A 46,475-nucleotide genomic window follows, 5' to 3' on the forward strand; every position below is an offset into this window, starting at 1 on the left:
CGGAAACGGCAACAAGCTCTACCTGTCGTTCTTCGGCAAGGGCTCCCACGTGGCCGAGTCGCGGCTCAAGCCGGGGCAGCGGGGCATGTTCGCGGGCAAGGTGGGGCTGTTCGGGGCGCGTTCGAAGCCGCGCTGGCAGCTCGCGCACCCGGAGTTCGAGCTGTTCGAGGAGGGGGAGGCGAGCGCGGAGGACTTCGCGGCTGCGCCGGTGCCGATCTATCCCGCGGGCAAGGACGTCACGCCGTGGGCGATCAGGCGCGCGATCGGCGTCGTGCTCGACACGCTGGGCCCCCTCGACGATCCGCTGCCCGCCGACCTGCGGGCCCGTCACGGGCTGCAGCCTCTGGGCGAGGCGCTGGAGGCCATCCACCGGCCGAAGGACTTCGCCGAGGTCGGGCGGGCGCGCAAGCGGCTGAAGTTCGACGAGGCGTTCGTGCTGCAGGCCGTGCTGCTGCGGCGGCGCCGGGCCGCCACGGCGCTGCCCGCCAAGGCCAGGCCCGGGCGCGACGACGGCCTGCTGACCGACTTCGACGCGCGGCTGCCGTTCTCGCTGACCGAGGGGCAGGCCGAGGTCGGTGAGGAGATCGCCGCCGACCTCGCGCTCGAGCACCCGATGCACCGGCTGCTGCAGGGCGAGGTCGGCGCGGGCAAGACGGTGGTGGCGCTGCGGGCGATGCTCCAGGTGGTCGACGCGGGCGGCCAGGCGGCGCTGCTGGCCCCCACCGAGGTGCTGGCCCAGCAGCACCACCGCTCGATCACCGGCATGCTCGGGGATCTGGCGCAGGGGGGCATGTTCGGGGGCACGGCGGTGACGCTGCTGACCGGCTCCATGGGCGCCGCCGCCCGCCGCGCGGCCCTGCTGGACGCCGCCTCCGGCACGGCGGGGATCGTCGTGGGCACGCACGCGCTGCTGCAGGAGCACGTGCAGTTCGCCGACCTGGGGCTGGTCGTGGTGGACGAGCAGCACCGGTTCGGGGTGGAGCAGCGCGACGCCCTGCGCGAGAAGGCGGGCGGCGGCCGGCCGCACGTCCTGGTCATGACGGCCACCCCGATCCCGCGCACGGTCGCCATGACCGTCTTCGGCGACCTGGAGGTCTCGACGCTGTCCCAGCTCCCGTCCGGCCGCGCCCCGATCACCACGCACGTCGTCCCGGCCGCCGAGAAACCCCACTACCTCGAACGCACCTGGGAGCGGGTGCGGGAGGAGGTGGGGCTGGGGCGGCAGGCATACATCGTGTGCCCGCGCATCGGCGACCTGGAGGGCGACGAGGGCGACCTGGCGGCGGCCGGTGACGACGACCGCCGCCCGCCGCTGGCGGTCCTCGACGTGGCCGAGCTCCTGAAGAGCGGCCCCTTCCACGATCTTCGGGTCGGCACCCTCCACGGCAAGCTCCCGCCGGAGGAGAAGGACGCGATCATGCGCTCCTTCACGCGGGGCGAGCTCGACGTCCTGGTGGCCACCACGGTCATCGAGGTCGGGGTCGACGTCCCCAACTCCTCCGTCATGATCATCATGGACGCCGACCGCTTCGGCGTCTCCCAGCTCCACCAGCTCCGCGGCCGCGTCGGCCGCGGCGGCCTCCCGGGGCTGTGCCTCCTGGTCTCCGACTTCGCCGAGGGCACCCCGGCCCGTGGGCGCCTCGACGCGGTGGCCGCCACCCTGGACGGCTTCGAGTTGTCGCGCGTGGACCTGGAGCAGCGGCGGGAGGGCGACGTGCTGGGGGCGGCGCAGTCGGGCAAGCGGTCGTCGCTGAAGCTGCTGCAGCTCCTGCGGGACGAGGACGTGATCGCCACGGCCCGCGACGAGGCCGCCGCCCTCCTGGCGTCCGACCCGGACCTGAGGTCGCACGACGGCCTGCGGGCGGAGATCGCCCGGCTCTTGGAGGACGAGCGCGCGGAGTACCTGGAAAAAACCTGAACACCCCACCCGGGGCCGACTGGGGGTCGGGGAACTGGACGGCCGCGGCGGTCAGGTGGAGAAGCAGGGGGTGGAGAAGAAAAAGACCCAGCCGCGGGGACGGCCTCCCCCCGAATGCCGTCCCCGGCTGGGCCCACCCTCGGGTCAGGTGCCGAGGGAACCGGCGTGCGGAAGGGCTCACGATCACGCCGGTCGGCCTTCATGTGGGTCACCTTGAAGGCCGCAGAACTCATCATGCGGGCCCGCCGCACCGATGTGAATCACCCTTGCGTACTCGAGGCAGACACTTGTCCACTCTTGACCTGCGCGAACATGCGGAACAATGGGTCACATGACGCGGATCATCGCAGGCAGCGCAGGTGGCAGGCGGTTGGCGGTGCCGCCGGGGCGGGGGACGAGACCGACCAGCGACAGGGCCAGAGAAGGCATCTTCTTGACGCTCGACTCGCTGTACGGCCTCACCGGCGCCCGCGTGCTCGACCTGTACGCCGGGTCCGGGGCGATCGGCCTGGAGGCGCTGTCCAGGGGCGCCAAGGAGGCCGTCCTGGTGGAGTCCGACCCCAGGGCCGTCAGGACGATCAAGGCCAACGTCCAGGCGCTGGGCCTCGAAGGCGCCCAGGTGATCGCGGACAAGGTCGAGCGCGTGCTCGGCAAGGCGCCCGGCGAGCCGTACGACATCGTCTTCGCCGACCCGCCCTACGCCGTGTCCGACGAAGAGGTCCAGCGGACGCTGGAGTCGTTGCGCGACAACGGCTGGCTGCTGGATGAGGCGTTGGTGGCATTCGAGAGGGAAAGCAGGGGAAAGCCCCTTATGTGGCCGGAAGGCTACGTGGAGGAGAGGGTCCGTCGTTATGGCGAAGCGTCCGTTTGGTACGGTCGCGCCGCCGGGAACCCGTAAACCTGGGAGGCGTCTTGCGCCGCGTAGTCTGCCCGGGGTCGTTCGACCCCATCACCAACGGCCACCTCGACATCATCGGCCGGGCTGCCCGGCTCTATGACGAGGTGACCGTGGCAGTCCTCATCAACGTCGAGAAAAGCAGCCTGTTCACGGTCGACGAGCGAATTGAGATCCTGCAGACCGTGACGAAGGATTATCCGAACGTCAAGGTGCGGAAATTCCACGGGCTGCTGGTGGATTTCTGCAGGCAGAACGACATCCCCGCCATCGTCAAAGGCATCAGAGTGGTCAGCGACTTCGACTACGAGTTGCAGATGGCGCAGCTCAACTACCGCCTGTCGGGGGTCGAGACGCTGTTCATGCCGACGAACCCCGAATACTCGTTCCTGTCCTCCAGTCGGGTGAAGGAGATCGCCAGGTACGGTGGGGACGTCTCGGGCCTCGTGCCCGATCTCGTGCACAAGCTGCTCATCGAGCGGCTCAGGGGCTGAGCGCGACCTGCTATCCTTTCATTTCGGCCTTGTACGACGGCGATCGTGTCGCCATGCCTAGCGAGAGCAGGATGACTCAGCACCTCGACCCCCGCTCCCCGTGGGTGATCTCGACCCATGACCTGGGAAAGCGGCCGGGCACGATGCGGCAGATGACTCTGACCCTCCCGGCACCGGCGGATCTCGGCGTCGACATGATCGGTGTCCCCAAAGACGCCGAAGTCGAGCTGGACCTCCGGCTCGAAGCAGTGATGGAAGGCGTGCTCGTGTCGGGCACGGCGCAGGCCCCGCTCGCCGGGGAGTGCGCGCGCTGTCTCGACCCGGTCACCTCGGACATCGAGGTCGACCTGCAGGAGCTGTTCTTCTACTCCGACGAGGACGCCTCGGAGGAGGACTCGCTGCTCGACGGTGAGCTGTTCGACCTCGAGCCGACGTTCCGCGACGCGGTGGTGCTCGCACTGCCGTTGAGCCCCGTCTGCCGCGAGGACTGCGAAGGGCTCTGCACGGAGTGCGGGATCAAGCTGGCCGAGGCCGGCGAGGATCACCGGCACGAGAAGGTCGATGCCCGCTGGGCGTCGTTGCAAGGTCTGATTACCGACAAAGATAACGATCAGGAGAAGTGACGTGGCCGTCCCGAAGCGAAAGATGTCGCGGAGTAACACCCGCCACCGTCGCTCCCAGTGGAAGACGACTGCTGTCGCCCTGGTGAGCTGCCCGCAGTGCCGTTCGCCCAAGCAGCCGCACATCGCGTGCCCCACCTGCGGCACCTACAACCGTCGTCAGGTCATCGAGCCGTCCGCCTGATTCTTGACGTGATGCCGACCGGGTGCCATTGTGCCTCGGTCGGCGTTACCGTCTCAGATGATGCGTGCGGCGGCGGTCCGCCCGCGGCCGTGGTGGACGCCGGGGCTACGTGTTACCCCGACGCCCACCACGTTTTCGGGCATCTTCCGCAGTCCGCGCACCACGCGAAGATGTCCGAGGAGGAAAGCACGTGGGCACAGGTCCTAAGCCGGTGGCAGTAGAGGTCGCCCGAGACGAGCTGGAGCGGGTCCTGGCGGTCGGTCTCGACCCCGACATCCTGGAGCGGGCGCTGACCCACCGCTCCTACGCGTACGAGAACGGTGGCCTGCCCACCAACGAGCGCCTGGAGTTCCTGGGCGACTCGGTGCTGGGCCTGGTGGTCACCGACACCCTCTACCGCAACCACCCCGACCTGCCCGAGGGCCAGTTGGCGAAGCTGCGCGCCGCGGTGGTCAACATGCGCGCGCTGGCCGACGTGGCCCGCAACCTGGGCCTGGGCCGGTTCCTGCGGCTCGGCAGGGGCGAGGAGGGCACCGGCGGGCGCGACAAGTCGTCCATCCTGGCCGACACCCTTGAGGCGCTGATCGGCGCGATCTACGTCGACAAGGGGCTCGACGAGGCGTTCCGGGTGGTGCACCTGCTGTTCGACCCGCTGATCGTCCGCTCGGCCTCGCTCGGCGCCGGGCTCGACTGGAAGACCTCCCTGCAGGAGCTGACGGCCTCCGAGGCGCTCGGCGTGCCCGAGTACCACGTCGAGGAGAGCGGTCCTGACCACGCCAAGTCGTTCACCGCCATGGTGCGGGTCGGCGGCGAGTCGTACGGATCGGGCACCGGGCGCAGCAAGAAGGAGGCCGAGCAGCAGGCGGCCGAGGCTGCCTGGACCCGGATCCGGGCCCGGCGCGAGCAGCGCGAGAGCCAGCCAGCGGGCTGAAGGGCCCTCCGGATGTGTCCGGAGGGCGAGATTTAGGTTGCTGCCGGAAAGGTTCTGAGGTGCCTGAGCTACCGGAGGTCGAGGTCGTCAGGCGCGGCCTCGCGCAGTGGGTCACCGGGCGCGAGATCGCCTCGGCGGAGGTGCTGCACCCCCGCGCCATCAGGCGGCACGAGCCCGGCGCCGACGAGTTCACCGCGCGTCTCAAGGGCCGCTCGGTGCTGTCCGCCGAGCGGCGCGGCAAGTATCTGTGGCTCCCGCTGTCGGGCGCCGAGGAGGCCCTCCTGGCCCACCTGGGGATGAGCGGCCAGCTGCTGGTCGTCGCCCCCGACTCGCCGCCGGAGAAGCACCTGCGGGTACGCGTCCGCTTCGAGGACGGCGGCCCCGATCTGCGCTTCGTCGACCAGCGCACGTTCGGCCACGTCATGCTGACCGGCCTGGCCGAAGGCGTGCCCGAGCCGATCGCCCACATCGCCCCCGACCCGTTCGAGCCGGCCTTCGACGACGAGGAGTTCGCCCTCAGGCTCAGGGCCAAGCACACGGAGATCAAGCGCGCCCTGCTCGATCAATCGCTGATCAGCGGCGTCGGCAACATCTACGCCGACGAGGCCCTGTGGATCGCCCGGCTGCACTGGGCCCGGCAGACGCAGACGCTCACGCGTCCCAAGATCGCCGAGCTGCTGGCCGCGGTGCGCACCGTCATGGCCTCCGCGCTGGAGCAGGGCGGCACCTCGTTCGACAGCCTGTACGTGAACGTCAACGGCGAGAGCGGCTACTTCGAGCGCTCGCTGGAGGCGTACGGCCGGCGCGACCTGCCCTGCTCCCGCTGCGGCACCGCGATCAGGCGCGAGCCGTTCATGAACCGCTCGTCCTACTCCTGCCCCAGATGCCAGCGACGACCGCGGTGAGCACGGCGAGCCCGGAGCCCAGCCACATCACCGCGGAGGTCGAGACCCCGTCCACGACCCGGCCGCCGGCGAACGCGCCGAGCGCGATGGAGACGTTGAACGCGCCGACGAACAGCGCCGTGCCGAGCTCCCCGCCGCCCGCGCGCATGATCCACAGCTGCAGGGTGACCCCGACGCCCCCGTAGCCGAAGCCCCACACCAGCAGCACGACCAGCGGGAGGCCGATCGAGGCCAGGGCCGCCGTGGCGAGCGCGATGAGGGCGGCCAGAGCGATCAGGACCGGCCTGGGGTTCCTGGCCGCCCATGCTCCGGCGGCGAAGTTGCCCGCCACGCCCGCGGCGCCGTACACGAGCAGGACGGTGCTGACGAGGGCCGGGCCGGCGTGCGAGACCTGCTCCAGGAACGGCCGGACGTAGGTGTAGGCCGCGAAGTGGCCGGACACGACGAGCACGGTCATGACGAGGACGGTCTTGAGCGGCCCCGAGAGCCATCCGCGCCGGGCTCCCGGCGTGCGGCCGGGCTCCCGGCGTGCGGGCAGGGGCCTCGCCCGGCAGGGGCGGCAGGGTCGCGTACAGGACGGCGGCCAGGACCAGCGCCACCGCCCCCATCGCGACGAACGCGCTGCGCCACCCCGCGAACGACGACACGAACGTCGCCGCGGGCACCCCCAGCACCGACGCCACCGAGACCCCGGCCAGGATGATCGACGTGGCCCGCCCGACGGACCGTTCCGGCACCAGCCGCGTCCCGAGACCGGCCGCGAACGCCCAGAACCCGCCGATGCTCACCCCCGTCAGCACCCGGGCGGCCAGGATGACGGGGTAGCCCGGCGCGAGGGCCCCCACCAGGTTGGCCACCGCCAGCAGCGCCATCAGCCCGACCAGGACGGCCCGCCGGTCGAGCCGGCGGGCGGCGACCGCCAGCACCGGCGCGGACACCGCGGCGACCAGCCCCGGCGCCGTCATCATCAGCCCGGCCGTCCCGTCGGACACCTCAAGGGTGGCGGCGATCGAGGTCAGCAGTCCGACGGGCAGCATCTCGCTGGTCACGACGGTGAACGTGCCCACGGCCACCGACGACACGGCGAGCCAGCGCGCCCGGGTGGCGGGGGAGACATCAGTCATGGTCATGTCACCCAGCCTCGGGTTCGGCCGCGGGCGGGAACAATGACGAAGTCCGAAGGCTTGGTTTAGGCAGGCTAAGCGATCCGGGGTGATGAGGATGGAGTTCAGGGAGCTGGAGTGCTTCGTGGTGCTCAGCGAGGAGTTGCACTTCGCGCGTACGGCCGAGCGCCTCTATCTCTCGCCCGGCAGGGTGAGCCAGCTCGTGCGCTCGCTGGAGACCAGGATCGGCGGCAGGCTCTTCGAGCGCACCAGCCGCAGGGTGCGCCTCACGCCCCTGGGCGAGCGCTTCCTGGCCGACCTGCGCCCCGCGTACGACGGCCTGGCGAACGCGGTGCACCGGGCCAAGGCGGCCGCCCGCGAGCTGACCGGCGAGCTCAGGGTCGGCTTTTTGGCCACGCCCACGGAGGTCGTCACCGGCAGCGTGCGTGCCTTCGAACGCCGGTATCCGGGGTGCGAGGTGGAGCTGGTCGAGATCCCGATCTCCGACCCGTTCGGCAAGCTGCGGGCCGGCCAGGTGGATCTCGCGTTCACGCTACTCCCGGTGAGCGAGCCGGACCTGGCCACCGGTGAGGGGCTGAACGAGGTCTCCTACCAGCTGGGCGTCTCCACCCGCCATCCCCTGGCCGCCCGCGCGGGCATCGCCGCGGAGGAGCTGGCCGGCGTCCCCCTCATCGGCCTGGACGGCCCCGCCCCGCGCGCCTGGCGCGAGCGGATCGCACCGTCCGTAACCCCTTCCGGACGTCCGATTCCCCTGGCCGGTACGGTGGCCACCAGCCAGGAGGGCCTGACCCAGGTGGCGCTCGGCCGGGGTGGCATGCTGTTCTGCACGCCCACGGCGGCCCACCACCGGCGGCCCGACGTCAGCTTCGTCCCCGTCGCCGGCCTGAGCCCGTCGATCATGGGCCTGGCCTGGTTGAAGGCGGCAGAGACCGCGGCCGTTCTGGCGTTCAACGAGGCGGCCGCCGGGCACGCGCACGGGGTGGAGTCCCTCGTGGCCTAACGGGAGAGGAAATGCAGGAAAACAGTGAGAAATCACGGCTGACCGCCTGGGTACGGGGCAGGGTCCAAGGTGTGGGGTTCCGCTGGTGGACCCGGGCACGCGCACTTGAGCTTGGGCTCGAGGGATGGGCGCGCAACACCGAGGACGGACGGGTGGAGGTGGTCGCAGAGGGCCCGCGTGAGGCGTGCGTCAAGCTGCTGGCGCTGCTCAGAGGTTGCGACACGCCGGGCAGGGTCGATGGAGTAGTGGAACGTTGGAGTGAACCCCGAGGTAGTTTGGGTGGGTTTGTGGAGCGCTAGCGACTTCCGTTAAACCGCCCAAATAGGGTATAGTTGTATGTCGGGAGTGCCCATCAGTAGGGCTCAGCGGTTCGTTCGACTTGACCGCCCACACTGCCGGTGCGACTCTTGTTAGGTACCACGCGCACCCCTCCCGCGGAATAGAAGTGCGCGAACCAGTCTGGTCACTCAGCGTGGAGGACCCTTTACCATGGCGAAGGCTCTACTCGGCCACGTCGGCGGTCCTGACCCTCGAATGGTCTCGGAGATGCGCCGCCTGCAGCAGCGTATCCGGGATCTGGAGGCAGAACTCATCCGACTTCAGGCCACCAATGACGCTCTTGCGGCGCAAACCCGCGACGAGGCGCTAAGCCGCATGCAAGAGCGCGAGCCGGCACTCACCTGAGAGTGATCGGAGCGCAAGACCCCAGGGACGTCTCGGAGAGGCGTCCCTTGTTATTTGCGCGACTTCGGAAAGCTTCCTTTGCCCAGGTCGGGTCTATCCGGACTGTACGGCCCCGCATGGGGCAGTGCGGACCAGTAGGCTTTCCGGAGTCCGCATCAGGGAGAAGGGGGTCGCGCTTGTATTTGAAGACCCTCACCCTGCGCGGCTTCAAGTCTTTCGCCTCCGCGACCGCCCTGCGTTTCGAGCCGGGCATCACCTGCGTCGTCGGCCCCAACGGCTCGGGAAAGTCCAACGTCGTCGACGCCCTGGCCTGGGTCATGGGCGAGCACAGCGCCAAGTCGCTGCGCGGCGGCAAGATGGAGGACGTCATCTTCGCCGGCACCTCTTCCAGGCCGCCGCTCGGGCGCGCCGAGGTGACGCTGACCATCGACAACACCGACGGCGCGCTGCCGATCGACTACACCGAGGTCACGATCAGCCGGCTGATGTTCAGGTCGGGGCAGAGCGAATACGCGATCAACGGCGACACCTGCCGCCTGCTCGACATCCAGGAGCTGCTGTCCGACTCCGGCATCGGCCGCGAGATGCACGTGATCGTCGGCCAGGGCCAGCTCGACGCCGTTCTGCACGCGGGGCCCGAGGACCGGCGGGCCTTCATCGAAGAGGCCGCCGGCGTGCTCAAACACCGCAAGCGCAAGGAAAAGGCGCTGCGCAAGCTCGACTCCATGCAGGCCAACCTGACCCGCGTGCAGGACCTCACCACCGAGCTGCGCCGCCAGCTCAAGCCGCTGGGCCGGCAGGCGGAGATCGCCCGCAAGGCCGCCGTCATCCAGGCCGACCTGCGTGACGCCCGGCTGCGGCTGCTGGCCGACGACGTGAGCATCCTGCGCACGACGCTGGCGCGCGAGGCCGCCGACGAGGCCGCGATCACGGCCAGGCGCAACCAGGTCGAGGCCGAGCTGGCGGAGGGCCAGCAGCGCGAGGCGGCCCTGGAGACGGCCGAGGCCGAGACGCAGCCCCGGCTGAGCGCGGCGCAGGAGACGTACTTCCGGCTCTCGTCGCTGCGCGAGCGGATCACGGGCCTGGCGCAGCTCGCCGCCGAGCGCCACCGGCACGCGCTCGACGCCGCCGCCATCGACCGCCGCGGCCGCGACCCCGAGGACCTCGAACGCGAGGCGGCCGAGGTGCGCGAGCGGGAGCTGATCCTCAGGGCCGAGCTGGAGCAGGCGCAGGAGCTGCTGGAGGAGGCCGTCCAGCGGCGGGCCGAGGCCGAGGCCGAGCTGAGCGCCGAGGAGCACCGCCTCGCCCTGGCCGCCCGCGCCGCCGCCGACCGCCGCGAAGGGCTGGCCAAGCTGCGCGGTCAGGTCGATTCCGTACGGAGCCGGACGCGGGCCGCCGAGGAGGAGATCGGGCGGCTCCAGCAGTCCGTGGCCGGCGCGGCCGAACGCGAGCGGCGGGCCAGGGAGGACCTGGAGGCGCAGCGGCTGGAGGAGCCCGCGGTCGATCCGGCGCTCGCGGAGGAGCTGGCCACGGCGCAGGCAGTGGTGGAGGAGGCCAAGGCGGTCGCCGACGAGGCGCGGGCGGCGGCCGACGAGGCCAAGTCGGGCCTCGACGCGCCGCGCGCCGCCTTGCAGGCCGCCAAGTCCGGTATGTCCACCGCGCGCGCCGCCGACCAGGACGCCCAGCGGTCCGTGGCCGCTCTGATCGCCCGCCGAGACGCCCTGGAGCTGGGGCTGGCCAAGGGCGACGGCGGCGCGGCCCTGCTGGACGCGGACCTGGCCGGGGTGCTGGGGCCGCTGGCCGCCTCGATGCGGGTCACCCCCGGCGCGGAGCCGGCGGTGGCGGCCGTGCTCGGCCCTGTCGCCGAGGCCGTCGCGGTCAAGACCCTCGACACCGCCGTCGAGGCCCTCGACCTGCTGCGCACCCAGGGCTCGGGCCGGGCGACCCTCTTGGTCGGGGCGGAGGACGGGGCGCGGCGCTCCCGCTCGACGGCTCCCGAGGGCGGCCGGTGGGCCGCCGACCTCGTCACGGTCCCCGACCACCTGCGGCCCGCCCTCGACCACGTGCTCGCGGACGTCGTGGTCGTGGAGGACCTGGAGGCCGCCCGCGCGGTCGTCGAGAGCCATCCCGGGCTCAGGGCGGTCACCAAGGCGGGCGACCTGGTGGGCGCGCACCTGGCCAGCGGCGGCTCCGAGGGCGGCACCTCCGTGCTCCAGGTGCGGGCCGCGTTCGACGAGGCCGTACGAGACCTGGAGGCGGCCGAGAGCCGGGCGGAGGAGACCGCCGCCGCCCTCGACCAGGCGATCGAGCAGGAGCAGGCGGCCCAGGCGGCGCTGGAGGCCGCCCAGGCGAAGGTCAACGAGGCCCAGACCGCCGTCACCACCGCCCAGGCGGGTGTGAGCGCCGCCCAGGGGACCCTCGACCAGGTCCGGGGCCGCCAGCGGGAGGCCGACCAGCGCAACGCCGCCGCAGCCAAGCGGCTGGCCCAGTTGGAGGCCGCCGCCAACGCCGCCCACGACGAGGCCGAACGCCTGGCCGGGAGCGTCACCAGGGCGGAGGAGTCCCGCGCGGAAGGGCTGGAGGAGCTGGCCGAGCTGGAGATCCGCCTGGCCGAGGCCGAATACGCCCAGGAGCTGGAGTCCGAGCCCACCACCGACCTGCGCGACGACCTGGCCGGCGCCTGCGAGGCCGCCAGGCAGCGCGAGATGGACACCCGGCTCCAGGTCCGCACCGCCGAGGAACGCGTCAAGGGCATCGAGGGCCGCGCCGACGGGCTCGTCCGGGCCGCTCAGCGCGAGCGCCAGGAGCGCGCCCAGGCCGCCGCCCAGCGCGCCACGCGCCGCCGGCAGGCCGCCGTGGCCGAGGCCGTCAGCAAGGGCGCCAAGCAGGTGCTCGGGGCACTGGAGTCCTCCATCCGGCTCGCGCAGCGGGAACGCGACGAGGCCGACCTCGCCAGGGTCGCCGTCGACGCCGAGCTCAAGCAGGTACGCCTGCGCGTCCGCGAGCTCGGCCAGGAGCTGGACAAGCTGGTCAACCGCGTGCACGGCAGCGAGGTCGCCCGCACCGAGCAGCGGCTGCGGCTGGAGCAGATGGAGCAGCGGGCGCTGGAGGAGTTCGGGGTCGAGATCGAGGCCCTGATCTCCGAGTACGGGCCCGAGGTCCCGGTCCCCGGCGACCCGCCCGTGCCGTTCGTGCGGGAGGAGCAGGAGAAGCGGGCCAGGGCCGCCGAGCGGCAGATGAACCAGCTCGGCAAGGTCAACCCCCTTGCCCTGGAGGAGTTCGCGGCGCTGGAGGAGCGGCACGCGTTCCTCACCTCGCAGCTCGAGGACCTCAAGAAGACCAGGCGCGACCTGCTGACCGTGGTCAAGGAGGTCGACGACCGGGTGGAGCAGATGTTCGCCTCGGCGTACGAGGACGTGGCCCGGGAGTTCGAGCAGATCTTCACCAGGGTGTTCCCGGGCGGGGACGGCCGGCTGGTGCTGACCGAGCCGGCCGACATGCTGACCACCGGGATCGAGGTGGAGGCCAGGCCGCCGGGCAAGAAGGTCAAGCGGCTGTCGCTGCTGTCGGGCGGGGAGCGGTCGCTGACCGCCGTGGCGTTCCTGATCTCCATCTTCAAGGCGCGGCCGTCGCCGTTCTACGTGATGGACGAGGTCGAGGCGGCGCTCGACGACACCAACACGCAGCGGCTGCTGACGTTGTTCGAGGAGTTGCGGCAGAGCTCGCAGCTGATCGTCATCACGCACAACAAGCGCACGATGGAGATCGCCGACGCGCTCTACGGCGTCTCGATGCGCGGCGACGGCGTGACGCAGGTGGTCAGCCAGCGCCTCCGCGAACGCGAACCTGCCTGACCCCGGCCGCGCGTGCCTGGCGGCAGTTCGGCCGTATTTGCCCTCCTCCCACCCCAAAGGACCGGGTCAGGGCGCGCCTTGGGCATGACCATGCCGGTCGATCTGGAAAACTGACATCTTGTGGATGGTTACCTCGGCGTCATAGTGATCGTGGCCGTCGTCGCCCTGCTGGCGGCCGGCGGCCTTCTGCTGTACTTCAAGCCGGGTCGCAGAGCGGCCCCGCCGGTCGAGCCGCCAGAGACGCCCGTGCTTCCCGAGCAGGAGGAGCGGCCCGCGGGAGCGGCGGGCGAGGAGGGCGAGGGCGCGACCACCACGCTGCCGCCACCGGTCAAGCCCGCCGAGCCGGTCGTCGTCAAGCCGGAGATCGAGGTGCCGCCGCCGTCCGCGGGCCGGATGGTGCGGCTGCGCTCGCGGCTGGCGCGCTCGCAGAGCGCCCTCGGGCGCGGGCTGCTAGAGCTGCTATCCCGCGACCGCCTCGACGACGACGTGTGGGACGAGGTCGAGGAGAAGCTGATCACCGCCGACGTCGGCGTCGCGCCGACCCGCGTGATCGTCGACGACCTGCGCACCAAGGTCAAGGTGCTGGGCAGCCGCACCCCCGAGGAGCTGCGCGGTCTGCTGCGCGCGGAGTTGCTGGCCCAGATCAACCCCGACCTCGACCGCACGCTCCAGATCCAGAAGCACGGCGAGCGGCCCGCGGTGGCCCTCATCGTGGGCGTCAACGGCACCGGCAAGACCACCACCACCGGCAAGCTCGCCCGTTCGCTCGTCGGCGACGGGAAGAGGGTCGTGCTCGGCGCGGCCGACACGTTCCGCGCCGCCGCGGCCGACCAGCTCCAGACCTGGGGCGAGCGGGTGGGCGCCGACGTCGTGCGCGGCCCCGAGGGCGGCGACCCGGCCTCGGTGGCGTTCGACGCCGTCGCCAGGGGCATCGAGGAGAAGGTCGACGTCGTGATCGTCGACACCGCGGGCCGCCTCCACACCAAGACCGGCCTCATGGACGAGCTGGGCAAGGTCAAGCGGGTCATCGAGAAGAAGGCCACGGTCGACGAGGTGCTGCTCGTCCTCGACGCCACCACGGGCCAGAACGGCATGCGCCAGGCCCAGGTGTTCGCCGAGGTGGTCAACATCACAGGCATCGCGCTGACCAAGCTCGACGGCACCGCCAAGGGCGGCATCGTGATCTCCGTGCAGCGGGAGCTGGGGGTGCCGGTCAAGCTCGCGGGGCTGGGCGAGGGGCCCGACGACCTGGCGCCGTTCGACCCCGAGGTGTTCGTGGACGCGATCCTGGGCGACTGACGCGAAACGATTCCGGGCACGCGGTAATTGTTGGAGAAATAGCCCTTACCAGATAAACAATTGTTCGAAGGCTTTTCTATGTGCTGACATGTAGCGGTCATCAATGATCGCTCGTTCCGCGCAAAGGGGCGCCATGAAGAAGATCGTCGTTCACCGGCCAGGAACCGTGAAGCCGACCGCCGCGGCCGCGCCGAGGCACAGCGCCTGAGCCGCCCGGCCGGCGTCTCGTGGGGCGCCGGCCACGACGGAAAAAGGGCTTCCGTGGACACGATCTCTCTTGACGCCGACCGCCGCATCGCCGGCCCCTACACTTTTGCCGCCGGGCTTCTCGGCCACCTCGTTCCCCGGGCGTTGGAGCGCCGATCGGAAGAGCTGGTCGCCGCGCACGACATCGAAATCCGCGCCGCCGCGCCGCGATTACGCGGGTGCGTCCCCGAGCGCAGGAGCTCGCTGGCCGACACCCTGCCGAGGGGGCAGCGCATCCTCGTGCCCGGCGCCCGGCGCAGTCTCCGGATCGCGAACGGACTGGCCGAGTTCGTCCGCGACCACCTGCGCGGCGCGGGCCCGCTCGCGCTCACCGTGACGAACCTGGGCGAGGCCGACCACACCGACGCCGAGTTGGTGGCCGTGCTGCGGCGCAGGCTCGACCCGGGGCTGCTCCGCATCGACGAGGGCCCGTCGGCCCCGAGCGCCGGGCCGCTGCGCGCCGACTTCGACCGTTACCGCGACGAGGGCTTCCACCACGCCATGGCCGAGTCGGGCCTAGCCGTGCTGCGCGGGATGGCGTACGAGGACGACCCGGAGGGCTGGCAGCACCTCCTGCAGCGCGTCGCCGGCGCTCTGGAGGCCGTCGAGCGCGAGGACGAGGCCCGCGAGCTCTACGACCGGGCCAGGCGCGTGAGCACCGACCCCAAGCACCGCGCGACCATCGCGTACGCCACCGCCATGATCCTCGTACGCCACCACGACCCCGCCAGACGCGACCCCGAGCAGGCCCTGGCCTGGATCAACGAGGCGATCACGATCACGTCGCTGCTGCCGGACCGCCGCGAGCGGGCCTTCCACCTCGGGTTCGACCTCAACGGCAAGGCCCTGGTCGAGGTGCGCAGGGGCCGGTACGAGTCGGCGACGGAACTCGTCCGGCAGGCCATCGACCTGGCCGAGACGGACCTGGCCGGCGAGCACCCGATCCACCGGCTCGTGCTGCACGCCAACAGGGCGCAGCTCCTGGCCATGGCGGGCAGGACCGAGGAGGCGCTGGCCGGCTACACGCGGGCCGTCGAGGCGGATCCCGGCTATCCCGACTACTACCTCGAACGCGGCAACCTCCTGCACCGGCTCGGCCGCTCGGACGAGGCGCTGGCCGACTACGAGGCGGTCATGCGGCTCAGCCCGCCCTTCCCCGAGGCGTACTACAACCGGGCCGAGGTCCGGTTCGCGGCGGGCGACCTCGAAGGGGCCCGCGCCGACCTGGACCACACGCTGGAGCTGGACCCCGAGTTCGCGCCCGCGTACGTGAACCGCAGCGGGATCGACGTGGCGATGGGGGACTACGCGCGGGCCAGGGAGGACGTGCTGCGCGGGCTGGGGCTGACGCCGCGCGACCCCCACCTGATGTGCGTGCTCGGGCAGGTGGAGCTGGCCGAGGGCAGGCACCCGGAGGCGCGGACCGCGTTCGACGGGGCGCTGGAGGCCGCCCCCGAGCTGGTGGCGGCCTGGGCGGGCCGGGCCGAGCTGGCCTTCGAGCGCGGCGAGCACGACGCGGCCCTGGCCGACCTGACGCACGCGCTCAAGCTGGAGGAGACGGCCGAACTGCTGTTCAACAGGTCCGTGGTCTACCGGGCCGCGGGGCTGGCGGACAAGGCCAGGGACGACCTGCTCCGGGCCGCGGAGCTGGCTCCCGGGGACGAGGAGGTCGGGCGGGCGCTGGCTGAGCTGTGACTCAGGCTCGCGGTTGCGCGGGATGTGAACGCGGCCGGATCGGCACCACGAGCGGCGTCCCCGCCACCGGGTCCTCGATGACCTTGGCGTCCAGCTCGAACACCTCGCCCAGCAGGTCCTCGGTCAGCACCTCGTGCGGGGCGCCCGCGGCGACCACCCGCCCGGCGCGCATGGCCACCAGCCGGTCGGCGTAGCGGGCGGCCAGGTTGAGGTCGTGCAGGACCATGACGACCGTGCGGCCCGCCTCCTGGTGCAGGTGCCGTACGAGCTCCAGCACCTCCACCTGGTGCGCCAGGTCCAGGAACGTGGTCGGCTCGTCGAGCAGCAGCAGATCCGTGCCCTGGGCCAGGGCCATGGAGATCCACGCCCGCTGCCGCTGCCCGCCCGACAGCTCGTCCAGCGGCCGTTCCGCCAGGTCGGCCAGGCCCGTCATGTCCAGGGCGGCGGCGACCGCGCCCTCGTCGTCGGAGGACCACTGCCGGTACCAGGTCTGGTGCGGATGCCTGCCCCTGGCCACCAGGTCGGCCACGGTCAGCCCTTCGGGGGCGCTGGGCGCCTGGGGGAGCACGCCGAGGATCTTGGCCACCTCGCGGGTGGGGATCTTGTCGATGCGCTTGCCGTCCAGCAGCACCTCGCCGCCCTGGGGCTTGAGCAGGCGGCCGAGCGCGCGCAGCAACGTGGACTTGCCGCAACCGTTGGGGCCGATGATCGTGGTCACCGTGCCCGCCTCGATGCCGAGGTCGAGCCCGTCGACCACCAGCCGTTCGCCGTACCCGAGCTTGACGCCGGCGGCCTGCAGCCTCATTTGCGTGACCTCCAGATCAGGTGAATCAGGTAAGGGGCGCCCAGCACCGCCGTGACGATGCCGACCGGGAGCTCCAGCGGGGAGAACGCGGTCCTGGCGATCAGATCGGCGGCGGTGGTGAGCACGGCGCCCACGACCGCCGAACACAGCAGCGGCGGCTGGGCGGAGCGGGTGAGCCGGAGCGCGATCTGCGGCGAGGCCAGGGCCACGAACGCGATCGGCCCGGCGGAGGCGGTGGCCACGGCGGCCAGCAGCACGGCCGCCAGGATCATCAGGGCCCGGGCCAGGTTGGTGCGGACGCCGAGCGCGGCCACCGTGTCGTCACCGAAGCGCAGGGCGTCGAGGGAGCGGGTGCCGAGCAGGGTCAGCGGCACCAGCACGGCCAGGGCCAGCGCGGTGGGCAGCACGTGCTCCCAGCCGCGGCCGTTGAGCGAGCCGCTGATCCAGACCATGGCGCGGCCGGTGTCGTTGACGTCGCCGACGGTCAGCAGCCAGAACTTGATGTTCGTGAACACGGCGGCCACGCCGATGCCGACCAGGACCAGGCGATAGCCGTCCAGGCCGCGCCGCCACGCCAGCCCGTACACGACCGCCGCGCCGATCAGGCCGCCGAGCAGGGCCAGCGCGGGGATGCCGACGGTGGCCAGCAGGCCGCTGGTGCCGCCGTACGCGGTGCCGCTGGCCACGACGCCGGCCACGACCGTGACGGAGGCGCCGGTGGTGACGCCGAGGATCTCGGGGCTGGCCAGCGGGTTGCGCGCGATCGACTGGATGATCGCGCCGGACAGCGCGAGCGCGGCCCCGACCAGGGCGCCGGTGAGGGCGCGCGGCAGGCGCAACTCCATGATGACGAAGTGGGCGGCGCTGTCGACGTCGAACGTGCCGGAGATCACCTCCGACAGCGTCATCCGGATCTCGCCGATGCGCATGTTCATGGCCATGAGCAGGGCGATCAGGGCGAGGCCGGTCAGGCTGACGGCGACGCCGCGCAGCCGTACCCGCCAGGACACGGTGCCGACGCGGAGGGACAGAGCGGTCATCACAGTCGCACCGGCTTCCTGCGCCTGACGAGCGCGACGAAGAACGGCGCGCCGAGCAGCGCGAGCACCACGCCCACCTCCAGCTCTCCGGGCGGGGCGACCACGCGGCCGATCACGTCGGCGAACAGCAGCAGGGCCGCGCCGACCAGCCCCGAGAACGGCAGCAGCCACCGGTGGTCGGTGCCCGACAGCGGGCGGACCAGGTGGGGCACGATCAGGCCCACGAACGCCAGCGAGCCGCAGGCCGCGACGGACGCGCCCGTCAGCAGGGTGACCGCGGCGACGCCGATGGTGCGGGTCCTGGAGATGTTCTGGCCGAGGCTCCTGGCCACGTCCTCGCCGAGGGAGAGCGCGTTCAGGCCGCTCGCGTTGGCCATCGCGAGCACCAGGCCGACGAGGATGAACGGCAGCACCTGCCAGACCACGTCCGCGCCCCTGGCCGCGATCGAGCCGGCCTGCCAGAAGCGGAAGACGTCCATGGCCTGCTCGTCCAGCAGCACGATGGCCGAGGTCAGCGCGTACAGCAGGGCGCTCACGGCGGTGCCCGCCAGCGCCAGCGTGACCGGGGTCGGGCCGCCCCTGCCGCCCACCATGCCCAGCGCGAACACCCCGACGCTGGCGATCAGCGCGCCCGCCAGGCCGAACCAGATGTAGGCGAGCAGGCTCGACGTGCCCAGCAGGATGATCGAGGACACCATCGCGAACGCCGCCCCCTGCGTGACGCCGAGCAGGCCCGGGTCGGCGAGCGGATTGCGGGTGTGGCCCTGCATGAGCGCGCCCGCCACGCCGAGCGCGATCCCGGCGAGGATGCCCAGAACGGTCCTGGGGACGCGGAGCGAACGGATGACGATGTCGTTGTCGGTGCCGGTGGGGGCGGTGAGGGCGTGCCAGGCGTCCGTCAGTGGCACGGACTTGGAGCCGATCGTGATGCTCAGCACGATCGCGACCAGCACGGCGGCCAGCAGGACGAGGAGAACCGTGAGCCGCCTGTGCCGGATGCCATGGAGGCGCGGGGCCGCAGCGGTCGTACTCACCCACGTCCTCCTCAACGTTGCTCGATCTCGCTGAAGTATGCCAGCTTAGGCAGGGCTAACCTAATTTAGGGTTACCTTATTTTTGGATTCGGGAAAGGGATCTGATGAGACAGTTGCGCGTGCTGGCCGGCGCTCTCCTCGTGGCGGGGCTCGCGGCCTGCGGGACTTCCGGTTCTTCCGGCGGGGGCGCCGGGGCCGCTCCCGCCTCCGGCGCCCCGTTCAGAACGGTCAAGCACGCGATGGGCGAGACCGTGATCCCGGCCCAGCCGAAGCGGGTGGTGGCGCTCGACCAGAGCTTCGTCGACGCGGTGCTCACGCTGGAGACGCCGGTGGTGGGGTACACGACGTACCGGTCACTCGACGACAAGTTGCCCGCCTACCTGGGGACCGTCGCCGAGCAGTACGGCAAGGAGGCCACCCCGGTCGGCACGCTGGAGCAGCCGAGCCTGGAGAAGATCATGGCGCTCAAGCCCGACCTGATCGTCTCGGCGAAGGTCCGGCACGAGGCCCTGTACGACAAGCTGTCCAAGATCGCGCCGACCGTCTTCAGCGAGACCACCGGAGCCATCTGGAAGGAGAACATCCGGCTCATGGGACAGGCCCTGGGCAAGGAGGAACTCGCCGACACCAGGATCAAGGAGTACGAGGGACGGGCGGCCAAGATCGGCGCGGCCGTCAAGGCGAAGGACGGCGAGCTGCCGACGATCTCGGTCGTCCGGTTCGCCGGCGAGCCGACGGTCCGGCTGTACGTCGAGAAGTCCTATTCCGGGCTGGTGCTGAAGGACGTCGGGTTCCCGCGGCCCGAGGGGCAGCCGACCAAGCAGGACGCCATCGCGGTGGACGTCAGCCAGGAGCGGATCCCGGACCTGGACGCCGACCACATCTTCGTCGCGACATATCAGGATCCGTCGGCCGAAGGGTCCAAGGAGAAGTTCGTGAACAACCCGCTCTGGGGCAAGCTCAAGGGCGAGAAGCACGACGTCAGCGACCTGACCTGGATGACCGCGGTGGGCATCCAGGGCGCTCACGCGATCCTGGACGACGTGGCCAAGCTCTTCTCCGTGGACCCCGCGAGGGCCTGATCCGTCTACGGGGCGCTGAGGAACGCGCGGAGCTCCGCCAGGTGGGGATCGACGTCCAGGCCCTGGTCCGCGAGCCAGCGCGGGTTGCCGTACGTGCCCCGGTAGCGGTCGCCGCTGTCGCAGATCAGCGTGACGATGCTGCCCTGCTCGCCCGCCGAGCGCATCTCTTGGATGAGGTCCGCGCAGGCCGCCATGTTCGTGCCGGTGGAGCCGCCGACGTTCAGGCCCGTGACCTCGCGGGTCCAGTGCATGGCGGCGATCGAGCGGGCGTCGGGGACGGCGATCATGCGGTCGATGACGGACGGCTGGAACGAGGGCTCCACGCGCGGGCGGCCGATGCCCTCGATGCGGGAGCCCCGCGCGGTGGCCGACGTGTCGCCGTGGACCCAGCTCGGGTAGAAGGCCGAGCCCTCCGGGTCGACGACGGCGAGGCGGGTGGGGTGGCGGCGGTAGCGGATGTAGCGGCCGATGGTCGACGACGTGCCGCCGGTGCCGGCGCCCACCACGATCCACGACGGCTCCGGATGGGGCTCCATGGACAGCTGGGAATAGATGGACTCGGCGATGTTGTTGTTCCCACGCCAGTCGGTCGCCCGCTCCGCGTAGGTGAACTGGTCCATGAAGTGGCCGCCGGTCTCGGCGGCCAGACGGTGAGATTCGTCATAGATCGCGCCGGGGTCGGTCACGAGGTGACACTTCCCGCCGTAGAACTCGATGAGATGACACTTCTCCGGCGACGTGGACGCGGGCATGACCGCGATGAACGGCAGGCCCAGCAGCCGGGCGAAGTACGCCTCGCTCACGGCCGTGGATCCGCTCGACGCCTCCACGATCGTCGTGGTGGGTCCGATCCAGCCGTTGGCCAGGCCGTAGAGGAACAAGGACCGGGCAAGTCGATGTTTCAGTGAACCTGTCGGGTGCACCGACTCGTCTTTCAAGTAGAGGTTTACACCCCAGTGCGAGGGCAGCGGAAAGACGTGCAGATGTGTGTCGCAACTACGGTTGGCATCGGCCTCGACCTTGCGTATGGCGTCTGTCACCCAGTGTCGCGCGGCAGGGTCGTGACGGTCCACGAAACTCATGGCCATACGCTATCCCATGTGACTCTTGCCACTATTACTGCGAAATTGGGTGGTTAGTGTTATGATACTGAGACTTGTCCGGCCGTGGACGTGACCACACACGCCGCGAGCAGATGGACGGAAACCCCCTCTGACCAAGGCGGAGCCTCTAACGCGTCCCTTACCTGGGACTTGCCATGATGGAAACCGCCCGCAGGCGGCTTGTGCCGAAACGGGGGATAGCGCAAGGGGGAATGAATTGATCACTATGACCGATGAGCAGCGTCAGGACTGGTTCGAGCGCGATGTCGTGCCCGTGACGTCGCAGCTGTTCGCCTCCGCCATGCGCCTGACCCGCAACGCCGCTGACGCGGAGGACCTGGTGCAGGAGACGGTGGCGAAGGCGTACACGTCGTATCACCAGTTCCGGGAGGGCACCAACCTCAAGGCGTGGCTGCACCGGATCCTCACCAACAACTTCATCAACGACTACCGCAAGAAGCAGCGTTCGCCCAAGCTGTCGGCCGCCGAGGACGTCGAGGACTGGCAGCTGCACGCCGCCGAGTCGCACAGCTCGACCGGCCTGCGCTCGGCCGAGACCGAGGCGCTCGACCGGCTGCCCGACAACGTCGTGATGAACGCCCTGCGTTCGCTGCCCGAGGACTTCCGCGTCGCGGTCTACCTGGCCGACGTGGAAGGGTTCGCGTACAAGGAGATCGCCGAGCGCATGGGCACGCCCATCGGCACCGTCATGTCCCGCCTCCACCGTGGCCGCCGCCAGCTGCGCGGCATGCTGGAGGAGTACGCCCGCGAGGAAGGCGCCGTACGGCTCCCCGCCCAGCGGGCCGCCGCCTGAAGACCCCTACGACCCCATCATGAAATGAAGGCGGACGCGTAACACGCCGCCTTCATTGCGCAGCTGCACGAGATCGCAGAGCTGCCGGCTGATCCAGAGCCCGTATCCCCGTGGGGATTCGGGCTCGGGTGGTATATAGCCGGGTAACGGGTCGTCCAGGGTGCCGCCGGGGTCGGCGATCTCGCAGACCAGCTCCCCTTCGCTCATCCATATCGTGACCATGCCGTGCCCGGCGCCGTGCTCGATGCTGTTCGCGGCGATCTCGGACACGCTGATCACGAGCGAGGTGATCAGGTTGCGGTCCATGCCGACCGCTCTGGCGTAGTCGCCCACGCTCTGGCGCAGCCGCTTCAGCTCGCGGGCGGTGAAAGGGATGGCCTCGGCGCCGTCGGGCGGCTCGGGCAGGGGGGCGCGGTCGCCGTTCAGGACCAGCTCGTGGGGCTCGACGAAGCGGGTGCTGGCCGCTTCGCCGTCCGCGCCCAGCAGGTAGGGGTGGCTGACGGGGCCGAAGTCGAGCGCGCTCTCGGGGGCGCGGCGCACGTCGTACAGGCAGAGCATGATCGTCGCCGCCGGGCGGAGCGCGGCGTTGACCAGGGACTCGTAGCGGATCAGCTCCCTGATGTCGCGCTCGCTCCGGCCCTGCCAGTCCGGCTCGCCGATGACGAGGGTGCGGCGGTCGCGGGTGTACTCGTGATAGGCGGCCAGGGTGCGGTACGGGTGCGCGTACCAGCCGGTGGAGACCCTGCTGTCGATGCGCCCGGCGTCGCGGCCGAGGGCGTCGTGCAGCAGGTCGAGCTTGTCCGCGCACGTGATCACCAGCACGTGCCTGCCCTCGTCGAGGGCGGAGCGCACGCGCGGCGTGGCGAGCCTCACAAAGGCCTCGTCCGAGTCGTGCGGCACCGCGATGTGGCGCAGCGACTCGCCGTCGGAACGTGCCCGGTCGGGGCGCACGGGCGAAACGTAGCAAGCGCTAGAGGTGCTGCGCAACGGCTATCAACGCCACCGCCCCGAGCGCGCAGGCCACACCGGTCACCTGGATGGACCGCAGGCGCTCTCCCAGCACCTGCCTGGCCAGCAGCAGGGTGCTCGCGGGGTAGAGCGAGACGAGCACGGCGACCAGGCTGAGCAGGCCGTCCCGCTGGGCCAGCAGGTAGAGCACGTTGGCCACCATGTCGAGCACGCCCGCCGCCACGATGATGTGCAGGGAGCCCGGGGCCGGCCTGAGCGCGCGCCGCGTGATCAGGGCCAGCAGCGCCACCGTCGTGATGGACGACATTCTGGCGCCGACCAGCGGCCACAGACCGGCCTCGGGCGGGGCCATGGACAGCAGGATGAAGAAGCCGCCGAACCCGGCCCCGGCGGCCAGCGCGGTCAGCACCGAGGCGAGCGAGCCCCGCCGGTCCGTGGACTTGTCCTGGCTGACCAGCAGCACCGCGCAGAGCGCCAGCGCCACGCCCACCAGCGCCCAGAACTCGGGCCGCTCGCCTGTCGCCAGCCCGAACACCACGGGCAGCGCCGCCGAGGTGACCGCGGTCGCCGGGGCGACCACCGACATGACGCCCGTGGCCAGCGCCCGGTAGAACAGCACCAGCCCGGCCGCGCCCGACAGTCCCGCCGTCAGGCCCCACGACAGGGCGGCGGCGCTCGGCGTGCCGGGCAGCAGTGGAAGCAGGGCGAGGATCAGTGCCAGGCCCGCGATCTGCGACAGCACGACGACCGACAGCACTTGGGAGCGCCGGGTGGCCAGGCCGCCGAAGAAGTCGGCCGTGCCGTAGACCACGGCGCAGGCGGTCGCCAGAATCACCGTCACCGGTGTACCTCCTTCGGTTCAACAGGTTGCACTGTCAGTACAACACATAGAGTACATTCCACTGCAAATGGAATTCACTAGACTGCACTGCGTGGAAGATCCAGACCTGATCAACCAGGCCATCGCGAACAACGTCCGGGCCCAGCGGGCGCACCGGGGGCTGACGCTGGACGCCCTCGCCGCCAGGTCGGGGGTGAGCAGGGGCATGCTGGTGCAGGTGGAGCAGGGCAGGACGAACCCGAGCGTCTCCACGCTCACCCGGATCGCCTCGGCCCTGGGCGTCACCGTGGCCCGGCTCGTCGAGGTCGCCGACGTGCCGACGGTGCGGATCGTGAACAAGGCCGACGTGGTCACGTTCGACCAGGGGGACGTGCGGGCGCGGCTGCTGGTCGGCGCCGACGTGCCGATGATCCTGGAGCTGTGGGACTGGCTGCTGCCGCCCGGCGAGCACCACGACGGCGACGCCCACCCGCCGGGCACCCGCGAGATGCTGACCGTGCTGGACGGGGAGCTGACGCTCACCGTCTACGGCAAGAGCCACGTGATCGGCAAGGACGACGCGGTGCTCTTCACCGCCGATCGGCCCCATCGTTATGCCAACCGGGGCACCGAGGACCTCAGGTTCGTGATGGTGGTCGCGGAGCCGCATGAGGCTCACGACCAATGAGCTCGGAACACTGTGGAAAAGATCGGTAACAGCCAGTAATCTAGGTGTCCCGGCCGGGTCCGTGAAGTGCCAAGCACCCCGTTCCAAGGCTCGCCGCGCGCGATCCGCGCCGCGAGCCGCCGCGTAAGGGCACGGGAATCCCCGTTCATCAGGGCGGGAGCAGGTCAATCCAGGCTTTGGACGGCTGTTGCCCGTTGTTGGGTACATCCTTGGTGTGGCGGAACGTGGGCAGGGAGTGGCGTGTGAGTGAGGCCCTAGCGGCGACAGAGAAGCTCCAGGCGGAGCTTCGCGCTCTGGGCGTCACCAGCTCGTACGAGGTGGGGGATGGAGCGACTATCTCGGTATGGATAGGCCTGGTCGTTCGGTATAGAGATGGTTTTTACCGTTGGCAGGAAGGACCGGTGAAACGTCGGCATCTGGGTACGGATCCGGTCGGATGTGCCATGCGCGTGGCGCGCCGCTACAAGGAACTGCAGGCCGATATCCCACTCTGGTGGGACGACCTGGCCAGGGAATTGCGGGGGAAACCGGTCCAGGACTATCCATAGGCCCCCGCGCGCGGCGTTTCGGGGGGAACCATGCGCGTATGGGCTTTGCCGCTGGCCCTGCTCGCTCTGGCGATCTGTGTCACCTATTCGGTGGCGCGCCGCCACCAGACCGCGACGCCGATCGTGCCGTACAAGGCGGCCGTCGTCGATCCGGCGGTGCTGGCCAAGCGGCTGGTGTCCATGCAGCGCGGGTCCGGCTGGCCACGCAGCCGCAAGTTCGACTGCTCGAAGCTCAAGTGCGTGGCCCTGACCTTCGACGACGGGCCCGGCGAGTACACCGGGTGGCTGCTCGACCTGCTGCGCAAGCGTGACGTCAAGGCCACGTTCTTCGTCATCGGGCAGATGGTGGCGGCCGACAAGGACGGCCGCCTCGTCCGGCGCATCGCCGAGGACGGCCACGAGCTCGGCAACCACTCCTGGAGCCACCCCGCCCTCGCCGGGCTGTCGCGCGACGCGGTCCATCGGCAGCTCAGGCACACCGACGACCTCGTGTTGAAGCTGACCGGGGTGCGGATGCACGTCATGCGGCCGCCGTACGGGTCGACCAACGACGCCGTCGCCGAGGAGTCGCGCCGCGAGGGGCTGGCGCAGATCCTCTGGAACGTCGACACCCTCGACTGGCTGAACCGGGTCCCCGCGCTGGTGGCCCGGCGGGCCGGTGAGGCCAAGCCCGGATCGATCGTCCTCTTGCACGACATCCACCGCACGACGGTGGAGGCCGTGCCCGCCATACTCGACATCCTGACGCGGAAGGGCTTCACGTTCGTCACGGTTTCGGAGCTCTACGGCAGGACGCCGTCGCCGGGGCGCACGTACACCGAGCGGTGACGGAGGTGCCGGCGCGGCATGGCACCCTTGGGGCATGGGTTTCAGCGGCTTCCCTGATGAGGCGTTCCTGTTCTACGAGGGGCTCGAGGCGGACAACTCGAAGACCTACTTCACGCGGCACAAGCACCTCTACGAGGAGGCGGTGCGGGAGCCGATGCTCGCGCTCACGGACGAGCTGGCTCCCGAGTTCGGGGCGGCGCAGCTCTTCCGGCCCTATCGCGACGTGCGCTTCTCCAAGGACAAGTCGCCGTACAAGACCCATCAGGGTGCCTTCGTGGACCTCCAGCCGGGGATCGGGCTCTACGTGGAGCTGAGCGCGGCCGGGTTGTTCACGGCCGGCGGCTTCTACACGCAGGCGCCGGACCAGGTGGCCCGCTACCGGGCGGCGGTGGACGAGGACCTGACGGGCAAGCCCCTGGAGTCGATCACGGGGGCGCTCGTGGGCGATGGCTACGAGCTGGGCGGGGAGCGCCTCAAGACCAAACCGCGGGGCTTCTCGGAGGACCACCCGCGGATCGAGCTGCTGCGGCACAAGTCGCTGTACGCGGGGGTGCGCTGGGAGCCGGAGCCGTGGGTGCACACGGCGGAGGTGCGCGAGCGGGTGTCCCGTACGTGGCGCGCCTACGGGCCCTTGCTCGACTGGCTCTGCGCCCACGTCCGCGCCAGCGAACTCCCCCGCCGCTGACCCCTCCAAGGGCGTCGGAGGGGTGGTCAGCGGGGGGCGGTGGTGGTGATCTGGTCGCCCTTGAGGATGCGGTCGACGGTCTGGCCGGCCGCTGAGGTGGCGGCGGTGGTGCCGGCGGCCACGAGGATGGCCAGGGCGGGGGCCGCCAGGCTGCGGATGCTGCGCAGGTTGCGGACCCGGGCCCACGGCTCCCCGGCCAGGTGCATGAGCCGCCACTCCCAGTACAGCCCCAGCCCGACGCACACCATCGTCACCTGCCCCACCACGATCCCCACCACCTGCACCTTGTCGACGGCCCCGATGTCCGGCTCCACCAGGGTGGACAGGTAGCCGGACAGCTCGGTGAGCAGGGCCGCGGCGGTCAGGTGGAGGGCCTTGGTCATCGGCTGGGTGCCGCGCAGGCGCGGGTAGAAGTAGCCGTACAGGAAGCCGAAGGCCGGCAGCGTGATCAGGTAGCGCGCGTCGAAGATGAAGCTGGTCAGGTCGGCCCCGTCCGGCCACCCGTACACGATCGCGAAGGGCAGGCTCAGCAGCAGGCTCACGGCGAAGGCGTGCACGCCGTTGTGCCAGGGCGTGCACCCGGCGGCCGTGGCGAAGGCGGTCTCGGGGTGCCGGCCGTGCTGCCGCAGCGCCTCCTCCAGCGCGTCCCGCCGCTCGTCGAAGTCGGCCATCGACATCTCGCCCGAGCCGATGCCGCCCCGTCCGATGCGGTACAGCTCCTGTTCGGCGACCAGCAGCAGCCGCTTGTGCAGGGCGGCCCTGATGAGCAGGCGGTGCTCCTCCGGCGAAGCGGGCTCGGTGAGTACGGGTCGCGGCCCGGAGAGCAGCCAGCGCGCGGTCGCCCAGGCGACGATCGAGGTGATCGCCAGCAGCGGCAGCGGCACGTCGATGTCCGCGAGCGTCGTGCTGCCGCCGGGCGTGATGTACAGCACCATCAGTACGGCGATCATGGTCGATTCGGCGACCGGGTTGTCGATCGCGGCGAGCTCGTCACCGAGCCGCCGGAGCCGCAGCACCAGCATCAGGAACCCCAGCAGCAGCAACCCGAGCACCCCGCGCACGAGCGGGGTGAGCACCAGGCTGCCGATCCGCGGCTCGGGCTGCGACACCGCCAGGCTCCACGACCCGGAGTCCAGCCATTCGGTCGGCCAGCCCTGGACCAGCAGGCTCACGATCACCGCGCCGATCACCGCGCCGCGCTTCCACTGCTTGGTGGCCACGGCGATGGCGGCGACCGGGATCATGGCCCAGCTCAGCGCCAGCACCAGCCGGATGCTGTCCGGCGGGTAGACCCCGGCCAGCAGCGCCCGCATCCACAGCGCCAGCGCCAGCAGCCCGATCGCGGCCTCGGCCGACAGCACGGCCAGCCGCACGATCACCGGCCTGACCCCCAGGTCCACGCTGAACGCCACCGCGGACCCGGCCGCGGCCACGGCCGCCACCGCCCCTCCGGCCAGCAGCGTCTGCCCCGCCAGCTGCCCGTGCAACCACGACCAGGCCAGCATGCCGACCCCGACCACCACGCCCAGCCCGGTCACGACCAGCAGGTCACGCGTGTTCCACGGCGGGCTGGTGGGCAGCACCCGTCCCGCGTGCCGCAGCGCGAGCGCGGGCACCGCGACGAACAGGATCACGTACGCCACCGCCGACCAGTCCTCGGCGAACAGCGGGATCAGCAGCGTGGGGGCCGCCACGGCGAGCCCGACGAACAGCTCCCTGTTGGGCAGCCGCTCCCACCACCCGCGCCCGAGCGAGCGCGCCAGGAAGGCGACGAGCGCGAGCGCGGTGAGCACGCCGAGCGCGGTGGCCCACGAGAAGTCGTCCTCCACCACCGTGTCGGCGAACCCGAACGAGTCCGGCGCCAGCGTCATGCTCACCGGGTACGCCCCGATGGTGAACTCCAGCCGCTCCTCCTGCTCCCGATCCGGCGTGATCCCCGCCAGCCGCAGCACCGTCCATTCGCCGGGCAGCACCCCGATCGAGCGCGAGGTGACGATCAGCGGGAGCGCGCTGGGCGCGGTGAAGTCGAGCTTGAGCAGTTCGTCCCTCTTGACCTGCCGCAGCAGCGTCACGGTGAACCTGGCCGTGGTGCCGCCGGAGTCGGAGGTCAGGACCGGCGCCAGGCGCGTCGTGGGCGCCAGCCCGGGACCTTCCACCTTGATGGCGCCGAACGCGGCGTCGGTGACCTGCTGAAGCGTGCCCGGGAACCCGCTGCCCTGGCGCAGCGCCTCGATGAGCGGGTCCTTGGGCGCCATCTGGAGCCGGTGCACGACGGTCACCTTGACCTGCCGCTGGCGGGGGTCGAGCCGCCCCTCGGGCACAGGGTCCAGGTCGCTCCTAGTCGCCCTGGTGATCATCACCTCGCTGGTGGCCTTGCGGGTCCAGCCGACGAGGGGATCGGCGCGGGCGGCGGCCGCCACCCACGGGTTGGGCACCGCGGTGCTCTTGAGCGGCGCGGGTCCCGCCACCGGTCTGGCCGCGACGGTGCACCAAACGATCGCCCCCAACGACACCAGAGCCAGTCCGAACGCAGTTGCCATCCGGAGCCATCCCACAAATTGGATGATTCTCCGGAATGGCGGAATGTTCTATGTTATGGGGTCACGGTGTGATTACAGCTTTTCCCCATGACCCCTTTTCTTGACCGGCTGGCTCATTCATCGCCCATGGCGAAGCCGGAAGCCTTACCCTGCGGGCTTACACCGGAAAAAGCCGTCAGGAAAACCTCAGGCGCGCTTGGCTCGGGCCGCGGCGCGGCCACGCGTGGCGGCGTCGAGCACGACCTTGCGGATGCGCACGTGCTCCGGAGTGATCTCCACGCACTCGTCCTCGCGGATGAACTCCAGCGCCTGCTCCAGCGAAAGGACGCGCGGCGGGATCACCTTTTCCGTCTCCTCGCTGGTGGAGGAGCGCATGTTGGTGAGCTTCTTCTCCTTGGTGATGTTCACGTCCATGTCGTCGGACCGGGAGTTCTCGCCGATGATCATGCCTTCGTAGACCTCGGTCGTCGGCGAGACGAACAGCGTGCCGCGTTCCTGAAGGTTGAGCATCGCGAACGCGGTCACGGGGCCGGACCTGTCGGCCACCAGGGAGCCGTTGTTGCGGGTGCGCAGCTCGCCGAACCAGGGCTCGTACGAGTCGAACACGTGGTGCACCAGGCCGGTGCCGCGCGTCTCGGTGAGGAACTCCGTGCGGAAGCCGATCAGGCCGCGCGCCGGGACCACGAACTCCATCCGGATCCAGCCGGTGCCGTGGTTGGTCATGTGCTCCATGCGGCCCTTGCGCACGGCCAGGAGCTGGGTGACCGCGCCGAGGTATTCCTCGGGGCAGTCGACCGTCAGGCGCTCGACCGGCTCGTGCACCTTGCCGTCGACGGTCTTGGTGACGACCTGCGGCTTGCCGACGGTCAGCTCGTAGCCCTCGCGGCGCATCTGCTCGACCAGGATGGCCAGCGCCAGCTCGCCGCGGCCCTGCACCTCCCAGGCGTCGGGCCGGTCGGTGGGCAGCACGCGCAGCGACACGTTGCCGACCAGCTCCTTTTCGAGGCGGTCCTTCACCATGCGGGCGGTGACCTTGGCCCCCTTGACCTTGCCGACCAGGGGTGAGGTGTTGGTGCCGATGGTCATCGAGATGGCCGGCTCGTCGACCGTGATCAGCGGCAGCGGGCGCGGGTCCTCGGGGTCGGCCAGCGTCTCGCCGATCATGATCTCGGGGATGCCGGCGATGGCGATGATGTCGCCGGGGCCCGCCTCCTCGGCCGGCTTGCGCTCCAGGGCCTCGGTCATGAGCAGCTCGGTCACCTTGACGCGCTGGATGGTGCCGTCGGTGCGGCACCAGGCCACCTGCTGGCCCTTGCGCATGACGCCCTGGTGGATGCGGCACAGCGCGATGCGGCCGAGGTAGGAGGAGGCGTCGAGGTTGGTCACGTGGGCCTGGAGCGGCGCGTTGGGGTCGTACGTCGGCGCGGGGATGGTCGACTTGATGATGTCGAACAGCGGCTCGAGGTCCGTCGAGTCGGGCATGCCGCCGTCCTCGGGGCGCTCCATGGAGGCCCGGCCCGCCTTGGCGGAGGCGTACACGATCGGGAAGTCGATCTGCTCCTCCGTGGCGTCGAGGTCCATGAACAGCTCGTAGACCTCGTCCACGACGTCCTTGATGCGGGCGTCGGGGCGGTCGACCTTGTTGATGCACAGGATGACCGGCATCTTGGCCGACAGCGCCTTGCGCAGCACGAAGCGGGTCTGCGGCAGCGGCCCCTCGGAGGCGTCGACCAGCAGCACCACGCCGTCGACCATCGACAGGCCGCGCTCGACCTCGCCGCCGAAGTCGGCGTGGCCGGGGGTGTCGATGATGTTGATGGTCATGCCGCCGTGCTGGACCGCGGTGTTCTTCGCGAGAATGGTGATGCCCTTCTCGCGCTCGAGGTCGTTGGAGTCCATGACGCGGTCGTCGACGTCCTGGTTCGCGCGGAAGGCCCCGGACTGCCAGAGCATGGCGTCGACCAGCGTGGTCTTGCCATGGTCGACGTGCGCGATGATCGCGATGTTCCGCAGGTCGTCGCGGCTGTTCAAAGGCATGATGACGTCTCGCTCTGTGTCGTGGGGGCGGCCGCGCGAAGTCGCGGCCTTATAAGTCTAGTTGATCCCCTCTGATGACAAGCGCGACGTGAGCGGATCTCCCGGAGAACGGGCGCGAGGAGAGGTGAAAGGTTCGCCTACATAGGGGGAACGCTTGCGTAACCGGATGCCTCGGGCGGAGGAAACCCTACGTACATAGCCGGTTGCACAATTGTGCGCATGGCAATCGGGGCCCACATCCCTAGATTGTCGGCATGACCTGGACAGAGCTGGTTATGGCCGCGGCACCGACCCAGGGGGACCAACCGGCGGTCAGCGAAGTCAGGACCGGCGAGGTGCTGTCATACGCCGCGTTCGCCCGGCGCGTGACCCGCGCCGCGGCCGGTCTGCAGCGCCAGGGCCTGCGTTTCGGCGACGAGGTGATCGTCGACGTCCCGCAGGGCACGACGTTGCCCGTCGCGGTCCACGCCGTGGCCTGGGCGGGCGGGGTGGCGGTGCTCGCGGCCTCGGGGACGGGGCGTTTCATGATCACCCAGCGCCGCTACGACCCCGCCGCGGTGAAGGTCGACCGGGTCTTCTCCTTCGAGTCCGTCCCGGGGGCGAAGCCGTTCACCGCGCTGATCGGCGACCGCGCCCTCGAGTACGGCCCGCTGGCCGGGCCCGCGGTCGCCGTCTACGGCGGGCAGGTGATCGACAACCACGCGCTGGCGGGCGACCTGCGCAGGCTCGCGGGCCGGCTGGTGATCGGCAAGGACGACGTGGTGATCAGCGCGGTGAGCGAGCCGTTCCGGGGCCTGCGGGTGATCGACCTGGCGATGACGGTGGGGGCGCACGTCGTCATCGCCCACGAGCCGAGCCTGGTGGGGTGCCGCGTGCTGGCCCACGAGCGCCGGGCCACCATGGTCGTCGCACCGTACGACCTGGCCAGACGGCTGCTCGGCGACCCCATCCTGCGTGTCGTCGACGAAAGGGCGATCGTGAGCTCGCTTGGGCTGTGAAAAGTGCGACACTGTGGGAGAGTGTGATCCTTCAGCGACGCAGGGTGACCACATGCCAGATCCCCCCAGGCACAACCTTCCGGCGGAGCCCAACCGATTCGTGGGTCGCGAGCGCGATCTCGACGAGTTGCGCGGGCTGTTCCGCGAGACGCGCGTGGTCACGTTGTGCGGGGTGGGCGGCATCGGCAAGACCCGGCTGGCCCTGCATGTCGCGGCCGGGCTGGTGTCCGCGTACCCCGACGGCGTCTGGCTGGTCGAGCTGGCCCGGCTGCGCCACCCCGAGCTGGTCGATCAGGAGATCGGCCGGGTGCTCGGCGTGCGGGAGGAGGCGGGCCGCCCGGTGCTCGGCACCGTCCTCGACCGGCTGCGCCGCCTGCACTGCCTGCTGCTGTTCGACAACTGCGAGCACCTCATCGACAGGTGCGCCGAGGTCGTCGCGGCGCTGATCGCGGCCTGCCCCCACCTGAGCGTCCTGGCCACCAGCCGGGAGCCGCTGCGCATCGCCGGCGAGCTGATCTGGCGGGTCCCGCCGCTCGACCTGCCCCACGAGGGCAGCCCCGAGGCCGAGTCCGTGCAGCTCTTCGTCGACCGGGCGGCGGCGGCCGGCACCAGGCTGGGCCCCGGCAGCCTGCCCGACGTCGTGCGGCTGTGCCGGGCGCTCGACGGGCTGCCGCTGGCGCTGGAGCTGGCCGCGGCCCGTACGAGCCTGCTCAGCCCCGGGCAGATCGCCGACCGCATCGACGACCGGTTCTCGCTGCTCACCACCGGCGGCCGCACCGCCCCCGCCAGGCAGCGCACGCTGCTCGCGGCCGTCGAGTGGAGCTACGACCTGCTGTCCGCGAAGGAGCAGGTGCTGCTGCGCAGGCTGTCGGTGTTCGCCGGAGACTTCGACCTCGACCTGGCCGAGCAGGTCTGCGCCGAGCGGCCCATCTCGGAGGCGGAGATCGTCGACCTGCTCGGCGGGCTGGTCGACAAGTCCCTCGTGCTGTGCGACGAGAGCCGCAGGCGCTACTGGCTGCTGGAGACCATCAAGCGCTACGCGGTGGGGTGCCTCCGGCAGGCCGGTGAGCGCGAGGTCCTGCGCGAGCGTCACCTGCGCGTGGTCTGCGAGCTGCAGGAGCGCCACTTCACGACCGAGCTGGTCGAGCCGGGCGTGCCGTGGGCGCGCCGCCTCGGAGCGCTGACCATGAGCAAGGGCCTCGTCGTCGATCAGCGGATGGCGCTCGACTGGTCCGTGGAGTCCGGCAACGTGCCGCTGGGCCTGCGCCTCTGCATCGCCAGCAGCGGCCTGCTGCCGCTCTGCGGAAACCTGACGGAGATCGTCACCTGGATCGAGCGGCTGCTCTCGCTCGACCTGAGCCAGGTGCCCGACGAGCAGATCGCGCAGGCCAAGGGATACCTCGCCTACGGCCTGGAGGCCAGGGACGAGCTGAGCCGCTCCCTGGCGCTGGCCGAGGAGAGCCTGGCCGGGATCCCCACGACCAACATGTTCGCGCGCTGCGTCATCCACAGCCTCATCGTCGTCGTGCTGCTGCGCATGGGCCGGCCCGAGGACGCGGTGCACCACGCGGAGCAGGGCCTGGCCCTGGCCCTGCGCTCGGGCGACGCGTGGAACCAGGCGGCGGCGCTGGCCGGGCTGTCGGCCGTGGCGTTGACGCGCGGGCGGCTGCGCGAGGCCCAGCGGCACGGCGAGGAGGCGCTCGCCCGGGCCCGCGAGCACGGCCACCGGTGGATCATGGCCAGGACCGCCACCCAGCTCGGCGCGGTGGCCGAGTTCCGCGGCGACCTGGAGACCGCCAAGGCCCAGTACGAGATGGTCATCCCGTGGCTGCGCGAGCTGGGCAGCGACCTCGATCTGTCGCGCGCCCTGGCCAGGGTCGGCAGGGTGACGGCGATGCTGCACGAGTTCGGCACGGCGCGGGAGTGGCTGGCCGCCAGCCTCGCCCTGGGCAGGGAGACCGGGCAGCGCCACGGTGTGGCCCTGTGCCTGGTGGGGCTGTCGGTGCTGGCGGAGTGCGAGGGCGACCTGGAGGGCGCGGTGCTGGTCATGGGCGCGGCGACCAGGCTGCGCGAGTCGATCGGGCAACATCTGCCCGCGATCAAGGTCGAGGAGCTGCTCGGCAGGGCCCGCACCAAGCTGGGCGACGGCCGCGCCACCTCGCTGTGGTCGCGGGGGCGGGCGATGAGCCCCGACGACGCCGCCCGGCACGTGCTGGAGGGCGAGCGGCTGGCGCAGCGGGCGCCGGTGGCGGCCGAACGGGTCAAACACTCGCTGCTGACCGCCCGCGAGCAGGAGATCGCGGGCCTGCTCACCCGCGGGCTGTCCAACCGCGCCATCGCGACGGAGCTGGTGATCAGCCCCGCCACGGTCGCCCGGCATATCGCCAACATCATGGAGAAACTGGGCTACACGTCACGGGCCCAGATCGCGGTCTGGGCCGCCGAGCACCCGACGGTCGCCCCCGAAGCACTGCGCGGTTCTGCATAGGGATCTGCATATTCCGCCCCATGTACGCATGAGGGGCCCTCCCTACCGTGGGCCACATGGATGAGCGCATCGTCATGGTGGACTCGGGCACCGGCCTGAGGCTCACCGAGGAGCAGCTGGACGAGAGGTCTGCCGTCGCGGCCGTCCAGCTGCGGCGCAGAGGCGTGCGCGCGGGTGACACCGTGCTCATCTGCCTGCCCGTGGGCGCCGACCTGCTGGTGGCGACCGACGCGGTGATCGCCGCGGGCGGCGTGGCCTGGCCGCTGCCGTGCGACCTCGACGTGGGCGCCTTCAGGGATCGGATCCACGCCAGCGGGGCCCGCGTGATGATCTCCGACCTGCCGATGGCGCTCGACGCGGCGGACGAATCACGCGTACGGATCGTGATGAGCGTCGCAGACCTCAGCACATCGCGAACATAAGCTCGTCTTCATGCCCTACGCGCCTCATTTCCCCGTCATGCTCAGGACCGACGACGGGGTACGCATCAACGCCGCCCACACCCCCTCGACCAGCACCGACCTCGGGGTCGTGATGGCACATGGGTTCACCGGCTCGTGGCGGGACCGCACCGCGCGGCGCATCGTGCACGTGCTGAGCGGGTTCGGCGGCGTGATCGCCTTCGACTTCCGGGGCCACGGGCGCTCCGGCGGCGAGTCCACGGTGGGCGACCTGGAGGTCCTCGACCTGGACGCCGCCGTCCGGCACGCCCGCGTGGTCGGCTACTCCAAGATCGCGGTCGTGGGCTTCTCCATGGGGGCGGCGGTGGCCGTACGGCACGCGGGCCTGCGCGGCGGCGTGGACGCCGTGGTGGCGGTGAGCGGCCCGGCACGCTGGTACTACCGCGGCACCAAGCCGATGCGGCAGGTCCACTGGGCCATCGAGCGGCCGTTCGGGCGCTTGGCGGCACGGGTCGTCAAGCGGACGAGGATCGCCCGCGGCGAGTGGGACCCGGTCCCGGTGCCGCCCCACGAGGCCGCCGCGCTCATCTCGCCGGCCCCGCTGCTGATCGTGCACGGCGACCGCGACGCGTTCTTCCCGCTCGACCACGCGCATCAGCTCTACGCCGGGGCGCGCGAGCCCAAGGAGCTCTGGGTCGAGCCCGGGTACGGCCACGCGGAGACCGCAGCGACCCCCGAACTCATCCGACGAATCGGCAAATGGATCTCCTCGAACTTTTCGTGAGTAATTCACGTCTACCTAGGGCGTAAGGAAAGAAACCGCCGGGAGAAAGTCCCTGGGGAAGGAAACCGCCCCTGCGGTGGACGTGGGACATACTTCTGGTAGCGGGATCTGTACCTAGCGTTGCGGGGGCTCGCTGGGTGCACGTCCCGTGGCACGACGAAGGGCCTCGCGGAACGCCGCGAGGCCCTTCTCGCCGGTGCTAGCCGAGCCGCGCGATCGTCTTGTACTCCAGGTAGCCGTTGAGGCCCTCGGGGCCCAGCTCGCGGCCGATGCCGCTGGCCTTGTAGCCGCCGAAGGGCGCGTTGGTCTCCAGCATGAAGCAGTTGACGCCGTACGTGCCGGTGCGGACCTGGCGGGCCACCTCCATGCCGTGCTCGGCGTCGGCCGTCCACACCGTGCCGGCCAGGCCGTAGTCGCTGTCGTTGGCGATGCGTACGGCGTCCGCCTCGTCCTCGTACGGGATCACGGCCAGGACCGGGCCGAAGATCTCCTCGCGGGCGATGCGCATGTCGTTGGTGACGCCGGCGAAGACGGTGGGGGAGACGTACCAGCCGCGGTCGTAGGGACGGTCGAGGCCGCCGACGACGACCTTGGCGCCCTCGTCCATGCCGATCTTGATGTAGCCCTCCACCCGGTCCTGCTGCCGCTTGGCCACCAGCGGGCCGATGCCGGTCGCCGGGTCGGAGGGGTCGCCGACGGGCTGGGAGTTGACCATGTTCGCGACGGCCTCGACGACCTCGTCGTAGCGGTTGCGCGAGGCCAGGATGCGGGTCTGCGCCACGCAGGCCTGGCCGTTGTTCATGAGCGAGGCGATGGACAGGAAGCCCATGCTGGCGGCCAGGTCGGCGTCGTCCAGGACGATCGCGGCGGACTTGCCGCCCAGCTCCAGGCTGACCCGCTTGAGCTGCTCGCCGCAGATGGCGCCGATGCGCCGGCCGGCCGCCGTCGAGCCGGTGAAGGCCACCTTGTCCACGCCGGGGTGGGAGACCAGGTGCTCGCCGGCCTCGCGGCCCGCGGCCACGATGTTGAGCACGCCCGCCGGGATGCCCGCCTCGGCCGCCCACTCGGCCAGCAGGTACGCGTCCAGCGGCGTCTCCGGCGCCGGCTTGAGCACGATCGTGCAGCCGGCCAGCAGCGCGGGCGCGACCTTGGTCATCGTGACGAACTGGGGCACGTTCCACGGCACCACGGCCGCCACCACGCCCACCGGCTCCCTGCGCACGGTCAGCGGGCCGAACAGCCCCGGCCGCTGCTCCTCCTGCGCGAACGTCTTGCCCAGCTCGGCGTAGTACTGCAGCATGCCCAGCGGCTGGGGCGCCTGGGCGAGGTTCGAGAACGTGATCGGGGAGCCCATCTCCTCCGTGATGAGCTGGGCCATCTCGCCCTGCCGCTCGTTGTAGATCGCGGCCAGCCGGCCGATGATCTCGGCCCGCTCGGCGAACGTCATCCGCGGCCACGGCCCGTGGTCGAACGCCTCCCTGGCGGCCGCGACCGCGCGCTCCATGTCCTCGGCCGTGCCGTCGGGCACCCGGCCGACCACCTCCTCGGTGTGCGGGGAGGTGACGTCTATCGTTCCGGTGCCCGCGGGGGCCACCCATTCGCCCCCGATGAACAGCGTGTCGTGCCGGCGCATGTCGTGACCCTCCTGCTTGACCGAATGCTTGCTTGTTTTTGGACTTCCTCAAGGTGACCGAACCATGTTCTGTCCGCACACGCAAGAGGGGCGCGGCACGCGCTGCCGCACCCCTCCGCGGGTCTAACCGAGCAGGTGCTTCATGGACCTCTTGACGAGATCGGCGCGCGTGGCCGGGTCAGTCGCGCTCTCGGCGCCGAAGCCCAGGTAGACGGTGTCCTTGGTGACGATTCCGGCGCCCTCCTCGAAGACCTGGTCCGTCCTGAACCAGTTGTTGATCGACGGCGAGGTCCCCTCGGGAGGCGCCCCGACGGTCCAGCCGCCCAGGTCCGACTCGAACGAGGTCTGCTCGGTCGTCACGCCGTCCAGGGTGACCGCGAAGTCGTCCAGGAAGACGCCCGCGCCCTGGGTGCCCCAGTCGCTGATGTAGGAGATCGACAGCTCGACCTGCTTGCCCGCGTACGCGCTCAGGTCGATCTTCCACTGCTGCCAGCCGGCCGAGTTACCGGTGGCGGCGTTCCAGGCGCCGGAGGTGCCGGTGGACTCGCAGTCCGGGCCCTGGTAGCGCCGGGTGAACGGGTGGATCGTCCACCAGCCGTCGCCGCCGCTGGGCGGGTCGCAGCTGCTGCCGGTCTCCTGCGTCGTGTGCCCGTTGGCGTCCGGCAGCGTGGTCCAGTCGTCGCCGCCCGCCGTGCGCGCCTCGACCGCCAGGTAGTCCCAGGCGTTCTCGGTGTCGTACGACGTCCAGAACGTCAGGTCGCCGCCGCTCCTGCCGGTCAGGTCGATCGTCTTGGTCAGCCGCTTCCACGAGACGTCGGCGATGCCGCTGTAGACGTCCCATGCCCCGGAGTGCGGGTCGAACGGGCCGCCCGGACGCGCCCACTTGATCTGCGCCGAGCTCGCGAACAGCGGGAACTGCTGCGCGGGCAGGATGGCCGAGGTGGCCACGAACGAGTTGGTGTGACCCGGCTCGATCGTCGCGTCGAAGCCCTGGAACCTGCCGCCGTTGCCGGTCAGCGCGAACGGCTGGCCGGTGTTGTGGTCGGTGCCGGCGTCGTCGAAGAAGACGTACGCGCCCAGCCAGTACTGCTGGAAGTCGTTGAACACCGGGATGCACGGCGGGTCGTCCGGGACCGTGCACTCCGGCTGCGCCGGCTGGTCGGGCTGGTAGTAGTAGGCGCCGTTGTTGTTGGCCGCGAACGACGGGTACTTGCCGGCGTGCAGCAGCTTGCCGCCCTCGTTCAGGTAGTCGCGGACCGCCAGCTCGGTGTCCACGCCGCCCTTGGAGGTCGTGCCGCCCACCTGGCCGGGCGACCTCGGGATGATGTCGTCGCCGGTCTCCCACACCATGGCCTTGTAGTGGCTGAGCACGCCCAGCGGGTGCGGGGCCTTACGGCCCAGCTTGTCCATGTCGTACACGTCCGAGGTGTAGCCGGCCGCCGTGAGCGCCGCGGCGTACTCGTCGGCGTACTTGGCCTCGGTCACGCCCTGCGCCGGGCTCAGGCCCGTGACGTCCTCCGCGGCCAGGATCAGCACCTTGCCGCCGATGTCGGCCGCCACGGTGTAGGTGAAGTCGGCGCTCTTCCTGCCGATCGAGGCGAACCAGACCTTCACCTTGTCACCGGGCCTGGTGCCGGTGATCTTGCCGCGCAGCCGGTGGTAGTAGCGGTCGTAGCCGCCGCCGTACCGCTCGCCGCCCTCCCACTCGCGGGTCAGGACGGTCTTCGTACGGCCGCCGTTGACCTGGTAGTTCAGGAGGACCGGGCCGAGCTTGCGCTTGGCGTCGACCTGGACGACCTGGTCCTTGCCGTAGCTGACCTCGAACGGGTCGATCTCGAAGTCGGGGGTCGTGTTGCCCAGGTGGTTCACCGGCTCGACGGGGTTGACCGCGGACCTGGCCACGTCGAGCGCGAACGGCAGGCCCTTCTCGAACTCGGCCTGCACCAGCGCCTCGTCGTCGGGGAAGACGAACCCGCAGCCGTCGCAGCCCTCGTTCAGCTCCGGCGTCCACGACAGCGTGCCGTACTGGCGTTGCGCGTGGTCGTTGGTGTCGCCGTTCGTGGTGTACAGCTCCGCGCCGAGGTCGGGGTCGAAGCCGGGGACGGCCGGGTTGGCGTCGTTGCCGGTGAGGGCCTCGTAGATCGGGTTGTCGGCCGTCTCCGTGGCGATTTGGAAGCCGCTCGGGTAGAGCAGCAGGGGGCCGTAGGAGTGGTAGTTGAGCTGCATCTCGAACCCGATGCGCCTGAGCAGGCCGTCCATGGCCCTGGTCTCCGGCTCGCTGGCCGGGCCCGTGCCGCGGTAGGTGTCACTGCTGGGGATGCTCGACGAGCCTTCCTCGTCGTAGTGGAAGTTCGTCGGGAAGTTCCGGTTCGGGTCGACGCCGTCGCCGATCGTGATCTTGCCGTCGCCGTTGACGTCGCGCAGGTTCTTGCGCCACAGGCGGTTGCCCTCGGTGAACGTGAAGTCGTACCCGTCGGGGTTGGCCACCGGCACGAACCACAGCTCGGTCTTGTTGAGCAGGTCCTTCAGCGCGGCCCTGTTCGCGATCACGTGCTTCAGCAGCCGCATGTCCACCTCGGTGGCGATCCACTCGCGGGCGTGCTGCGTGGCGGAGTAGAGCGTCGAGGGCTTGATGCCGTCGGGCAGCAGCCGGGCGCCCGTGGTGACCTTGACGGCCAGGATGTCCTGGCCCTTCAGCGTCCTGCCGATCGACTGGAGCTTGACGAGGTCCTTGTTGGCGTTCGCGATGGTTTTGAGCTGGTCGGCGATGCCGCCCGGGGCGGAATAGGGCTTCCACACGGTGTAGCCGCCGGCCGCCTGCGCCCTGGCGGCCTCCAGCTGGGTCTGGCCCTGCGGGTTGCGTACGGGCTCGGGTTTGTGGCCGAGCTTGCGCAGCGCGTCGAGGTCGGCCTGCGCGGCGGTGAGCTCGATGTGTTCCTGGTCGCCCTTGTTCTGCTGCTGGACGACGTCGAAGCCCTTTTCCCTGAGCGTCTGCGCGGTGCCCGGGGCGCTGTCGAGCTGGTAGAGCTCGATGCGGTCCCGGGGCGGTAACGGGTCCACGGACGCCTGCGCGGTCGTGGCCACGATGGAGGTGCCTAAGCCGAGGATGACGGCGGTGGCGAAAGTCAACGTTCGAGACACGATCTGCCCCTTCGCAGAGACGAGTTCGATCGCCATCTCAGACCGTTGGAGCGATCTAGACAAGGCCCAATCTTTAGGTCCGCCTTAATTCGGACAAATCACCAGAAAAGTCGCCAATGGTGCGGCAGTTCGGCTGTTCGGATGACAGGGATCAAGATCATCTTCTATAGTTTCGGTCCGTCTAAGAGGGGAGGGGGCGGGTGTGAGAATCGGGCGGATCGCCGTTCTTGTCGCCGTCCTCGCCGGGTTGCTCGGCCTCCCCGGGCCGTCCCCGGCCGTGGCCGATCCGAGCCCCGGTGACCTGCGGAAACTCACCAAGCAGGCCGAGCTGCTCGAAAAGCGCTACCGTGGCCAGATCCAGAGCCTGGAGGAGATCAAGCTCCAGGTGAAACGGGCCACCACCACCTCCGGCGCCCTGCTGGCCCAGCTGAAGGACGCGCAGGCGGACGTGGCGAACATCGCGCAGACCGCCTACATGGTGGGCCCCCTCGACACCTTCCAGCTCCTGACCCCCGACGTCGACCCGCACGTGATGCTGGGGCAGGCGGCCAACATGACCTACATGGCCGACGAGCGCACCAGACGCGTCCAGAGCGTCCAGAAGCTGATCGAGAAGTCCAAGGAGGCGAAGCTCGCCGCCAACGACAGGATCGAGAAGCTGCGCAAGGAGATCAAGAACCTCCAGAGCAAGCAGCGCGAGGTCGAGAAGCTGCTCGCCAAGTACGGCTTCCAGCAGCCCGGCGGCGCCGATGGCCTGACCCAGCGCATGATCGACGTGCGTGCCGCCATCATGGGGAACTTCCCCATGAAGTACGGCGTGGGCTGCCTGCGCGTCGGCGATCCCGGCGAGCACGGGAAGGGCCGGGCCTGCGACTTCATGATGTCCCGGGGCGGCACCATGGCCACCGGGTCCGACGAGGCCCGCGGTGACGCGCTGGCCGACTACCTGATCAAGAACGGTGCCCGGATCGGCGTCATGTACATCATCTGGAAGCAGCGCTACTACGACATCCGGTCAGGCGGCGGCTGGGACCCGATGTCGGATCGCGGCGGGGTCACGGCCAACCACTACGACCACGTTCACGTGTCGGTGTTCTGAGCCCGGATGTGCTCCCGCAGCCAGCGGTAGGAGGCCTTCGGGGTGCGGCGCTGGGTCTCGAAGTCCACGTGTACGAGGCCGAAGCGCTGGTGGTAGCCCTCGGCCCACTCGAAGTTGTCCAGCAGGGACCAGACGAAGTAGCCCCGTACGTCCACGCCCTCGGCCATGGCCCGGCGCATCGCCGCGATGTGGCCCTCCAGGAACTCGATGCGCGGCCGGTCCTCGATCGCCTCGTCGGTCGAGCAGCCGTTCTCCGTGATGAGGACGGGCGGGAGCGCGCTGCCGTACCTGGACTTGAGGCCGGTCAGGAGCTCGCGCAGGCCGTCGGGGACGACCGGCCAGCCGAACGCGGTGGTGGGGTAGCCGGTGACGCCCGCGTCCGTGAAGGGGAGCCCCTCGTCGGTGGGGGCGGCTATGCGGGTGGGGTTGTAGTAGTTGATGCCCAGGGCGTCCAGCGGGGCGGCGATGACGTCGAGGTCGCCGTCCCGGATGAAGTCGAGGGTCTGGGTGTACGCCGACAGGTCCGGATATTTGCCGATCAGTATGGGGTCGTTGAAGAGGCGGTTGTGCAGGATGTCGTACGCCTCCGCCGCCTTCAGATCGGCCTCTTCCCGGGACGCGGGCCAGACCGGGGTGCAGTTGTTGGTGATGGCGACCTGGCGGGCGCCGGCCGCCCTCAGGGCCTCCACGGCCAGACCGTGGGCCAGGAGCTGGTGGTGGGCGGCGGGGAGCGCGTCGGTGAGGAGGGCCTGGCCCGGGGCGTGGATGCCCATGGCGTACCCGAAGGCCATGTGGACGAACGGCTCGTTCAGGGTGATCCAGAGGGGGACGCGGTCGGCGAGGCGGGCGGCGACGGTGGCGGCGTACTCGGCGAAATTTCCCGAAATATCGCGATTGATCCACCCGCCGCGATCTTGCAGCGCCTGCGGCAGATCCCAGTGGAACAGCGTCGGCACCGGCTGGATCCCCTTCTCCAGCAGCGCGTCCACCAGCCGCTCGTAGAAGTCGAGCCCCTCCGCGTTGACCCGGCCGTCTCCCTGCGGCTGGACGCGCGGCCACGCTACGGAGAAACGGTAGGCGTTCACGCCGAGGCCGGACATGAGATCCACGTCCTCGCGCCACCGGTGATAGTGGTCGCACGCGACGTCCCCGGTGTGCCCGTCCCTGACGCGGCCCGGCTCGCGGGCGAAGGTGTCCCAGATGGAGACGCCCCTGCCGTCCTCCTCGACCGCCCCCTCGATCTGGTACGCGGCCGTGGCCGTCCCCCACAGGAACATCCCGGGCTCCTTTCGTCTAAGGGAACTTTACTGCCGGTTAATAAGTCAGGATGGGGTCATGACGAGTACCTTGCGCCGCCGTCCCGCCCAGCGCCGGAGCGTGGAGCGGGTGGAGCGGATGCTCGACGAGTGCGCGCTCCTGCTCGACGAGGTCGGCTACGAGGCGATGACCACCAAAGAGGTCGCCCGCCGGGCCGAGGTCCCGATCGGCACCTTCTACCAGTTCTTCCGCGACAAGCAGGGGTTGGTGCGGGCGCTGGCGCGGCGCAACCTCGAGGCGTTCCTGTCCCGCGTCATGGACCGCATCCCCAAGGCCGACCTCGGGCACTGGACGGACCTGGTGGACCTGGCCATCGACGAGTTCGTCGCCATGAAGCGCACGACGCCGGGGTTCGCGGTGCTGGACTTCGGCGAGGTCCTCCTCGCCCCGGGCGGCCCGGCGGTCGGCGGGAGCAAGACCGCGCTGGACGGGACGCAGGAGAACAACATGGTGGTGGCGGACCGGCTGCGCGCCCTCACCCTCGAACTCCTGGACGCGCCGATGGGGCCGGGGCTGGACCGCGCGCTGCTGGTGGCGGTGGAGGCGACGGACGCGGTGCTCAAGCTGGCGTTCCGCGTCAACCCTTCGGGCGACGCGGAGCTGATCGCCGAATGCAAACTCCTCGTCCGCCGCTACCTGGCCGACCACCTCGCCTGACCGCTCCTCCCACCCCGGCCGGGCGGGTGGAGGGCGTCAGGTGGTGGTGTTGAGGCGGGTGTGCAGGTCCGGGTCCAGTTTGAGGTCGGCGGCGGAGATGGCCTCCTCCAGCTGGGCCGGCGTTGAGACGCCCACGATCGGGACGATGCCGTCGGCCAGCAGCCAGGCCAGCACCACCTGGTTGGGCGTGGCGCCCAGCTCGTTCGCGACCTCCCGCAGCACCGCGAGCCGCCGCGTGGTCCCCGGGTGGTCGTAGATCTCGGGGATGGGCCGGTCGGGGCGCGTGTAGCTGCCGAACATCAGCGTGTTGTACGCCCACAGCGTCAGATCCGGCTCAGCGGCCAGGTAGTCGAAGGTCTCGTCCGTGGCGAGCGTGTGCCCGGACTCCGCGAGCTCGGTGAGCGGGCGCGGGCGCAGGTAGGTGTGGCGGAGCTGGAGGTAGGTGTAAGGGACCCAGCCGTGGGCGGCCGAGACGTTCCTGGCCCGTTCGAGGCGCCAGGTCGCCATGTTGCTCGCCCCCGCGCTGCGGATCTTGCCGGCCTCGGCGAGCGCGTTCAGCGCCCCCAGGGTCTCCTCCAGCGGCACGGAACGGTCTTCGATGTGCGACCAGTACAGGTCGACGTGGTCCGTGCCCAGTCGCCGCAGGCTGCCCTCGGCGGCCTTGGCGATCGCGGCGGCGGACAGGCCCTCGGCCGAGGCCAGGGTGGTGTCGCCGGGGACGGTGGGCCGGGCGCCGCCCTTCGTGCTGATGAAGATCTCGTCGCGGTTGCCGCGGGCCGCCAGCCACGCGCCGATGGCCTGCTCGCTCTCGTCGCCCGACCGGCCCTCCACCCAGAACGGGTAGTTGTTGGCCGTGTCGAGCATCGTGCCGCCGGCCTCGTGGAACCGGTCCAGGATGGCGAACGTGTCCCGCAGGTCGACGGTCGTGCCGAACGGAATCGTGCCGAGTGCGATGTTCATGCGGCCGACTTTGGGAGCTGGAGCGCACTCCATGTCAAGCCCGTTGACCTGGAGTGGACTCCAGGTGGGATCCTGAAGAACGTGAGCGTTTACACACCGGCGGAAGTTGTCGAGGAGACCGGCTTCAGCATCGACACGCTGCGCTACTACGAGAAGATCGGCCTGCTGGAGCGCATCGGACGGAACGCGGCCGGGCAGCGCAGGTTCAGCCAGGAGGACGTCGGCTGGCTCGGGACGTTGCGCTGCCTGCGTGACACGGGCATGCCCATCGCCAAGATGCTCCGCTTCGCCGAGCTCGTACGCGCGGGAGACGACACGATCCCCGACCGGATCAAGCTGCTGGAGGAGCACGACCAGCAGGTCAGGTCGCAGATCGAGAAGCTGGCCGAGCGGCAGAGCTACATCCACAACAAGATCTCCTACTACCGCAGTCAGCTCTAGCCTCGCCTTTGCGCTCCGGCTGTTAAACCAAGATCCATGGCCGGAACGAGGGCGGAGCGGATCGACGAGCCGCTGCGCCGTGTCGCCAGGTTGTGCGCGGCGATGCTGTTCCTGCTGCTGGCGCATGTCACGGTCGTCCAGGCGTTCGGCTCGCGGGAGCTCAACGCCGACCACCGGAACGTGCGGCCGCTGATCGCCAGGTTCGAACATCCGCGCGGCGACATCCTCACCTACGAGGGCACCCCGATCGCCGTGAGCCGCCCCACCGGCGGCGGCCCGTACCTCTACCGGCGGGTCTACCGGGACGGCGAGCTGTACGCCGCGGTCACCGGGCACATGTCGCTCTACCGCTCCACCGGGATCGAGCAGGCGCAGGACGAGGTGCTGTCCGGGGAGGACCCGAAGGTCAAGGTGCGCTCGCTGGTCAGGGACGGCGCGGTGGAGGGGGCCGACGTCCGGCTGACGATCAGCGAGCGGGTGCAGCGGACCGCGTACCAGGAGCTCGGGGCGACGGGGCTCCCGGGAGCGGTGGTGGCCATCAACCCGGCGACCGGGGCGATCCTGGCGCTGGCCACCTATCCGACCTACGACCCGAACACCCTCACCACCTTCGACTCCGGGCTGCTGCTGGAGACCTCGCGCCTGCTCCGGCGGGATCCGTCGCGGCCCCTGCTGAACCGGGCGCTGAACCGGCTCTATCCGCCCGGGTCCACGTTCAAGCTGGTGACGGCGGCCGCGGCGCTGGCGTCCGGCGAGTACACCCCGACCACCCTGGTGGACGCGCCCGTCCGGCTGCGGTTGCCCGGGACGCCCATGGTCCTGCAGAACGCGGGCGGCGGCGGGTGCGGGAAGGAGCGGCCGACGCTGACGGACGCGTTCCACGTGTCCTGCAACACCGTGTTCGCCAACCTTGGGCTGCAGCTCGGTCAGGACCTGCTCAGGGACCAGGCGGAGGCGTTCGGGTTCAACGCGCCGAACCTGACGATCCCGCTCGCCGCCACGGCCAGCCGGTATCCGCTGGCCATGGACCGGGCGCAGACCGCCCTGTCGGCCATCGGGCACCATGACAGCCGGGTGACGCCGCTGATGGTGGCCATGCTGTCGGCCGCCGTGGCCAACAACGGGATCTTGATGAAGCCGTACCTGGTGGAGGAGGTACGGCTGGCGGACGGGTCGGTCATAGACCGCGCCGGCCCCTCCGTGTACCGCAAGGCCGTGTCGCCGACGCTGGCCAAGAGCCTGGCGTCGATGATGACGATGGCGCCGCGCGCCGGGAAGTCGGCGGCCGGCCCCAAAGCGGCCGGCCCCAAAGCAGCCGGTCCCAAGGTCGCCGGTTCCAAGGTCGCCGCCGGGATCGTCATGTCGGAGGTCATCCCGGGGACGGACGACCACGCGCTCGTCACCGCTTTCGCGCCCGCGGACGCGCCCGAGGTGGCGGTCGGGGTCGTGCTGGAGCGCCCCGGGACGCGGGCCGACACGGTGACCGCGATCGCCCGCGCGGTCATCGAGGCCGCCCTGCGATGAGGGTCAGCGGTAGGCGGTGGCTTGGAGGGTGTAGAGGTCGGCGTAGAGGCCGTTGAGGGCCATCAGGGTGTGGTGGTCGCCCTGTTCGGTGATCCTGCCGTGGTCGAGGACGTAGATGCGGTCGGCGTAGCGGACGCTGGCCAGGCGGTGGGTGATGAGCAGGACGGTGCGGCCGTCGGAGTGGTGGCGG

At 70.5% G+C, this 46,475-nt stretch carries 40 protein-coding genes and 1 pseudogene (1 of these 41 running past the window's edge); 26 read left to right on the plus strand and 15 right to left on the minus strand.

The features are described from left to right. The 7 genes from recG to mutM form a co-directional block, all read left to right on the plus strand. A protein-coding gene (recG, locus tag ACIBQ1_RS22815; protein ID WP_397280284.1) for an ATP-dependent DNA helicase RecG crosses the window boundary here: on the plus strand, positions 1-1,918 show its 3' portion. Its footprint begins 257 nt before the window's first position; the window shows 1,918 of its 2,175 coding nt (coding positions 258-2,175); its start codon lies off the left edge, out of view; it ends in the stop codon at positions 1,916-1,918. A gap of 376 nt (positions 1,919-2,294) precedes the next feature. Continuing rightward, positions 2,295-2,816 (plus strand): 16S rRNA (guanine(966)-N(2))-methyltransferase RsmD, encoded by a 522-nt coding sequence (gene rsmD, locus ACIBQ1_RS22820; protein ID WP_397280362.1) that lies wholly within the window; start codon positions 2,295-2,297, stop codon positions 2,814-2,816. Between the two features lie 14 nt (positions 2,817-2,830). Beyond that, positions 2,831-3,307: a pantetheine-phosphate adenylyltransferase gene (gene coaD / locus ACIBQ1_RS22825; protein ID WP_397280286.1), complete on the plus strand. Its 477-nt coding sequence runs from the start codon at positions 2,831-2,833 to the stop codon at positions 3,305-3,307. Between the two features lie 53 nt (positions 3,308-3,360). Further along, positions 3,361-3,930 (plus strand): YceD family protein, encoded by a 570-nt coding sequence (locus ACIBQ1_RS22830; RefSeq protein WP_397280364.1) that lies wholly within the window; start codon positions 3,361-3,363, stop codon positions 3,928-3,930. Position 3,931: 1 nt separating this feature from the next. After that, complete coding sequence (rpmF, locus tag ACIBQ1_RS22835) at positions 3,932-4,111, plus strand: 50S ribosomal protein L32 (protein ID WP_139632166.1); 180 nt, start codon at positions 3,932-3,934, stop codon at positions 4,109-4,111. Positions 4,112-4,301: 190 nt separating this feature from the next. Continuing rightward, on the plus strand, positions 4,302-5,042 hold the full coding sequence (gene rnc, locus ACIBQ1_RS22840; RefSeq protein WP_387579035.1) for a ribonuclease III: 741 nt from the start codon (positions 4,302-4,304) through the stop codon (positions 5,040-5,042). A gap of 59 nt (positions 5,043-5,101) precedes the next feature. Then, positions 5,102-5,947: a bifunctional DNA-formamidopyrimidine glycosylase/DNA-(apurinic or apyrimidinic site) lyase gene (gene mutM, locus ACIBQ1_RS22845; RefSeq protein ID WP_355380453.1), complete on the plus strand. Its 846-nt coding sequence runs from the start codon at positions 5,102-5,104 to the stop codon at positions 5,945-5,947. On the opposite strand, the gene ACIBQ1_RS22850 is transcribed toward mutM, so the two are convergent. Both ACIBQ1_RS22850 and ACIBQ1_RS22855 read right to left on the minus strand, forming a co-directional pair. Next, a complete protein-coding gene (locus tag ACIBQ1_RS22850; protein ID WP_397280289.1) occupies positions 5,895-6,404 on the minus strand; it encodes a hypothetical protein in 510 nt (169 codons plus the stop codon). The genes mutM and ACIBQ1_RS22850 overlap by 53 nt on opposite strands. Before the next feature lie 124 nt (positions 6,405-6,528). Further along, a pseudogene (locus ACIBQ1_RS22855) lies at positions 6,529-7,077 on the minus strand (MFS transporter); the annotation flags it as partial. Positions 7,078-7,168: 91 nt separating this feature from the next. Between ACIBQ1_RS22855 and ACIBQ1_RS22860 the strand changes: the two are divergent. The 6 genes from ACIBQ1_RS22860 (at position 7,169) to ACIBQ1_RS22885 (ending at position 15,849) form a co-directional block, all read left to right on the plus strand. Then, positions 7,169-8,071, plus strand: coding sequence for a LysR substrate-binding domain-containing protein (locus tag ACIBQ1_RS22860; RefSeq protein ID WP_397280291.1), 903 nt, complete (start codon positions 7,169-7,171; stop codon positions 8,069-8,071). Between the two features lie 11 nt (positions 8,072-8,082). Next, positions 8,083-8,370 (plus strand): acylphosphatase, encoded by a 288-nt coding sequence (locus ACIBQ1_RS22865; RefSeq protein WP_355380447.1) that lies wholly within the window; start codon positions 8,083-8,085, stop codon positions 8,368-8,370. Between the two features lie 190 nt (positions 8,371-8,560). Further along, positions 8,561-8,755, plus strand: a complete 195-nt coding sequence (locus ACIBQ1_RS22870; protein ID WP_090938435.1) for a hypothetical protein — start codon at positions 8,561-8,563, stop codon at positions 8,753-8,755. Between the two features lie 176 nt (positions 8,756-8,931). Continuing rightward, positions 8,932-12,609 carry a chromosome segregation protein SMC gene (gene smc / locus ACIBQ1_RS22875; RefSeq protein ID WP_397280293.1) on the plus strand — a complete coding sequence of 1,226 codons (3,678 nt, stop codon included), beginning with the start codon at positions 8,932-8,934 and terminating at the stop codon, positions 12,607-12,609. Positions 12,610-12,729: 120 nt separating this feature from the next. After that, positions 12,730-13,908: a signal recognition particle-docking protein FtsY gene (gene ftsY, locus ACIBQ1_RS22880; RefSeq protein WP_397280295.1), complete on the plus strand. Its 1,179-nt coding sequence runs from the start codon at positions 12,730-12,732 to the stop codon at positions 13,906-13,908. Between the two features lie 261 nt (positions 13,909-14,169). Next, positions 14,170-15,849 (plus strand): tetratricopeptide repeat protein, encoded by a 1,680-nt coding sequence (locus ACIBQ1_RS22885; protein WP_397280296.1) that lies wholly within the window; start codon positions 14,170-14,172, stop codon positions 15,847-15,849. A 1-nt stretch (position 15,850) separates the two neighbouring features. Here the strand turns inward: ACIBQ1_RS22885 and ACIBQ1_RS22890 are convergent, their stop codons facing one another. Genes ACIBQ1_RS22890 through ACIBQ1_RS22900 form a run of 3 tightly spaced genes read right to left on the minus strand, consistent with a single transcriptional unit; the run spans position 15,851 to position 18,728 of the window. Next, a complete protein-coding gene (locus tag ACIBQ1_RS22890) occupies positions 15,851-16,654 on the minus strand; it encodes an ABC transporter ATP-binding protein (protein WP_355380439.1) in 804 nt (267 codons plus the stop codon). After that, positions 16,651-17,694 (minus strand): FecCD family ABC transporter permease, encoded by a 1,044-nt coding sequence (locus tag ACIBQ1_RS22895; protein ID WP_397280298.1) that lies wholly within the window; start codon positions 17,692-17,694, stop codon positions 16,651-16,653. The genes ACIBQ1_RS22890 and ACIBQ1_RS22895 overlap by 4 nt, the downstream gene beginning before the upstream one ends. Then, complete coding sequence (locus ACIBQ1_RS22900; protein WP_397280300.1) at positions 17,694-18,728, minus strand: FecCD family ABC transporter permease; 1,035 nt, start codon at positions 18,726-18,728, stop codon at positions 17,694-17,696. The genes ACIBQ1_RS22895 and ACIBQ1_RS22900 overlap by 1 nt, the downstream gene beginning before the upstream one ends. Before the next feature lie 104 nt (positions 18,729-18,832). Here ACIBQ1_RS22900 and ACIBQ1_RS22905 point away from each other — a divergent pair, with 104 nt between their 5' ends. Continuing rightward, positions 18,833-19,810, plus strand: a complete 978-nt coding sequence (locus ACIBQ1_RS22905) for an ABC transporter substrate-binding protein (protein ID WP_397280303.1) — start codon at positions 18,833-18,835, stop codon at positions 19,808-19,810. A gap of 5 nt (positions 19,811-19,815) precedes the next feature. Here the strand turns inward: ACIBQ1_RS22905 and ACIBQ1_RS22910 are convergent, their stop codons facing one another. Beyond that, complete coding sequence (locus ACIBQ1_RS22910) at positions 19,816-20,892, minus strand: PLP-dependent cysteine synthase family protein (protein WP_397280305.1); 1,077 nt, start codon at positions 20,890-20,892, stop codon at positions 19,816-19,818. 247 nt (positions 20,893-21,139) lie between these two features. On the opposite strand from ACIBQ1_RS22910, the gene ACIBQ1_RS22915 reads away from it, so the two are divergent. Further along, positions 21,140-21,727 (plus strand): sigma-70 family RNA polymerase sigma factor, encoded by a 588-nt coding sequence (locus tag ACIBQ1_RS22915; RefSeq protein ID WP_397280306.1) that lies wholly within the window; start codon positions 21,140-21,142, stop codon positions 21,725-21,727. Positions 21,728-21,733: 6 nt separating this feature from the next. On the opposite strand, the gene ACIBQ1_RS22920 is transcribed toward ACIBQ1_RS22915, so the two are convergent. Continuing rightward, entirely contained in the window at positions 21,734-22,678 is a 945-nt protein-coding gene (locus ACIBQ1_RS22920; RefSeq protein ID WP_397280308.1) for an anti-sigma factor RsbA family regulatory protein, read from the minus strand. Positions 22,679-22,697: 19 nt separating this feature from the next. Then, positions 22,698-23,537 (minus strand): EamA family transporter, encoded by an 840-nt coding sequence (locus ACIBQ1_RS22925; protein WP_397280310.1) that lies wholly within the window; start codon positions 23,535-23,537, stop codon positions 22,698-22,700. A gap of 91 nt (positions 23,538-23,628) precedes the next feature. On the opposite strand from ACIBQ1_RS22925, the gene ACIBQ1_RS22930 reads away from it, so the two are divergent. The 3 genes from ACIBQ1_RS22930 (at position 23,629) to ACIBQ1_RS22940 (ending at position 26,265) form a co-directional block, all read left to right on the plus strand. Continuing rightward, positions 23,629-24,204, plus strand: a complete 576-nt coding sequence (locus ACIBQ1_RS22930; protein ID WP_397280311.1) for a helix-turn-helix domain-containing protein — start codon at positions 23,629-23,631, stop codon at positions 24,202-24,204. Between the two features lie 578 nt (positions 24,205-24,782). Then, positions 24,783-25,580, plus strand: coding sequence for a polysaccharide deacetylase family protein (locus ACIBQ1_RS22935; RefSeq protein ID WP_397280312.1), 798 nt, complete (start codon positions 24,783-24,785; stop codon positions 25,578-25,580). 34 nt (positions 25,581-25,614) lie between these two features. Then, positions 25,615-26,265, plus strand: coding sequence for a DUF2461 domain-containing protein (locus ACIBQ1_RS22940; RefSeq protein WP_397280313.1), 651 nt, complete (start codon positions 25,615-25,617; stop codon positions 26,263-26,265). Between the two features lie 26 nt (positions 26,266-26,291). Here the strand turns inward: ACIBQ1_RS22940 and ACIBQ1_RS22945 are convergent, their stop codons facing one another. Together ACIBQ1_RS22945 and typA are read right to left on the minus strand one after the other, a co-directional pair. Then, positions 26,292-28,805 carry a hypothetical protein gene (locus tag ACIBQ1_RS22945; RefSeq protein WP_397280315.1) on the minus strand — a complete coding sequence of 838 codons (2,514 nt, stop codon included), beginning with the start codon at positions 28,803-28,805 and terminating at the stop codon, positions 26,292-26,294. A 186-nt stretch (positions 28,806-28,991) separates the two neighbouring features. Further along, a complete protein-coding gene (gene typA / locus ACIBQ1_RS22950) occupies positions 28,992-30,842 on the minus strand; it encodes a translational GTPase TypA (protein ID WP_397280316.1) in 1,851 nt (616 codons plus the stop codon). A gap of 254 nt (positions 30,843-31,096) precedes the next feature. Between typA and ACIBQ1_RS22955 the strand changes: the two genes are divergently transcribed. From ACIBQ1_RS22955 to ACIBQ1_RS22970, 4 genes are read left to right on the plus strand one after another with little or no spacing between them, the layout of a single operon-like run. Next, complete coding sequence (locus tag ACIBQ1_RS22955) at positions 31,097-31,840, plus strand: AMP-binding protein (RefSeq protein WP_397280318.1); 744 nt, start codon at positions 31,097-31,099, stop codon at positions 31,838-31,840. A 52-nt stretch (positions 31,841-31,892) separates the two neighbouring features. Then, entirely contained in the window at positions 31,893-34,328 is a 2,436-nt protein-coding gene (locus tag ACIBQ1_RS22960) for a LuxR C-terminal-related transcriptional regulator (protein WP_397280320.1), read from the plus strand. Positions 34,329-34,384: 56 nt separating this feature from the next. After that, the gene (locus ACIBQ1_RS22965; RefSeq protein WP_397280322.1) at positions 34,385-34,750 is read left to right on the plus strand and encodes an AMP-binding protein; all 366 of its coding nucleotides are present in this window, start codon (positions 34,385-34,387) and stop codon (positions 34,748-34,750) included. A gap of 10 nt (positions 34,751-34,760) precedes the next feature. Then, positions 34,761-35,513, plus strand: a complete 753-nt coding sequence (locus tag ACIBQ1_RS22970) for an alpha/beta hydrolase (RefSeq protein WP_397280323.1) — start codon at positions 34,761-34,763, stop codon at positions 35,511-35,513. Between the two features lie 199 nt (positions 35,514-35,712). On the opposite strand, the gene ACIBQ1_RS22975 is transcribed toward ACIBQ1_RS22970, so the two are convergent. After that, positions 35,713-37,146: an aldehyde dehydrogenase gene (locus ACIBQ1_RS22975; protein WP_397280325.1), complete on the minus strand. Its 1,434-nt coding sequence runs from the start codon at positions 37,144-37,146 to the stop codon at positions 35,713-35,715. A gap of 123 nt (positions 37,147-37,269) precedes the next feature. Next, a complete protein-coding gene (locus ACIBQ1_RS22980) occupies positions 37,270-40,287 on the minus strand; it encodes a M14 family zinc carboxypeptidase (RefSeq protein ID WP_397280327.1) in 3,018 nt (1,005 codons plus the stop codon). A 202-nt stretch (positions 40,288-40,489) separates the two neighbouring features. On the opposite strand from ACIBQ1_RS22980, the gene ACIBQ1_RS22985 reads away from it, so the two are divergent. Then, positions 40,490-41,386: a coiled-coil domain-containing protein gene (locus tag ACIBQ1_RS22985; RefSeq protein ID WP_397280329.1), complete on the plus strand. Its 897-nt coding sequence runs from the start codon at positions 40,490-40,492 to the stop codon at positions 41,384-41,386. On the opposite strand, the gene ACIBQ1_RS22990 is transcribed toward ACIBQ1_RS22985, so the two are convergent. Further along, positions 41,368-42,663 carry a GH1 family beta-glucosidase gene (locus tag ACIBQ1_RS22990; protein WP_397280331.1) on the minus strand — a complete coding sequence of 432 codons (1,296 nt, stop codon included), beginning with the start codon at positions 42,661-42,663 and terminating at the stop codon, positions 41,368-41,370. The two genes, ACIBQ1_RS22985 and ACIBQ1_RS22990, sit on opposite strands and share 19 nt — an antisense overlap. Before the next feature lie 58 nt (positions 42,664-42,721). Here ACIBQ1_RS22990 and ACIBQ1_RS22995 point away from each other — a divergent pair, with 58 nt between their 5' ends. Further along, on the plus strand, positions 42,722-43,360 hold the full coding sequence (locus tag ACIBQ1_RS22995; RefSeq protein WP_397280333.1) for a TetR family transcriptional regulator: 639 nt from the start codon (positions 42,722-42,724) through the stop codon (positions 43,358-43,360). A gap of 36 nt (positions 43,361-43,396) precedes the next feature. Here the strand turns inward: ACIBQ1_RS22995 and ACIBQ1_RS23000 are convergent, their stop codons facing one another. Then, a complete protein-coding gene (locus ACIBQ1_RS23000; RefSeq protein WP_397280335.1) occupies positions 43,397-44,320 on the minus strand; it encodes an aldo/keto reductase in 924 nt (307 codons plus the stop codon). Positions 44,321-44,401: 81 nt separating this feature from the next. Between ACIBQ1_RS23000 and ACIBQ1_RS23005 the strand changes: the two genes are divergently transcribed. Both ACIBQ1_RS23005 and ACIBQ1_RS23010 read left to right on the plus strand, forming a co-directional pair. Next, the gene (locus ACIBQ1_RS23005; RefSeq protein ID WP_397280337.1) at positions 44,402-44,761 is read left to right on the plus strand and encodes a MerR family transcriptional regulator; all 360 of its coding nucleotides are present in this window, start codon (positions 44,402-44,404) and stop codon (positions 44,759-44,761) included. A gap of 36 nt (positions 44,762-44,797) precedes the next feature. Further along, entirely contained in the window at positions 44,798-46,285 is a 1,488-nt protein-coding gene (locus ACIBQ1_RS23010; protein ID WP_397280338.1) for a penicillin-binding transpeptidase domain-containing protein, read from the plus strand. Positions 46,286-46,288: 3 nt separating this feature from the next. On the opposite strand, the gene ACIBQ1_RS23015 is transcribed toward ACIBQ1_RS23010, so the two are convergent. After that, positions 46,289-46,475, minus strand: a 187-nt coding sequence (locus ACIBQ1_RS23015) for a hypothetical protein (protein ID WP_397280340.1), incomplete at its 5' end; no start/stop codon positions are given.

It is taken from the genome of Nonomuraea sp. NPDC050153 (assembly GCF_044460125.1).
In the GTDB taxonomy this organism is placed as follows: domain Bacteria; phylum Actinomycetota; class Actinomycetes; order Streptosporangiales; family Streptosporangiaceae; genus Nonomuraea.

What these genes read in the sequence shown, in the direction of transcription:
- ACIBQ1_RS22910 (WP_397280305.1), bottom strand. Translation starts at nt 20,892, where the DNA reads ATGAGTTTCGTGGACCGTCACGACCCTGCCGCGCGACACTGGGTGACA.
- ACIBQ1_RS22970 (WP_397280323.1), top strand. Translation starts at nt 34,761, where the DNA reads ATGCCCTACGCGCCTCATTTCCCCGTCATGCTCAGGACCGACGACGGG.
- typA (WP_397280316.1), bottom strand. Translation starts at nt 30,842, where the DNA reads ATGCCTTTGAACAGCCGCGACGACCTGCGGAACATCGCGATCATCGCG.
- ACIBQ1_RS22935 (WP_397280312.1), top strand. Translation starts at nt 24,783, where the DNA reads ATGCGCGTATGGGCTTTGCCGCTGGCCCTGCTCGCTCTGGCGATCTGT.
- ACIBQ1_RS22965 (WP_397280322.1), top strand. Translation starts at nt 34,385, where the DNA reads ATGGATGAGCGCATCGTCATGGTGGACTCGGGCACCGGCCTGAGGCTC.
- ACIBQ1_RS22870 (WP_090938435.1), top strand. Translation starts at nt 8,561, where the DNA reads ATGGCGAAGGCTCTACTCGGCCACGTCGGCGGTCCTGACCCTCGAATG.
- ACIBQ1_RS22850 (WP_397280289.1), bottom strand. Translation starts at nt 6,404, where the DNA reads ATGACCGTGCTCGTCGTGTCCGGCCACTTCGCGGCCTACACCTACGTC.
- ACIBQ1_RS22990 (WP_397280331.1), bottom strand. Translation starts at nt 42,663, where the DNA reads ATGTTCCTGTGGGGGACGGCCACGGCCGCGTACCAGATCGAGGGGGCG.
- ACIBQ1_RS22945 (WP_397280315.1), bottom strand. Translation starts at nt 28,805, where the DNA reads ATGGCAACTGCGTTCGGACTGGCTCTGGTGTCGTTGGGGGCGATCGTT.
- ACIBQ1_RS22975 (WP_397280325.1), bottom strand. Translation starts at nt 37,146, where the DNA reads ATGCGCCGGCACGACACGCTGTTCATCGGGGGCGAATGGGTGGCCCCC.
- ACIBQ1_RS22955 (WP_397280318.1), top strand. Translation starts at nt 31,097, where the DNA reads ATGACCTGGACAGAGCTGGTTATGGCCGCGGCACCGACCCAGGGGGAC.
- ACIBQ1_RS22895 (WP_397280298.1), bottom strand. Translation starts at nt 17,694, where the DNA reads ATGACCGCTCTGTCCCTCCGCGTCGGCACCGTGTCCTGGCGGGTACGG.
- ACIBQ1_RS22905 (WP_397280303.1), top strand. Translation starts at nt 18,833, where the DNA reads ATGAGACAGTTGCGCGTGCTGGCCGGCGCTCTCCTCGTGGCGGGGCTC.
- ACIBQ1_RS22865 (WP_355380447.1), top strand. Translation starts at nt 8,083, where the DNA reads ATGCAGGAAAACAGTGAGAAATCACGGCTGACCGCCTGGGTACGGGGC.
- ACIBQ1_RS22915 (WP_397280306.1), top strand. Translation starts at nt 21,140, where the DNA reads ATGACCGATGAGCAGCGTCAGGACTGGTTCGAGCGCGATGTCGTGCCC.
- ACIBQ1_RS22890 (WP_355380439.1), bottom strand. Translation starts at nt 16,654, where the DNA reads ATGAGGCTGCAGGCCGCCGGCGTCAAGCTCGGGTACGGCGAACGGCTG.
- ACIBQ1_RS22860 (WP_397280291.1), top strand. Translation starts at nt 7,169, where the DNA reads ATGGAGTTCAGGGAGCTGGAGTGCTTCGTGGTGCTCAGCGAGGAGTTG.
- ACIBQ1_RS22830 (WP_397280364.1), top strand. Translation starts at nt 3,361, where the DNA reads ATGCCTAGCGAGAGCAGGATGACTCAGCACCTCGACCCCCGCTCCCCG.
- ACIBQ1_RS22940 (WP_397280313.1), top strand. Translation starts at nt 25,615, where the DNA reads ATGGGTTTCAGCGGCTTCCCTGATGAGGCGTTCCTGTTCTACGAGGGG.
- ACIBQ1_RS22960 (WP_397280320.1), top strand. Translation starts at nt 31,893, where the DNA reads ATGCCAGATCCCCCCAGGCACAACCTTCCGGCGGAGCCCAACCGATTC.
- ACIBQ1_RS23000 (WP_397280335.1), bottom strand. Translation starts at nt 44,320, where the DNA reads ATGAACATCGCACTCGGCACGATTCCGTTCGGCACGACCGTCGACCTG.
- ACIBQ1_RS22995 (WP_397280333.1), top strand. Translation starts at nt 42,722, where the DNA reads ATGACGAGTACCTTGCGCCGCCGTCCCGCCCAGCGCCGGAGCGTGGAG.
- ACIBQ1_RS23010 (WP_397280338.1), top strand. Translation starts at nt 44,798, where the DNA reads ATGGCCGGAACGAGGGCGGAGCGGATCGACGAGCCGCTGCGCCGTGTC.